The sequence below is a fragment of the Enterobacillus tribolii genome (assembly GCF_003363015.1).
GTDB classification, from domain to species: domain Bacteria; phylum Pseudomonadota; class Gammaproteobacteria; order Enterobacterales; family Enterobacteriaceae; genus Enterobacillus; species Enterobacillus tribolii.
The window spans coordinates 1-57,400 of sequence record NZ_QRAP01000012.1; the positions used below are offsets into that span (position 1 = coordinate 1).

51 protein-coding genes and 6 tRNA genes (1 of these 57 cut by a window edge) are annotated in these 57,400 nt (G+C 57.9%); 42 read left to right on the forward strand and 15 right to left on the reverse strand.

The genetic code is table 11. The features are described 5' to 3' along the window. Positions 1 to 16: 16 nt before the first annotated feature. Positions 17 to 93: transfer RNA gene (locus C8D90_RS19155), tRNA-Asp, on the forward strand. 25 nt (positions 94 to 118) lie between these two features. Next, positions 119 to 194, forward strand: a tRNA-Trp gene (locus C8D90_RS19160). A 48-nt stretch (positions 195 to 242) separates the two neighbouring features. Here C8D90_RS19160 and hdfR read toward each other — a convergent pair. Next, positions 243 to 1,067 (reverse strand): HTH-type transcriptional regulator HdfR, encoded by an 825-nt coding sequence (gene hdfR, locus C8D90_RS19165; protein ID WP_115460173.1) that lies wholly within the window; start codon positions 1,065 to 1,067, stop codon positions 243 to 245. Positions 1,068 to 1,187: 120 nt separating this feature from the next. Between hdfR and C8D90_RS19170 the strand changes: the two genes are divergently transcribed. Beyond that, positions 1,188 to 1,526 (forward strand): DUF413 domain-containing protein, encoded by a 339-nt coding sequence (locus C8D90_RS19170; RefSeq protein ID WP_115460080.1) that lies wholly within the window; start codon positions 1,188 to 1,190, stop codon positions 1,524 to 1,526. Between the two features lie 29 nt (positions 1,527 to 1,555). Here the strand turns inward: C8D90_RS19170 and C8D90_RS19175 are convergent, their stop codons facing one another. Further along, positions 1,556 to 3,079, reverse strand: a complete 1,524-nt coding sequence (locus C8D90_RS19175; RefSeq protein WP_115460081.1) for a YifB family Mg chelatase-like AAA ATPase — start codon at positions 3,077 to 3,079, stop codon at positions 1,556 to 1,558. Between the two features lie 319 nt (positions 3,080 to 3,398). Between C8D90_RS19175 and C8D90_RS19180 the strand changes: the two genes are divergently transcribed. From C8D90_RS19180 to ilvA, 7 genes are all read left to right on the forward strand, one after another. Then, positions 3,399 to 4,631 carry an MFS transporter gene (locus C8D90_RS19180; protein WP_115460082.1) on the forward strand — a complete coding sequence of 411 codons (1,233 nt, stop codon included), beginning with the start codon at positions 3,399 to 3,401 and terminating at the stop codon, positions 4,629 to 4,631. Positions 4,632 to 4,764: 133 nt separating this feature from the next. Then, the gene (ilvL, locus tag C8D90_RS19185) at positions 4,765 to 4,863 is read left to right on the forward strand and encodes an ilv operon leader peptide (protein ID WP_115460083.1); all 99 of its coding nucleotides are present in this window, start codon (positions 4,765 to 4,767) and stop codon (positions 4,861 to 4,863) included. A gap of 141 nt (positions 4,864 to 5,004) precedes the next feature. After that, positions 5,005 to 6,651: an acetolactate synthase 2 catalytic subunit gene (gene ilvG / locus C8D90_RS19190; protein ID WP_115460084.1), complete on the forward strand. Its 1,647-nt coding sequence runs from the start codon at positions 5,005 to 5,007 to the stop codon at positions 6,649 to 6,651. Then, entirely contained in the window at positions 6,648 to 6,926 is a 279-nt protein-coding gene (gene ilvM / locus C8D90_RS19195) for an acetolactate synthase 2 small subunit (RefSeq protein ID WP_376744991.1), read from the forward strand. The genes ilvG and ilvM overlap by 4 nt, the downstream gene beginning before the upstream one ends. A gap of 48 nt (positions 6,927 to 6,974) precedes the next feature. Next, positions 6,975 to 7,904, forward strand: coding sequence for a branched-chain amino acid transaminase (locus tag C8D90_RS19200; RefSeq protein WP_115460085.1), 930 nt, complete (start codon positions 6,975 to 6,977; stop codon positions 7,902 to 7,904). A 108-nt stretch (positions 7,905 to 8,012) separates the two neighbouring features. Further along, the gene (gene ilvD, locus C8D90_RS19205; protein ID WP_115460086.1) at positions 8,013 to 9,863 is read left to right on the forward strand and encodes a dihydroxy-acid dehydratase; all 1,851 of its coding nucleotides are present in this window, start codon (positions 8,013 to 8,015) and stop codon (positions 9,861 to 9,863) included. A gap of 5 nt (positions 9,864 to 9,868) precedes the next feature. Next, positions 9,869 to 11,416, forward strand: a complete 1,548-nt coding sequence (ilvA, locus tag C8D90_RS19210; protein ID WP_115460087.1) for a threonine ammonia-lyase, biosynthetic — start codon at positions 9,869 to 9,871, stop codon at positions 11,414 to 11,416. 12 nt (positions 11,417 to 11,428) lie between these two features. Here the strand turns inward: ilvA and ilvY are convergent, their stop codons facing one another. Then, a complete protein-coding gene (gene ilvY, locus C8D90_RS19215; RefSeq protein ID WP_115460088.1) occupies positions 11,429 to 12,322 on the reverse strand; it encodes an HTH-type transcriptional activator IlvY in 894 nt (297 codons plus the stop codon). A gap of 166 nt (positions 12,323 to 12,488) precedes the next feature. Here ilvY and ilvC point away from each other — a divergent pair, with 166 nt between their 5' ends. Next, on the forward strand, positions 12,489 to 13,967 hold the full coding sequence (gene ilvC / locus C8D90_RS19220) for a ketol-acid reductoisomerase (RefSeq protein ID WP_115460089.1): 1,479 nt from the start codon (positions 12,489 to 12,491) through the stop codon (positions 13,965 to 13,967). 47 nt (positions 13,968 to 14,014) lie between these two features. On the opposite strand, the gene C8D90_RS19225 is transcribed toward ilvC, so the two are convergent. Beyond that, positions 14,015 to 14,386, reverse strand: a complete 372-nt coding sequence (locus C8D90_RS19225; protein ID WP_115460090.1) for a RidA family protein — start codon at positions 14,384 to 14,386, stop codon at positions 14,015 to 14,017. Beyond that, positions 14,383 to 15,369: a threo-3-hydroxy-L-aspartate ammonia-lyase gene (locus C8D90_RS19230; protein WP_115460091.1), complete on the reverse strand. Its 987-nt coding sequence runs from the start codon at positions 15,367 to 15,369 to the stop codon at positions 14,383 to 14,385. Before C8D90_RS19230 ends, C8D90_RS19225 begins: the two co-directional genes overlap by 4 nt. Positions 15,370 to 15,449: 80 nt before the next feature. Here C8D90_RS19230 and C8D90_RS19235 point away from each other — a divergent pair, with 80 nt between their 5' ends. Continuing rightward, positions 15,450 to 16,121, forward strand: coding sequence for a helix-turn-helix transcriptional regulator (locus C8D90_RS19235; protein WP_115460092.1), 672 nt, complete (start codon positions 15,450 to 15,452; stop codon positions 16,119 to 16,121). A 71-nt stretch (positions 16,122 to 16,192) separates the two neighbouring features. Continuing rightward, positions 16,193 to 18,217, forward strand: coding sequence for a DNA helicase Rep (gene rep, locus C8D90_RS19240; RefSeq protein ID WP_115460093.1), 2,025 nt, complete (start codon positions 16,193 to 16,195; stop codon positions 18,215 to 18,217). A 30-nt stretch (positions 18,218 to 18,247) separates the two neighbouring features. Here rep and gppA read toward each other — a convergent pair whose 3' ends face one another. After that, positions 18,248 to 19,741, reverse strand: coding sequence for a guanosine-5'-triphosphate,3'-diphosphate diphosphatase (gene gppA / locus C8D90_RS19245; RefSeq protein WP_115460094.1), 1,494 nt, complete (start codon positions 19,739 to 19,741; stop codon positions 18,248 to 18,250). 6 nt (positions 19,742 to 19,747) lie between these two features. After that, positions 19,748 to 21,040 (reverse strand): ATP-dependent RNA helicase RhlB, encoded by a 1,293-nt coding sequence (gene rhlB / locus C8D90_RS19250; RefSeq protein WP_115460095.1) that lies wholly within the window; start codon positions 21,038 to 21,040, stop codon positions 19,748 to 19,750. A 166-nt stretch (positions 21,041 to 21,206) separates the two neighbouring features. On the opposite strand from rhlB, the gene trxA reads away from it, so the two are divergent. The 18 genes from trxA (at position 21,207) to C8D90_RS19340 (ending at position 37,092) form a co-directional block, all read left to right on the forward strand. After that, entirely contained in the window at positions 21,207 to 21,533 is a 327-nt protein-coding gene (gene trxA, locus C8D90_RS19255; protein ID WP_115460096.1) for a thioredoxin TrxA, read from the forward strand. Between the two features lie 398 nt (positions 21,534 to 21,931). Then, positions 21,932 to 23,191 carry a transcription termination factor Rho gene (gene rho, locus C8D90_RS19260; protein WP_115460097.1) on the forward strand — a complete coding sequence of 420 codons (1,260 nt, stop codon included), beginning with the start codon at positions 21,932 to 21,934 and terminating at the stop codon, positions 23,189 to 23,191. A gap of 277 nt (positions 23,192 to 23,468) precedes the next feature. After that, positions 23,469 to 24,560, forward strand: coding sequence for a UDP-N-acetylglucosamine--undecaprenyl-phosphate N-acetylglucosaminephosphotransferase (gene wecA, locus C8D90_RS19265; RefSeq protein ID WP_115460098.1), 1,092 nt, complete (start codon positions 23,469 to 23,471; stop codon positions 24,558 to 24,560). Positions 24,561 to 24,604: 44 nt separating this feature from the next. Continuing rightward, the gene (gene wzzE / locus C8D90_RS19270; protein WP_115460175.1) at positions 24,605 to 25,651 is read left to right on the forward strand and encodes an ECA polysaccharide chain length modulation protein; all 1,047 of its coding nucleotides are present in this window, start codon (positions 24,605 to 24,607) and stop codon (positions 25,649 to 25,651) included. Positions 25,652 to 25,766: 115 nt separating this feature from the next. Then, a complete protein-coding gene (gene wecB, locus C8D90_RS19275; protein WP_115460099.1) occupies positions 25,767 to 26,897 on the forward strand; it encodes a non-hydrolyzing UDP-N-acetylglucosamine 2-epimerase in 1,131 nt (376 codons plus the stop codon). Further along, positions 26,894 to 28,156 (forward strand): UDP-N-acetyl-D-mannosamine dehydrogenase, encoded by a 1,263-nt coding sequence (gene wecC, locus C8D90_RS19280; RefSeq protein ID WP_115460100.1) that lies wholly within the window; start codon positions 26,894 to 26,896, stop codon positions 28,154 to 28,156. The genes wecB and wecC overlap by 4 nt, the downstream gene beginning before the upstream one ends. After that, entirely contained in the window at positions 28,153 to 29,217 is a 1,065-nt protein-coding gene (gene rffG / locus C8D90_RS19285) for a dTDP-glucose 4,6-dehydratase (protein ID WP_115460101.1), read from the forward strand. Before wecC ends, rffG begins: the two co-directional genes overlap by 4 nt. A gap of 85 nt (positions 29,218 to 29,302) precedes the next feature. Continuing rightward, positions 29,303 to 30,184, forward strand: a complete 882-nt coding sequence (rfbA, locus tag C8D90_RS19290; RefSeq protein ID WP_115460102.1) for a glucose-1-phosphate thymidylyltransferase RfbA — start codon at positions 29,303 to 29,305, stop codon at positions 30,182 to 30,184. Beyond that, positions 30,162 to 30,875, forward strand: coding sequence for a dTDP-4-amino-4,6-dideoxy-D-galactose acyltransferase (gene rffC / locus C8D90_RS19295; RefSeq protein WP_115460103.1), 714 nt, complete (start codon positions 30,162 to 30,164; stop codon positions 30,873 to 30,875). The genes rfbA and rffC overlap by 23 nt, the downstream gene beginning before the upstream one ends. Positions 30,876 to 30,879: 4 nt before the next feature. Next, the gene (gene rffA, locus C8D90_RS19300) at positions 30,880 to 32,010 is read left to right on the forward strand and encodes a dTDP-4-amino-4,6-dideoxygalactose transaminase (RefSeq protein WP_115460104.1); all 1,131 of its coding nucleotides are present in this window, start codon (positions 30,880 to 30,882) and stop codon (positions 32,008 to 32,010) included. Then, a complete protein-coding gene (gene wzxE, locus C8D90_RS19305; RefSeq protein WP_115460105.1) occupies positions 32,010 to 33,260 on the forward strand; it encodes a lipid III flippase WzxE in 1,251 nt (416 codons plus the stop codon). Before rffA ends, wzxE begins: the two co-directional genes overlap by 1 nt. A gap of 8 nt (positions 33,261 to 33,268) precedes the next feature. Then, a complete protein-coding gene (locus tag C8D90_RS19310; RefSeq protein ID WP_230473061.1) occupies positions 33,269 to 34,360 on the forward strand; it encodes a TDP-N-acetylfucosamine:lipid II N-acetylfucosaminyltransferase in 1,092 nt (363 codons plus the stop codon). Further along, positions 34,357 to 35,718, forward strand: a complete 1,362-nt coding sequence (gene wzyE / locus C8D90_RS19315) for an ECA oligosaccharide polymerase (RefSeq protein ID WP_115460107.1) — start codon at positions 34,357 to 34,359, stop codon at positions 35,716 to 35,718. The genes C8D90_RS19310 and wzyE overlap by 4 nt, the downstream gene beginning before the upstream one ends. 11 nt (positions 35,719 to 35,729) lie before the next feature. Beyond that, a complete protein-coding gene (gene wecG, locus C8D90_RS19320) occupies positions 35,730 to 36,470 on the forward strand; it encodes a lipopolysaccharide N-acetylmannosaminouronosyltransferase (RefSeq protein WP_115460108.1) in 741 nt (246 codons plus the stop codon). A gap of 219 nt (positions 36,471 to 36,689) precedes the next feature. Next, positions 36,690 to 36,766 (forward strand) — tRNA-Arg (locus tag C8D90_RS19325). 54 nt (positions 36,767 to 36,820) lie between these two features. Continuing rightward, positions 36,821 to 36,896, forward strand: a tRNA-His gene (locus tag C8D90_RS19330). Between the two features lie 14 nt (positions 36,897 to 36,910). Next, a tRNA-Leu gene (locus C8D90_RS19335) sits at positions 36,911 to 36,996 on the forward strand. 19 nt (positions 36,997 to 37,015) lie between these two features. Next, positions 37,016 to 37,092 (forward strand) — tRNA-Pro (locus C8D90_RS19340). Positions 37,093 to 37,620: 528 nt separating this feature from the next. On the opposite strand, the gene hemY is transcribed toward C8D90_RS19340, so the two are convergent. The 4 genes from hemY to hemC are packed head-to-tail and all read right to left on the reverse strand — an operon-like array spanning position 37,621 to position 41,744. Further along, positions 37,621 to 38,820 (reverse strand): protoheme IX biogenesis protein HemY, encoded by a 1,200-nt coding sequence (gene hemY / locus C8D90_RS19345; RefSeq protein WP_115460109.1) that lies wholly within the window; start codon positions 38,818 to 38,820, stop codon positions 37,621 to 37,623. Between the two features lie 2 nt (positions 38,821 to 38,822). Continuing rightward, the gene (gene hemX / locus C8D90_RS19350) at positions 38,823 to 40,031 is read right to left on the reverse strand and encodes a uroporphyrinogen-III C-methyltransferase (protein WP_115460176.1); all 1,209 of its coding nucleotides are present in this window, start codon (positions 40,029 to 40,031) and stop codon (positions 38,823 to 38,825) included. A gap of 31 nt (positions 40,032 to 40,062) precedes the next feature. Then, a complete protein-coding gene (hemD, locus tag C8D90_RS19355) occupies positions 40,063 to 40,803 on the reverse strand; it encodes a uroporphyrinogen-III synthase (RefSeq protein WP_115460110.1) in 741 nt (246 codons plus the stop codon). After that, positions 40,800 to 41,744, reverse strand: coding sequence for a hydroxymethylbilane synthase (gene hemC / locus C8D90_RS19360; protein WP_115460111.1), 945 nt, complete (start codon positions 41,742 to 41,744; stop codon positions 40,800 to 40,802). The genes hemD and hemC overlap by 4 nt, the downstream gene beginning before the upstream one ends. A 303-nt stretch (positions 41,745 to 42,047) precedes the next feature. Here hemC and C8D90_RS19365 point away from each other — a divergent pair, with 303 nt between their 5' ends. Continuing rightward, complete coding sequence (locus C8D90_RS19365) at positions 42,048 to 44,606, forward strand: class I adenylate cyclase (protein WP_115460112.1); 2,559 nt, start codon at positions 42,048 to 42,050, stop codon at positions 44,604 to 44,606. Positions 44,607 to 44,784: 178 nt separating this feature from the next. Further along, positions 44,785 to 46,329, forward strand: a complete 1,545-nt coding sequence (locus tag C8D90_RS19370; protein WP_115460113.1) for a methyl-accepting chemotaxis protein — start codon at positions 44,785 to 44,787, stop codon at positions 46,327 to 46,329. 15 nt (positions 46,330 to 46,344) lie between these two features. Here C8D90_RS19370 and cyaY read toward each other — a convergent pair whose 3' ends face one another. Continuing rightward, on the reverse strand, positions 46,345 to 46,665 hold the full coding sequence (gene cyaY, locus C8D90_RS19375; RefSeq protein ID WP_115460114.1) for an iron donor protein CyaY: 321 nt from the start codon (positions 46,663 to 46,665) through the stop codon (positions 46,345 to 46,347). Between the two features lie 77 nt (positions 46,666 to 46,742). Here cyaY and lptM point away from each other — a divergent pair, with 77 nt between their 5' ends. From lptM to uvrD, 6 genes are all read left to right on the forward strand, one after another. Continuing rightward, positions 46,743 to 46,931, forward strand: coding sequence for an LPS translocon maturation chaperone LptM (gene lptM, locus C8D90_RS19380; RefSeq protein WP_115460115.1), 189 nt, complete (start codon positions 46,743 to 46,745; stop codon positions 46,929 to 46,931). Between the two features lie 42 nt (positions 46,932 to 46,973). Then, complete coding sequence (gene dapF, locus C8D90_RS19385) at positions 46,974 to 47,798, forward strand: diaminopimelate epimerase (protein ID WP_115460116.1); 825 nt, start codon at positions 46,974 to 46,976, stop codon at positions 47,796 to 47,798. A 13-nt stretch (positions 47,799 to 47,811) separates the two neighbouring features. Beyond that, complete coding sequence (locus C8D90_RS19390) at positions 47,812 to 48,531, forward strand: DUF484 domain-containing protein (RefSeq protein WP_115460117.1); 720 nt, start codon at positions 47,812 to 47,814, stop codon at positions 48,529 to 48,531. Continuing rightward, a complete protein-coding gene (xerC, locus tag C8D90_RS19395) occupies positions 48,528 to 49,433 on the forward strand; it encodes a tyrosine recombinase XerC (protein WP_115460118.1) in 906 nt (301 codons plus the stop codon). The genes C8D90_RS19390 and xerC overlap by 4 nt, the downstream gene beginning before the upstream one ends. A gap of 41 nt (positions 49,434 to 49,474) precedes the next feature. After that, the gene (gene yigB, locus C8D90_RS19400) at positions 49,475 to 50,191 is read left to right on the forward strand and encodes a 5-amino-6-(5-phospho-D-ribitylamino)uracil phosphatase YigB (protein WP_115460119.1); all 717 of its coding nucleotides are present in this window, start codon (positions 49,475 to 49,477) and stop codon (positions 50,189 to 50,191) included. 75 nt (positions 50,192 to 50,266) lie between these two features. Then, a complete protein-coding gene (gene uvrD, locus C8D90_RS19405; RefSeq protein WP_115460120.1) occupies positions 50,267 to 52,429 on the forward strand; it encodes a DNA helicase II in 2,163 nt (720 codons plus the stop codon). A gap of 27 nt (positions 52,430 to 52,456) precedes the next feature. Here the strand turns inward: uvrD and C8D90_RS19410 are convergent, their stop codons facing one another. Then, positions 52,457 to 52,930 (reverse strand): WbuC family cupin fold metalloprotein, encoded by a 474-nt coding sequence (locus C8D90_RS19410; RefSeq protein ID WP_115460177.1) that lies wholly within the window; start codon positions 52,928 to 52,930, stop codon positions 52,457 to 52,459. Between the two features lie 397 nt (positions 52,931 to 53,327). Here C8D90_RS19410 and corA point away from each other — a divergent pair, with 397 nt between their 5' ends. Both corA and C8D90_RS19420 read left to right on the forward strand, forming a co-directional pair. Next, positions 53,328 to 54,278: a magnesium/cobalt transporter CorA gene (gene corA, locus C8D90_RS19415; protein ID WP_115460121.1), complete on the forward strand. Its 951-nt coding sequence runs from the start codon at positions 53,328 to 53,330 to the stop codon at positions 54,276 to 54,278. Between the two features lie 101 nt (positions 54,279 to 54,379). Then, on the forward strand, positions 54,380 to 55,432 hold the full coding sequence (locus tag C8D90_RS19420) for an AbrB family transcriptional regulator (RefSeq protein ID WP_115460122.1): 1,053 nt from the start codon (positions 54,380 to 54,382) through the stop codon (positions 55,430 to 55,432). Here the strand turns inward: C8D90_RS19420 and rarD are convergent. Together rarD and C8D90_RS19430 are read right to left on the reverse strand one after the other, a co-directional pair. Further along, on the reverse strand, positions 55,380 to 56,312 hold the full coding sequence (gene rarD / locus C8D90_RS19425) for an EamA family transporter RarD (RefSeq protein WP_115460123.1): 933 nt from the start codon (positions 56,310 to 56,312) through the stop codon (positions 55,380 to 55,382). The two genes, C8D90_RS19420 and rarD, sit on opposite strands and share 53 nt — an antisense overlap. A 133-nt stretch (positions 56,313 to 56,445) precedes the next feature. Then, on the reverse strand, positions 56,446 to 56,916 hold the full coding sequence (locus tag C8D90_RS19430) for a thioesterase family protein (RefSeq protein ID WP_115460124.1): 471 nt from the start codon (positions 56,914 to 56,916) through the stop codon (positions 56,446 to 56,448). Between the two features lie 218 nt (positions 56,917 to 57,134). Between C8D90_RS19430 and pldA the strand changes: the two genes are divergently transcribed. After that, positions 57,135 to 57,400: the start of a phospholipase A gene (gene pldA / locus C8D90_RS19435; RefSeq protein WP_376744992.1), read on the forward strand. Its footprint extends 577 nt past the window's final position; 266 of the gene's 843 nt are visible here — the first part of the coding sequence; its start codon is at positions 57,135 to 57,137; its stop codon lies beyond the right edge, outside the window.

The window sequence follows — 57,400 nt, forward strand, 5'->3', positions numbered from 1 at the left end:
TGAAAAGAAATACGGTGGAGCGGTAGTTCAGTTGGTTAGAATACCTGCCTGTCACGCAGGGGGTCGCGGGTTCGAGTCCCGTCCGTTCCGCCACTTAATTAGTAAAAATATAAGCCTTAGGGGCGTAGTTCAATTGGTAGAGCACCGGTCTCCAAAACCGGGTGTTGGGAGTTCGAGTCTCTCCGCCCCTGCCAAATATAGAGCCTTTCGCATGTGCGGAAGGCTTTTTTTTATGCCGGAATTCAGCCGGCAGCATCCTTTAACGGCATGCTTAACAGGCTGCTGATCTCCTGCCCCCGATCGCTATTGTGCAGCCATACGGCGTAAATAGGGCGTACGATACGGACGTGTTCGTCTGGGGTGACGTGCGGTAACTTCCGTCCCATACGACTGGGAAGAAACGCTTTTCCGCCGATGGCTTCCATAATCTTTCCAGCCAATATCACGGAGGAAGTGGTTAACTCCGCCTGCTTTTCATTGTTTATCCATTCACCCTCCGGGGCTGTAAAATCAGCACCCCAGTCAAGACGAATGAACGGCAATGCCTTTTTCTTTCCGTGATCGCTTGTAAAAAGCTGTAAAACAAGTTCACCGATCTTGCGTGCGGAAAGCTCATCCATCTTTGGATATTCCGTAGCTATCAGCAGGTCAAGCGTACGCTCATGCAGTTGTTTTACATGTGTCTGGCGCTGCCCGATCCTTGCTTCAAGTTGAATGCCGGGAAATTGGCGGTAAATATCCTGTAGCCATTCCGTAAGCAGCGACTCCCAAAGCAGGGGCGCAGCGCCAATGGACAACTCCTTGTGCTGCGGGCTGTTCTGGACCTCCTTTTTCGCCAATAACCAGGTAGTTATCAACATTTCGGCATAGGGGAGCAGGCGTTCGCCCGCGTCTGTCATCTGGATATTGTTACGGTGACGTGTAAATAAGTTGACGCCCAATTGTGTTTCCAACTGCCGGATACGGGAACTGACGGCTGACTGGGTCAGATAAAGCGTTTCAGCCGCCTGACCAAAGTGGCGCGTCCGGCTGACTTCCAGAAAGGTTTTCAACAATTCGGTATCCACGTCCATCTCCAAAAATAAATTATCGTCACGATTTAAATCTTTTGTTTTACACGCTGTCAAGCCTATCTAATACTCCGCGCCATAAATAGCACGGCCATAAAAGAATTAGGAGCGTGTCAGATGGCGGAAAGCTTCAACACTACTCATCGTTTTTTCGACAACAAACATTACCCGCGTGGTTTTTCACGCCATGGTGATTTCACCATTAAAGAAGCTCAGTTACTGGAGCGTTGCGGTAATGCGTTTAATGAGCTGGATCTGGGGAAACGTGAACCGCAGACGGAAGAGGAAACCCTTTTTGTTGCCGTTTGCCGTGGCGAGCGTGAGCCGGCTACCGAGGCTGAAAAAGTGTGGATAAAGTATCTTGCACGAATTCGTCGTCCTAAGCGCTTCCACACGCTTTCCGGCGGTAAACCGCAGATGGATGCGGTGGAAGAATACAGCGACAGCGATGATTAATAAGAAACGGGACCTGCGGGTCCCGTTTCTTATGCCAGCGCCCGGTGGAGTTGTTGTAACAACCTGTCCATTGAACGGTAGCTGAGCGCTTCAGCAAGATGATGGCGGCGGATAGTCCGGTTTCCTTCCAGGTCCGCAATCGTGCGGGCAACTCTCAGGATCCTGTGCCATGCCCGCACGGACAGACCAAGCTTGGTCAGCGCGTGTTCAAGAAACTGCGCGTCTTGTTCATCCAAACGACAGACCTCATCCATGACGGCGCCCTGCAGGTGCGCATTCAGCACGCCTGAGCGGGCATACTGATACGCCCGTGCCGTGAGCACCTTTTGCCGGATCTGCTCGCTCGCTTCGCCGCAACGCTTTTGGGCGCTCAGCACGCCGGTCGGTAGCAGAGGGACTTCAATCGAAATATCAAAGCGATCCAAAAATGGCCCTGACAGCTTCGCCAGGTAACGCAGCACCTGCTGTGGCGGCGTCCGAACGTGTGTGCCTTTGTAATGTCCCGTCGGACTGGGGTTCATTGCCGCTACAAGCTGCACCCTGGCAGGAAAACAAACTTTGGCGACGGAACGGGAAATAATAATTTCTCCGGCTTCCAGCGGCTCCCGCAGGGCGTCCAGCGCGCGGCGTTCAAATTCGGGTAATTCATCCAGAAATAACACGCCGTTATGCGCCAGCGAAACCTCACCGGGCCGGGGCAAGCTTCCGCCACCGACCAGCGCCGCCATCGATGCGCTGTGATGTGGCGCTCTGAACGGCCTCTGAAGCCAATTTTTCGCACCAGGGGAGGTGTGGGTCAGGCTGGTAATGGCGGCGTTCTCCAGCGCCTCTTCAGGCGTCAAATCGGGCAGTATGCCGGTCAGGCGGCTGGCGAGCATGGTTTTTCCCGTTCCCGGCGGCCCCAGCAACAGCAAGTTGTGTCCGCCCGTTGCGGCGACCTCCAGCGCCCTTCGCGCCTGTTCCTGGCCGATAAGATCTTTCATATCCGGGGGAGCGACATCATCGCCGGTTTCAGTTTCCCGTACCGGTGTGCTCAGCGTCGTTTCCCGGCGCAGGAAGGCGCAAACCTGCAGCAGATGTTCTGCGACCAAATGCGGAGAGTCAGGGATAAGCGCCAGTTCCGCAGCATTTTCTGTTGAAAGGATCAGCCGTCGTTTTTGTCTGTAAGTCTCGATGGCCGCCGGAATCGCGCCCTTAACGCCGCGCAGCGCGCCGGACAAGGCCAGCTCCCCCAGGAACTCAAACTCGTTGGCGGTATCCTGCGGGAGTTGTTCTGACGCGATTAAAATCGCCAGGGCGATGGGCAGGTCATAGCGCCCGCCTTCTTTCGGCAAATCCGCCGGCGCCAGGTTGACGGTAATTCGCTTGGCGGGAAACGTAAAGCCGCAGTTGATAATGGCGCTGCGCACCCGATCCCGCGCCTCTTTGACCGTCGCTTCCGGCAGCCCCACCAACGTGAAGCAGGGAAGCCCGTTACTGATATGTACCTCAATACTGACCACCGGCGCCTGCATACCAATCGAAGCCCGGGTGTTTACCAATGCCAGTGCCATCGTTTTTCTTCTCCCTTTTGCCCGCGGCTATCATGGCGCAGCCGTACGGGCCGGGCACTGCCCGGATTTGTTTTTTGCGCAAGGGTGCGCAAAGAGAAGATGCAACGAAAAGCTTGCTGATTGATTTTGTGCGGGAAAATGCAAGCGAGAAATAAAACTTAACAAAATAGTCACAAAGGTAACAATGTTAGCCTGCTAACGACTTGTCCTCGTTATTGAGAGGGGTATATTTAACATTTGTAATACAAAAAGACATTCACCGTAACAACTGTGATGCGCAAATAATGATATACCCCGTACACTACGGTAGGGATGAATAATGTTTGGTTGGTCAAGCCAGCAACGCAATGTTGCGATAGCGTGCTTCCTGAGCTGGACTCTGGATGCCTTCGATTTCTTTGTTCTGGTATTCCTGCTTAGCGAAATTGCCCAGGCGTTCAGCGTTGGTATGGAGCAGGTGACGCTGGCGATTCTGCTGACGCTGGCGGTCCGTCCGATCGGCGCGCTGTTGTTTGGACGCGCAGCGGAGAGGTTTGGCCGTAAGCCGATCCTGATGCTGAATATTCTGTTTTTCTCCGCTTTCGAATTACTTTCCGCAGCGGCGCCTAATCTTTCCATATTTTTGCTGCTGCGCGTGCTTTACGGCGTTGCAATGGGCGGTATTTGGGGCATTGCCTCCTCACTGGCGATGGAGACGATACCGGACCGCTCACGCGGCCTGATGTCGGGGGTTTTCCAGGCGGGCTACCCCTTCGGTTACCTGCTGGCGGCGGTCGCGTACGGCGCCTTGTTTGAACTGATTGGCTGGCGCGGCATGTTCATCATCGGCGCGGTGCCGGTTCTGTTACTGCCGTTTATCTATTTCAAAGTTCCGGAGTCTCCGGTATGGCTGGCCGCGCGCGCCCGTAAAGAGAGCACCGCCTTGTTGCCGGTGCTGAAAAGCCACTGGAAACTGTGTATTTATCTGGTGTTGCTGATGGCCGCATTTAACTTTTTCAGCCACGGTACGCAGGATCTCTACCCGACTTTTCTGAAAACGCAGCATGGGTTTGATCCAAAAACCATCAGCATTATTGCTATTTCCTACAATATCGCCTCTATTCTGGGCGGGATCTTTTTCGGCACTCTGTCAGAAAAAATCGGGCGTAAAAAAGCCATCATCATTGCGGCGTTGCTGGCTCTGCCGGTGATTCCGCTGTGGGCATTCTCCGGTGGTTCGCTGGCGCTGGGCATCGGGGCTTTCCTGATGCAGTTTATGGTTCAGGGCGCATGGGGCGTTATTCCGACCTACCTCAACGAGCTGGTGCCCGCCAATACCCGCGCGGTGCTGCCGGGGTTCGTCTATCAGCTGGGGAACCTGATTGCTTCCGTGAACGCCACGTTGCAGGCAACCATTGCGGAACATCATGGGCAAAATTATGGCTTGGCGATGGCGATCATCGCCGGTACGGTTGCGATCGTGATCGCATTGCTGGTTTTCTTCGGGCGCGATACGCGGGGCGCTTCACTGAGCGGAAATAATTCTGGTACGGGATTGGTAATAAAATCCTGATTAATCATTACAATAGTCAGCGGCATCCGGCCATTGGCCGAATGCCGGCGTAAAAAAAGTATTGTCAGAAGACGAAAAACTGTGATACCTCTTTAGGTATTCGTTCGATTAGAGATAGCAGAACACCCTGAATATGAACAAACTCGTCCAACTCCTCAGCCTAGTCGTGATTAGCGTGGTCGTGATTATTATCACACCGTGCGGGGCTGCACTTGGACGAAGAAAGGCTTAAAAATCAAGCCTGAATCAAACGAGAACCCCCGCACCGAAAGGTCCGGGGGTTTTTTTTGGCATAAAGAAACAGTGAGCAGGGGGAGTAATGGTTTTTAGCATAAAATTCTGTAATTCCGCCGGAGAAGCGGGGAGATAAACTATGAATGGCGCACAGTGGGTGGTACAAACATTGCGGGCACAGGGCGTGGACAAGGTTTTCGGTTATCCGGGCGGCGCAATCATGCCGGTATACGATGCATTGTACGACGGCGGCGTAGAACACCTGCTGTGCCGGCATGAGCAGGGCGCCGCGATTGCCGCCATCGGTTATGCCAGAGCAACGGGGAAAGTCGGCGTATGCATTGCGACATCCGGCCCCGGCGCCACCAACCTGATCACCGGTTTGGCCGATGCCTTGCTGGATTCTGTTCCCGTTGTCGCCATCACCGGCCAGGTCGGCTCCGCCCTGATCGGTACCGATGCCTTTCAGGAGATCGATGTCCTTGGCCTGTCACTGGCCTGCACCAAGCACAGCTTTCTGGTTGACTCGCTGGAGTCATTGCCGGAAATCATGGCGGAGGCTTTCGCCATCGCAACCAGCGGCCGTCCCGGCCCGGTGCTGATCGACATCCCGAAAGACATCCAGCTGGCGCAGGGCGACATTCCCACCCGCCTGACGCCGGTCGCCGATGTTGCGGCCTGCTGTCCCAGTCAGTTGCAGCAGGCGCGCGAAATGCTGGCGACGGCGCATAAGCCGGTGGTGTACGCCGGTGGCGGCGTCGGTATGGCGCGCGCCGTTCCTGCGCTGCGCGACTTCATTGCGGCGACAGGCATCCCGTCGGTCGTCACCCTGAAAGGGTTGGGCGCGCCCGATGCGACGGACCCGGGTTACATGGGCATGCTGGGCATGCACGGCACCAAGGCGGCAAACCTGGCGGTACAGGAATGTGACCTGCTGATCGCCGTCGGCGCCCGCTTTGACGACCGCGTAACGGGCCTGCTGAACGCGTTCGCGCCTCATGCCAGGGTGATCCACATGGATATCGACCCGGCGGAAATCAACAAACTGCGCCAGGTACACGTCGAACTGTGCGGCGACCTGCGCGACATGCTGCCTGCGTTAGCGCAGCCGATGGAGATCGCCGAATGGCAGGCGCGCGTACAGGCGCTGAAAACCGAACATGCCTGGCGCTACGATCATCCCGGCGAGGCCATCTATGCCCCGCTGCTGCTGAAGCAGCTTTCAGAGCGTTTACCAGCCAACGCGGTAGTCACCACCGATGTTGGGCAGCATCAGATGTGGGCGGCGCAGCACATGACGGTTTCCCGCCCGGAGAATTTCATCACCTCCAGCGGGCTGGGCACGATGGGCTTCGGCATTCCCGCTGCGGTCGGCGCGCAGGTCGCCCGCCCTGATGACAGCGTGTTCTGCGTGTCCGGCGATGGTTCTTTCATGATGAACGTTCAGGAGCTGGGCACCATCAAACGCAAACAACTGCCGCTGAAGATCGTGCTGCTGGACAACCAGCGCCTGGGCATGGTGCGTCAGTGGCAACAGCTGTTTTTCGACGGACGGTACAGCGAAACGAACCTGTCCGATAACCCCGATTTTCTGGTGCTGGCCAGCGCCTTCGGCATTCCCGGCCAGCGCATCACCCGCAAGGACCAGGTGGATGCGGCGCTGGATGCGCTGATCAACAGCGATGGCCCTTATTTGCTTCAGGTAGCGATCGACGAGCTGGAGAATGTCTGGCCGCTGGTGCCGCCGGGAGCTGGCAATGAATCTATGTTGGAGAAAGTATCATGATGAACGAAGTCAGCCCGCAGCATCAGTTGTCCATCCAGGCCCGTTTCCGCCCCGAAACGCTGGAGCGCGTATTGCGAGTGGTCCGTCATCGCGGTTTTCGGGTCTGTGCTATGAATATGGTTCCGGTACATGATTCGGATAATGTTAGTATCGAACTCACGGTGGCCAGTCCGCGCCCGGTCGGGTTACTGTCGTCGCAACTGAATAAACTGATGGATGTCGCCTGCGTTGAGGTCCGGCATTCTGCAACACTACGCCAACAGGCAGCTTGTTAACACTAAACACAACAATTTACGCGCACAGACGCGACAAGGAACAGAAGAATGACCACCAAGAAAGCTGATTACATCTGGTTTAACGGGGAAATGGTTCCGTGGGGGGAGGCGAAGGTTCACGTGATGTCCCACGCGTTGCATTACGGGACGTCGGTGTTCGAGGGCGTGCGTTGCTACGAGACGAACAACGGCCCGGCCGTCTTCCGCCACCGCGAACACATGCAGCGCCTGCGTGATTCCGCCAAAATCTACCGGATGCCGGTTTCTTACAGCGTGGACGAGCTGATGGCTGCCTGTCGCGAGACGTTGCGTAAAAACAATCTGGGCAGCGCCTACATTCGTCCGCTGGTGTTTATCGGCGATGTCGGTATGGGCGTTAACCCGCCTGCGGGTTACAACACCGACGTGATCATCGCCGCGTTCCCGTGGGGCGCTTATCTGGGTGAAGATGCGCTGGATGCCGGCATCGACGCGCAGATCACCTCCTGGAACCGCGCTGCGCCGAACACCATTCCGACCGGCGCCAAGGCGGGCGGTAACTATCTTTCTTCCCTGCTGGTGGGTTCTGAAGCACGCCGTCACGGTTATCAGGAAGGGATTGCCCTGGATGTTCACGGCTATGTTTCCGAAGGCGCCGGCGAAAACCTGTTTATGGTGAAAAACGGCATTCTGTTTACCCCGCCGTTCACCTCCGCCGCGCTGCCGGGCATCACCCGCGACGCCATCATCACGCTGGCGAAAGATGCCGGCATTGAAGTGCGTGAGCAGGTTCTGGCGCGCGAAGCGCTCTATCTGGCCGACGAAGTCTTTATGTCCGGTACTGCGGCGGAAATCACGCCGGTACGCAGCGTAGACGGCATTGAAATCGGCATCGGTCGTTGCGGTCCGATCACCAAGCGCGTTCAGCAGGCATTCTTCGGCCTGTTCAGCGGCAAAACCGAAGACAAGTGGGGCTGGCTGGATCCGATCAATCAGTAAGCCGTTCGCGCAAGACAGGGTCATTTTTCAAAAAATGTATTAATACCAAAACGAACCGCCGGCGGCACGTTCCCCGCCTGCGGTTCCGAATGCAGGAGTGAAGTGAGCATGCCCAAGTATCGTTCCGCCACCACAACGCACGGCCGTAATATGGCCGGCGCCCGCGCCCTGTGGCGCGCCACGGGGATGACCGACGCCGATTTCGGCAAACCCATTATCGCGGTGGTTAACTCATTTACCCAGTTCGTACCGGGCCACGTGCATCTGCGCGATCTGGGCAAACTGGTGGCCGAACAGATTGAGGCGTCCGGCGGTGTGGCGAAAGAGTTCAACACCATCGCGGTGGATGACGGCATCGCCATGGGGCATGGCGGCATGCTCTATTCACTGCCGTCGCGCGAGCTGATCGCCGACTCGGTGGAGTACATGGTGAATGCGCACTGCGCCGACGCCATGGTATGCATTTCCAACTGCGACAAAATTACCCCCGGGATGCTGATGGCCTCTCTGCGCCTCAATATTCCGGTGATTTTCGTTTCCGGCGGTCCGATGGAAGCCGGAAAGACCAAACTGTCCGATCAGATCATCAAGCTGGATCTGATCGACGCCATGATCCAGGGCGCCAACCCCAACGTCAGCGATGAGCAGAGCAACGAGGTGGAACGCTCCGCCTGCCCGACCTGCGGCTCCTGTTCCGGCATGTTCACCGCCAACTCGATGAACTGCCTGACCGAAGCCCTGGGCCTGTCCCAGCCGGGCAACGGCTCCCTGCTGGCGACCCATGCCGATCGTAAGACGCTGTTCCTGAACGCCGGCAAGCGCATTGTGGAGCTGACCAAACGTTACTACGAGCAGGACGACGCGCGGGTGCTGCCGCGCAACATCGCCAGCAAGGCCGCGTTCGAAAACGCGATGACGCTGGATATCGCCATGGGCGGCTCCACCAATACGGTACTGCACCTGCTGGCGGCGGCGCAGGAAGGCGAGGTGGACTTCACCATGTCGGACATCGACCGCCTGTCGCGCAAGGTCCCCAACCTGTGCAAAGTGGCGCCGAGTACGCAGAAATATCATATGGAAGACGTCCACCGCGCGGGCGGGGTGATCGGCATCCTGGGCGAGCTGGATCGCGCCGGTCTGCTGAACCGCGACGTCAATAACGTGCTGGGCATGACGCTGCCGCAGACGCTGGAAGCCTATGACATCATGCAGACCCGCGACGAAGGCGTGAAAAAAATGTATTCCGCCGGCCCGGCGGGTATCCGCACCACGCAGGCGTTTTCGCAGGAGTGTCGCTGGGATTCACTCGACACCGACCGCCGCGAGGGCTGCATCCGCTCCCGTGAGTATGCATACAGCCAGGACGGCGGATTGGCCGTGCTGTACGGTAATCTGGCGGAAGACGGCTGCATCGTGAAAACGGCAGGCGTGGATGAAGGCAGCCTGAAATTCCGCGGCCCGGTCAAAGTGTATGAAAGCCAGGAAGACGCCGTTGAGGCGATTCTGGGCGGTAAAGTAGTGGCCGGCGATGTGGTCGTCATCCGTTACGAAGGCCCGAAAGGCGGCCCCGGCATGCAGGAAATGCTGTACCCGACCTCTTTCCTGAAATCGATGGGGCTGGGTAAGAGCTGCGCCCTGATCACCGACGGCCGTTTCTCCGGCGGGACGTCCGGGCTGTCCATCGGCCATGCTTCGCCGGAAGCGGCTAACGGCGGCACCATCGGCCTGGTTCAGGACGGTGATATCATCGACATCGATATTCCGGGACGCACCATCCGCCTGGAAGTGAGCGACACCGAGCTGGCGCAGCGTCGTGAGCGTGAAGAGGCGCGCGGCGATGCGGCCTGGACGCCGAAGCAACGTGAACGTCAGGTTTCTTTCGCCCTGCGGGCCTACGCCAGCCTGGCGACCAGCGCCGACAAAGGCGCCGTGCGTGATAAAAGTAAGCTGGGAGGCTAAGAACCATGGCGGAATCACAACCTCTCTCCGCGCAACCCTGCGGGGCGGAGTATCTGCGTGCGGTGCTGCGCGCGCCGGTATATGAGGCGGCGCAAATCACGCCGCTGGAAGTGATGGAGAAAGTTTCCGAGCGCCTGGGCAACACGGTGCTGGTGAAACGCGAAGATCGCCAGCCGGTGCACAGCTTCAAGCTGCGCGGCGCTTACAACATGATCGCCAACCTGACGGAAGAACAGAAGGCCCGCGGAGTGGTGACGGCGTCGGCCGGCAACCATGCACAGGGCGTGGCGCTTTCCGCATCGCGGCTGGGCATCAAGTCCTTGATCGTGATGCCGGTTGCGACCGCGGATATCAAGGTTGACGCCGTGCGTGGCTTCGGCGGTGAAGCGGTACTGTACGGCGCTAACTTCGATGAAGCCAAGACGTATGCCATCGAGCTGGCGCGCAGCCAGGGCTACACCTTTGTGCCGCCGTTCGATCATCCGCTGGTGATCGCAGGTCAGGGCACGCTGGCTATGGAACTGTTGCAGCAGGACGCACATCTCGATCGGGTATTCGTTCCCGTTGGCGGCGGCGGCCTGGCCGCCGGCGTGGCGGTGTTGATCAAGCAACTGATGCCGCAGATTAAGGTCATCGGCGTGGAGGCGGAAGATTCCGCCTGCCTGAAGGCCGCGCTGGATGCCGGTCAGCCGGTCGAGCTGGCGCGCGTCGGGCTGTTTGCCGAGGGTGTGGCGGTGAAGCGTATCGGCGATGAAACATTCCGCTTGTGCCGTGAATATCTGGACGATGTGATTACCGTGGACGGCGATGCCATCTGTGCTGCGGTGAAAGACCTGTTCGAAGACGTGCGCGCCGTGGCTGAACCGTCGGGCGCGCTGGCGCTGGCCGGGATGAAGAAATACGTGCAGCAGCACGGTATCGAAGGCGAACGGCTGGCTCACATATTGTCCGGCGCCAACCTCAACTTCCACGGCTTACGTTACGTGTCCGAGCGTTGCGAGCTGGGTGAACAGCGTGAGGCCCTGCTGGCCGTGACCATTCCTGAGCAAAAGGGAAGCTTCCTCAATTTCTGCGAGTTGCTGGGCGGCCGTGCGGTGACGGAGTTCAATTACCGTTACGCGGATGCGGATAATGCCTGCATTTTCGTCGGCGTGCGTCTGACGCGCGGCGTGGCGGAGCGGCAGGAGATCGTCGCTTCCCTGCGTGAAGGGGGGTATCAGGTGATCGATCTCTCCGACGACGAAATGGCGAAGCTGCACGTGCGCTATATGGTCGGCGGCCGTCCTTCCAGGGCGCTGCAGGAGCGGTTGTTCAGCTTTGAGTTTCCCGAAGCGCCGGGGGCGTTGATACGCTTCCTCAACACGCTCGGCACACACTGGAACGTCACGCTGTTCCACTACCGCAACCACGGCATGGACTATGGCAGGGTGCTGGCGGCGTTCGAACTGCCGCAGCAGGACTCAAGCTTCGATCGCCATCTTGCTGAGCTGGGGTACGAGTACCACGAAGAGACGGCGAACCCGGCTTTCCGCTTCTTCCTGGCGGGAAACTGATACCGGCGGCCGCTATGAAGCGTCCTGCAAGGTTTGCCAGAACGCTTCAATCAGCGGCTCGCTGAGCCGCTTGCGCTGTACGCCGACGCCCAGTTCAAACGGCGCGACCATCGGTACGTGATCCAGCATGATAATGCGCGAACGCACTGCTTCCGGGCTGTTGTCGACCACCACCTCCGGCAGCAGCGCGATGCCGCAGCCCAACGCGACCATAGAAACGATAGCCTCATGGCCGGAGACGGTGGCGTAAATCTGCGGCGCGACGATGCGCTGACGGCGGAACCACATGTCGATGCGCTTACGCGACGGGCCGTGCTGGGGCAGGATAAACGGAATCTGCGACCAGTCCGGATCGTCCTGTAAGGCCTGTTCGCGTACCTGGCAGGGCAGCGCCGGCGCGATCAGCTTCAGCGGCACCTCGCCGATTTTGGTGAAGGCGATGCTGGTGGGCAGGCTTTCCGGCCTGCCTGCGATGCCGAGATCGGCCTCATCAGACTGTACCTTGCTGACCGCATCGGCGGCGTCGCCGGTGGTGAGTTTGATCTCCACCAGGGGATGACGGGCGCGGAAGCGGTCGAGAATGGCGGGCAGGTGGCTGTATGCTGCGGTCACCGAACAGAACAGACGCAATTCCCCGCTCAGGGCCGGGCCAGCCTGACCCAGCGCATTGCGCAGTTGCTGGTAATGCAGCAGGGTTTGCTGGGCGAAGGCTTTCAGCCGTTCACCGGCGTCGGTAAGCCGCACATCGCGGTTGTCGCGCAGGAACAGCGGCTGTCCCAGCTCTTCCTCCAGGCGCTGGATCTGGCGCGACAGGGTGGACGGGCTGACGTGCACCGCTTTGGCGGTACGGCCGAAATGACGGCTTTCGGTCAGATGAAGAAAAAGTTTCAGATCGCGCAGGTCCATAGTTACGATACCGGATGATGTTGCAGAAAATGCAATGACATCTTCTCAATATATCAATTTAAGCAATACAGATCCTGTCATATGATGGGATTCATACCTTCCCCGGCAGACAGGGCGGGGATGTGAAAGAATAATAACCAAACACAGAACACGACGGAGCACACCGATGGCTAACTACTTCAACACATTGAACCTGCGTCAGCAGCTGGCGCAACTGGGCAAGTGCCGTTTTATGGCGCGGGATGAATTTGCCGATGAGGCCGGCTACCTGAAAGGGAAAAAAGTGGTGATCGTTGGCTGCGGCGCGCAGGGTCTCAACCAGGGCCTGAACATGCGTGACTCCGGTCTGGACGTGGCGTACGCGCTGCGTGCGGAAGCCATCGCGGAGAAGCGTGCCTCCTGGCGCAAGGCGACTGAAAATGGCTTTAAGGTCGGCACCTATGAAGAGCTGATCCCGCAGGCCGACCTGGTAGTTAACCTGACGCCGGACAAACAGCACTCTGCCGTAGTACGTGCGGTACAGCCGCTGATGAAAGACGGCGCAGCGCTGGGGTATTCCCACGGTTTCAACATCGTTGAAGTCGGCGAGCAAATCCGTAAAGACATCACCGTAGTGATGGTGGCGCCGAAGTGCCCGGGCACCGAAGTGCGTGAAGAGTACAAGCGCGGTTTCGGCGTGCCGACCCTGATCGCCGTTCACCCGGAAAACGATCCCAAGGGCGAAGGCATGGCGATTGCCAAAGCCTGGGCTGCGGCAACCGGCGGTCATCGTGCTGGCGTGCTGGAGTCCTCTTTCGTTGCGGAAGTAAAATCCGACCTGATGGGCGAGCAGACGATCCTGTGCGGTATGCTGCAGGCCGGTTCTCTGCTGTGCTTCGATAAGCTGGTGGCCGACGGCACCGAGCCGTCCTACGCGGAAAAACTGATTCAGTTCGGCTGGGAAACCATCACCGAAGCGCTGAAGCAGGGCGGCATTACCCTGATGATGGATCGCCTGTCCAACCCGGCGAAACTGCGTGCTTATGCGCTGTCCGAGCAGCTGAAAACCATCATGGCGCCGCTGTTCCAGAAGCATATGGATGACATTATCTCCGGCGCTTTCTCCAGCGGTATGATGGCTGACTGGGCGGAAGACGACGTGAAACTGCTGACCTGGCGTGAAGAAACCGGCAAAACCGCATTCGAAAACGCGCCGCAGTACGAAGGCAAAATCGCCGAGCAGGATTATTTCGACCAGGGCGTACTGATGATCGCCATGGTGAAAGCCGGCGTTGAACTGGCATTCGAAACCATGGTGGATTCCGGCATCATCGAAGAGTCCGCTTACTATGAGTCGCTGCACGAACTGCCGCTGATTGCCAACACCATCGCGCGTAAGCGTCTGTATGAGATGAACGTGGTTATTTCCGATACCGCGGAATACGGCAACTATCTGTTTGCGAACGCGGCGGTGCCGTTGCTGAAGGCAAAGTTTATGGATTCCCTGCAAACCGGCGATCTGGGTAAGGCCGTTGCCGCTTCCGGCGTAGACAACGCGCAGCTGCGTGACGTCAACGAAGCGATCCGCAACCATCCGATCGAAACTGTGGGCCGTAAACTGCGCGGCTACATGACCGATATGAAGCGTATTGCCGTAGCCGGGTGATAATGCCCGTAACGGAATGAAAAAAGGCGCGTAAGCGCCTTTTTCTTTTACAGCGCCGCAACGGCGCTGACTTCCAGCAATGCGCCGTAATGCAGAGCAGGGCAGGGAACCACGGTGCGGGCTGGGCGGTGATCGCCCAGCCAGGCGGCGTACAGCCGGTTCAGCTCCGGCCACAGGGCGACATCGGCGAGGTAGACCTGCACGTTAACCAGATTGGCGTTAGTGGTGCCCGCCGCTTCCAGTAACGCATCGATATTCGCGAAAACGACCGCCGCCTGAGCTGCGAGATCGCCTGCAGGCTGGGTAACCTCAGCATTGATTGGCAATTGCCCTGAAATGAAGAGCGTGTTTCCGCTCTGCATCGCCGGGGAATAATGCCCGGCGGGCGGTGGCAAACGGGGTGAGAATATCGCTTTCATAGCAGCGCTTCCGCACGACGGATGAAATCGGCGTAGGAAACGGCATCGACGTTGCCGCCGCTGATGATCACGCCGACGCGCTTGCCCTTAAGCGGCAGATTTCCCTGCATCACGGCGCTGGCCGCCAGGCAGCCGGTAGGCTCCACGACCATTTTCATCCGCTCCATAAAGAAGCGCATCTGATTGCACAACTGCTGATCGCTGATGGTAAGGATATCTTTCACGTAGTTGCGGATGATCGGAAATGTCAGTTCGCCAACGCACTGGGTTTGCGCGCCGTCGGCAATGGTGGCGGGCACCGGGATGGAAACCCGTTCGCCGTTGCGCAGCGATTGCTGAACGTCGTTGCCGGCTTCCGGCTCCACGCCGTAGACCACGCAGTCCGGCGCCATGTGGTGGGCGGCCAGCGCGCAGCCTGATAACAGCCCGCCGCCGCCGGTACAGACGAACAGATAATCCAGCTCGCCGACTTCACGAAACAGCTCCAGCGCTGAAGTGCCCTGGCCGGCGATAACGTGAGGATGGTTAAACGGCGGAATGACGCTCAGCCCGCGTTCGTCCGCGAGTTTGGCGGCGATAGCCTCGCGGTCTTCCGTCTGACGGTTGTAAATAATGACCTCCGCGCCGTAGCCGCGGGTCGCGGCCAGCTTGGCCGCCGGGGCGTCGTGCGGCATTACGATGGTTACCGATACGCCGAGCTCCTTACCGGCCAGCGCCATCGCCTGCGCGTGGTTGCCGGAGGAAAAGGCGACTACGCCGCGCTGCTTCTGCTCTGCCGTTAAATGGCTGATGGCGTTGTAGGCGCCGCGAAACTTAAAGGCGCCCATGCGCTGGAAGTTTTCGCATTTAAAATAAATCTGTGCCCCGGTGAGCTGGTTGGCCTGTGATGACGTCAACACCGGCGTACGGTGGGCGTGGCCTTCGATAATTTTTTCTGCTTCAAGCAGATCGGCGGGTGTAACGGACATGGGCAATAAGGGCATTGGTTTTCTCCTGCGTGCATTTTGTCTTGTCATTTTGTATAATTTTATACGATCAGTAAAAAATAAAAGAAAGGGGATCCATGAAAAAAAATGAAAACATCGCGCAGGAGACACTGACCGAAAACGAATTATTACTGCGCGAAGGCAAGAAAATAGCCAAAGCGCTGGCGGAGATGTTTGCGCCGACCTGCGAGGTGGTGCTGCACGATTTGACGAACCCGGAACATTCGGTGGTGGCGATAGAGCAGCCGCTGTCCGGGCGCAGCGTCGGCGATTCCACGACGGAAATGGGCCTGGCGCGCATCCACGATCCGAACTATCCCGATGTGGTGCAAAACTACGCCAACCGTTTTCCTGACGGACGTCCGGCCAAAAGCACGTCTATCGGGCTGCGCAACGGCAGGGGCGAATTCGTCGCCGCGTTGTGCCTGAATATGGACGTCTCACTGCTGGACTCCGTGCAGCGCGTGCTTGCCCAACTGACCGCAGTGGACAATTCCGAGCCGCCCACGCATGAAACGCTGCGCTCCCGCTTCGGCCCTCATGACGTCCGGCGGGCGATCGAGGACTACTCCGCCGCGATGTCATCGCAGCCGCGGGCGCTCTCGCCGTCACAGCGCAAAACCCTGATCCGTCATCTGGCGACGTCAGGCCTGCTGCAACTGCGCGGGGCGGCCAAAATCGTGGCGGAAGAACTGGGTATTTCCCGCGCATCGGTGTATAACGCGCTGAAGGGAGAATCGTCACGCTGAGTTTTTTTTCAGCGCCGGCTTTCTGCTACAATCCCGCTCCCGTCCGTGTTTGTCAGTCAGGTTAATCACGCATGCGTTTAAATCCAGGTCAGCAGCAGGCCGTTGAATTCGTTACCGGACCCTGTCTGGTCCTCGCCGGAGCCGGTTCCGGCAAGACCCGCGTCATCACCAATAAAATCGCTCACCTGATCCGCGAGTGCGGCTACCAGGCGCGCCACATCGCCGCGGTGACCTTTACCAACAAGGCGGCGCGCGAGATGAAAGAGCGCGTGGCGCAGACGCTGGGGCGTAAAGAAGCACGCGGGCTGATGATTTCCACGTTTCACACGCTGGGGCTGGAGGTGATTAAGCGCGAGTACAAAGCGCTGGGGATGAAGGCGAACTTCTCGCTGTTTGACGATCAGGACCAGCTGGCGCTGCTGACGGAGCTGACGGAACGCTGGCTGGAGAAAGACAAGGTTTTGCTGCAACAGCTGGTTTCTACGATTTCCAACTGGAAGAACGATCTGATCGACCCACCACAGGCGGCGGCGCTCGCCCGCTCTGAGCGCGATAAGCTGTTCGCGCACTGCTACGGGTTGTATGACGTGCAGCTCAAAGCCTGCAACGTCCTCGACTTCGATGATTTAATTTTGCTGCCCACCCTGCTGTTCAAACGCAACGAGGAAGTGCGTGAGCGCTGGCAGCAACGTATCCGTTATTTGCTGGTGGACGAATATCAGGACACCAACACCAGCCAGTACGAGTTAGTGAAGCTTCTGGTGGGCAACCGCGCGCGCTTCACCGTGGTCGGGGATGACGATCAATCAATTTATTCCTGGCGCGGTGCGCGTCCGCAAAACCTGGTGCTGTTGAAAGAGGACTTTCCGGCGCTTCAGGTAATCAAGCTGGAGCAAAATTACCGCTCGTCGGGGCGTATCCTCAAAGCGGCCAACATCCTGATCGCTAACAACCCCCACGTGTTTGAAAAGCGGCTGTTTTCCGAGCTGGGCTACGGCGAGGAACTGAAGGTCGTTACCGCTAATAATGAAGACCATGAGGCGGAGCGCGTCGTCGGCGAGTTGATTGCCCATCACTTCATCAATAAAACGGCCTATCGCGACTACGCGATTCTCTACCGCGGCAACCATCAGTCGCGGGTGTTCGAAAAGATGCTGATGCAAAACCGCATTCCGTACCGTATTTCCGGCGGAACGTCGTTTTTTTCGCGCGCGGAAATCAAAGACCTGCTCGCCTACCTGCGCGTGCTGACCAACCCGGACGACGACAGCGCTTTCCTGCGCATCGTGAATACGCCAAAGCGTGAAATCGGCCCGGCGACGCTGCAAAAGTTAGGCGAGTGGGCTAACCAGCGCGGCATCAGCCTGTATCGCGCCAGTTTCGACATGGGGCTGAGCCAAACCCTGAGCGGGCGCGGCCTGGAGGCCTTACAGCGATTTACCGGCTGGATGCAGGAGGTTGCCCGCCTTTCCGAGCGCGAACCGACGGCAGCGGTGCGCGATCTGATCCACGGCATCGATTATGAAAGCTGGCTGTACGAAACCTCGCCAAGCCCGAAAGCCGCCGAAATGCGCATGAAGAACGTGAATCAGCTTTTTGGCTGGATGACGGAAATGCTCGCCGGTTCCGATCTGGAGGAACCCATGACGCTGACGCAGGTCGTGACGCGCTTTACCCTGCGCGACATGATGGAACGCGGCGAAAGCGATGACGAATCCGATCAGGTCCAGTTGATGACCCTGCATGCTTCAAAAGGGCTGGAATTCCCCTATGTCTATCTGGTGGGAATGGAAGAAGGGTTGTTGCCGCACCAGAGCAGCATCGACGAAGACAACGTAGATGAAGAACGCCGCCTGGCCTATGTGGGCATCACCCGGGCGCAGAAGGAACTGGTATTTACGTTGTGCCGGGAGCGGCGTCAGTTTGGCGAACTGGTGCGTCCGGAACCGAGCCGTTTTCTGCTGGAACTGCCGCAGGACGATCTTAAATGGGAAACGGAGCGGAAAGTCGTCAGCGCGCAGGAGCGTATGCAGCGCGGGCAGAGCCATCTTGAGAAAATCCGGGCGCAGCTGGCGAAAGCCAAAGGGCAGGAGTAAACGAAGGCCGGCGACGGCCTTGCGTGTGAATTATTCGGACTCTTCGATAAACACCGGCCAGTGGGCGTAGCTTTGCCACAGGCTTTCCTGATGCAGGTTTTCCGCCCGTAACGGGTGGGTCTCCAGCCATCCGACCGGTAATACCACGTGCAGTTCATTGCCGCTGACTTGCAGACGTACCGCCGGCAGCGTGTCGTCGCGCCGACGGCTGGCGAAGATGATCGCCAGGCGCAGGATGCGGCACAGATACTCCGCCTGAGCCGGCGGAATCGCATTTTGCTGGCTGAGCGCGGGCAGATCGACGGGGCCGCTCTGGTTCTGCAGCAGTACGGCCAACAACCGCTTCTGCGCCGGCGTGAAGCCCGGCAGATCAAGATGACGGATCAGGTAGGCGGCGTGCTGCTCCGACTGGCGGAAGTCTACGCTCAGCCCGATTTCGTGCAGCTGGCAGGCCAGTTCCAGCAGCTCGGCGCAGCGTACGTTCAGGCCCCAGGCCGGCGCAAGCTGGCGCACGAAACCATCCGCCAACTGAAAAACGCGCAGCGCCTGATCGGTATCTAACTGATAGCGCCTTTGCAGGTTGCGGATGGTGCGCCGGCGGACGTCATGTTCCACGGGCAGGTGCAGCATGCCGTAAATCAGCCCTTCGCGCAGCGCGCCGCCGGCCAGCATCATGGCGTCGATGTTCAGGGTTTCGAAGATCGCAATCAGAATGGAAAGACCGCTGGGGAAAACCAGCGCCCGTTCCAGCGTCAGGCCGGGGATTTCCAGCTCTTCCAGCTTACCGCACTGAATGGCGCGCTGGCGCAGTTGTTTCATCTTGGGCAGGGTGATGCATTCATCCATTCCCTGCGCCACCATGATTTCCTGCAACGCCTGCACCGTGCCGGACGCGCCGACGCAAATCTGCCAGCCCTGCGCCTTCAGCTTTCCGGCGACGGGCAACAGCATTTCATAAGCGGCTTGCTCCGCCCGTTCGAAATTTTCGCGCGTCAGGCTGCGATCGGTGAAGTAACGTTCCAGCCAGGTAACGCAGCCCATCGGCAGGCTGATTAACGATTCAGCCCTGGCTCCGCGTCCAACGGCAAGTTCGGTGCTGCCGCCGCCGATATCAACGACCAGACGCCGATCCGGGCCACCGGTGGTGTGCGCCACCCCCTGATAGATCAGGCGGGCTTCTTCCTCTCCGCTGATGATTTGCACCGGCCGGCCGAGGATACGTTCGGCGGTTTCAATGAAGACATCGGCATTGCGCGCAATACGCAGGGTCGCGGTGGCGACCACGCGGATTTGATCGCGGGGAATATCTTGTAAACGCTCAGAAAACAGCCTGAGGCACTGCCAGCCCCGCTGCATTGCTTCGTCAGAAAGGATGTTTTCAGAATCCAGCCCGGCCGCCAGCCTGACTTTACGCTTGATGCGCGCCAGGGTCTGAATGCCGCCGGCCACCTCACGTACGACCAACATGTGAAAGCTGTTGGAGCCAAGATCTATTGCCGCATATTGTGAGGTGGAACTCAGCATGTCTGTTTAGCCCTGCCGTTTACGGTTGCCGCGCATGGCGCCGCCGCTGCGGCGCTGGCCCGTGCCCCCGCGACGCGGTCCGTTGTTGCCGCGGCTGCGTGACAGGCGCTTGGGCGCCGGCAGATCGTTCATCAGCGCTTCGCTGTTGTACTTGCTGACGGGGATGGTATGCCCGATATACTCTTCGATGGCGGGCAGGTTAAGCACGTACTCTTCACAGGCCAGGCTGATGGAGTTGCCGCTTGCGCCCGCGCGACCGGTACGGCCGATGCGGTGGACGTAGTCTTCGCAGTCGTCCGGCAGGTCATAGTTGAACACGTGGGTAACGGCGGGAATGTGCAGACCGCGTGCCGCGACGTCAGTGGCGACCAGAATGTCCAGGTTGCCCTTGGTGAAGTCGTCGAGAATGCGCAGGCGTTTTTTCTGCGCCACGTCGCCGGTCAGCAGGCCCACGCGATGCCCGTCGGCGGCCAGATGGCCCCAGATGTCTTCGCAGCGGTGCTTGGTGTTGGCAAATATGATGCAGCGATCGGGCCACTCTTCTTCAATCAGCGTCTGCAACAGGCGCATTTTCTCTTCGTTGGACGGGTAGAACAGCTCTTCTTTGATGCGGTGCCCGGTTTTCTGCTCCGGCTCCACTTCAATGTATTCGGCGTTGTTCATGTGTTCGAACGCCAGCTCACGCACCCGGTAGGACAGCGTAGCGGAAAAGAGCATATTCAGGCGCTGGGTAACCGGCGGCATGCGGCGGAACAACCAACGGATGTCTTTAATAAAGCCAAGGTCGAACATGCGATCGGCTTCGTCCAGTACGACGACCTGGATCGCGCCCAGATCGATATGACCCTGCTTGGCGTAGTCGATCAACCGGCCGGTGGTGCCGATCAGGATATCCACGCCGTTTTCCAGCACTTTCAGCTGCTTATCGTAGCCGTCGCCGCCGTAGGCCAGCCCCAGCTTCATACCGGTGCTGTGCGCCAGTGCTTCCGCATCGGAGTGGATCTGCACCGCCAGCTCGCGGGTCGGCGCCATAATCAGCGCGCGCGGCTGATTGGTTTTGCGCTCCGCAATGGCAGGGTGCGTCAGTAAATAGTGGAAAGTAGACGCCAGAAACGCCAGCGTCTTGCCTGTACCCGTTTGCGCCTGCCCAGCCACATCGCGCCCGTTGATCGTCAGGGGCAATGCCAACGCCTGAATCGGCGTACAGTTATGAAAGCCTTTCTCTTCAAGGGCTTTGATTACCAGAGGGTTCAGGGCGAAGTCGGTAAACTTCTGTTCAGTCAAGTGTGTTTTGCTCATAATGGCGTAGAGTATCAGTTAACCGTATCTTCACGAAAGTATTGCTTTACGAAAGCGTATCCGGTGAAATAAAGTCAGCACTTTGTTGCTGAGTAAATTGCGCGTGTCTGTCGGACACCGCCTAATACTACACCAACAAGGCAGACTTAATCCCGTGGAGTAGAGCATGAGCGATAAAATTGTTCACCTGAGTGACAGTAGCTTCGAGACTGATGTCCTGAAAGCTGCAGGCCCCGTCCTGGTCGATTTCTGGGCCGAATGGTGCGGTCCGTGCAAAATGATTGCGCCGATCCTGGATGAAATCGCCGCTGAATATGAAGGGAAGCTGACCATCGCCAAGCTGAACATCGATGAAAACCCGGCAACGGCGCCGAAGTTCGGCATCCGTGGCATCCCGACCCTGCTGCTGTTTAAAGACGGCGCAGTGGCGGCCACGAAAGTGGGGGCGCTGTCCAAGACCCAACTGAAAGATTTCCTGGACACCAATCTGTAATCATTACTGCGGACGCCGGCGGCCCTGAGTTTTCTCTCTTGTCCGCTGGACGTCCGGCAATAAGCGTGTTAAGTTTACCGCACTGCACATATTTGAACTTATCCGTAGTTTGAGTCATAAAGTTAGAATCTAAGTTTTACTCTGTTTTGAAACCTTTGTCTGAACTCTGCGTTCCGCTCATGGCGAGCAAACTAAAACATAGGTTTTAAACCGTTCGGCTTTACTTAATTTAAGGCTCCTTTGTGTTCCCGTGATTCACATGGCTAATGCTCATGTTGATCTTATGCGTGATTCATATGCCGGGATAATGAAGGCCCACAAACAGGCATGGATGACCCCTGTCATACCATTCACCGAAACAGTTCGAGATATACCCCGAGTTTAAAGAACCCACCATTATGAATCTTACCGAATTAAAAAATACGCCGGTCTCTGAGTTGATTACTCTCGGCGAAAACATGGGACTGGAAAACCTGGCCCGTATGCGCAAGCAGGACATCATTTTCGCCATCCTTAAGCAGCATGCGAAAAGCGGCGAAGATATCTTCGGCGACGGGGTGCTGGAGATATTGCAGGATGGCTTCGGCTTCCTCCGCTCCGCAGACAGTTCCTACCTCGCCGGTCCCGATGATATCTACGTTTCTCCCAGCCAAATCCGCCGCTTTAACCTCCGCACCGGCGACACCATTTCCGGAAAAATCCGCCCGCCGAAAGAAGGCGAACGCTATTTTGCGCTGCTGAAGGTGAACGAGGTTAACTACGATAAGCCGGAAAACGCCCGTAATAAGATCCTGTTCGAAAACCTGACGCCGCTGCACGCGAATTCCCGCCTGCGGATGGAGCGCGGCAACGGTTCCACCGAAGACCTGACCGCCCGCGTACTGGATTTGGCTTCGCCGATCGGTCGTGGTCAGCGTGGTTTGATCGTGGCGCCGCCGAAAGCGGGTAAAACCATGCTGCTGCAAAATATCGCGCAGAGCATTGCTTACAACCATCCTGACTGCGTGCTGATGGTGCTGCTGATTGACGAACGTCCGGAAGAAGTGACGGAGATGCAGCGTCTGGTGAAAGGCGAAGTCGTGGCGTCAACGTTTGACGAGCCGGCTTCCCGCCACGTTCAGGTTGCTGAAATGGTGATCGAAAAGGCGAAGCGCCTGGTCGAACACAAGAAAGACGTTATTATCCTGCTGGACTCCATCACCCGTCTGGCCCGCGCTTACAACACCGTGGTGCCGGCCTCCGGCAAAGTGCTGACCGGTGGTGTGGATGCCAACGCCCTGCACCGTCCGAAGCGCTTCTTCGGCGCCGCGCGTAATGTGGAAGAGGGCGGCAGCCTGACCATCATTGCGACCGCGCTGATCGATACCGGTTCGAAGATGGACGAAGTGATTTACGAAGAATTTAAAGGCACCGGCAACATGGAACTGCACCTTTCCCGTAAGATCGCGGAAAAACGTGTGTTCCCGGCGATTGACTACAACCGCTCCGGTACCCGTAAAGAAGAATTACTCACGACCTCGGAAGAGCTGCAGAAAATGTGGATCCTGCGCAAAATCATTCACCCGATGGGTGAGATCGACGCGATGGAATTCCTTATTAATAAGCTGGCAATGACCAAAACCAATGATGAGTTCTTCGATATGATGAAGCGCTCATAACGGGCCGTCATTCATACGGAAAGCGCCGGAGAAATTCGGCGCCTTCCGTGAAGGTGTTCAGATTATTCTGGGTTCTTATCGATTGTCCCAACTTATAATGACGGTTAGCCGTCTTTTTTTATTTTAGCCGCTGAATTATTGTAATTAGATTAGGCAAAAAGAACGACTTGGATGACAATAGCACGGTTCTTTCAGGGCCTTGAACCGGCGCTGTATGTAATCTTGGCGTGTCGTAAATAAGCGACACAAAACAGCTGATTGAAAGAGAGCAGTTTCTGTGAATTTACTCACTACGAGTAGCGATCTTTTCGTTGTTTTTCTGTTTTCGCTGGCGTTCCTGTTTTGTGCGCGTAAAGTCGCGAAAAAGATCGGTTTGGTCGATAAGCCGAACTATCGTAAGCGTCACCAGGGGTTAATCCCGCTGGTGGGTGGTATTTCCGTTTATGCGGGAATCTGCTTCACTTTTCTGTTTTTCCAGCCTTACATCCCCCATTTCCGCCTTTACCTGCTATGCGCCGGCGCGCTGGTGCTGGTTGGCGCGCTTGATGACCGTTTCGATATCAGTGTGAAAATCCGCGCCACTGTACAGGCGTTGATCGCCATTGCGATGATGACGGTGGGCGGGCTGTATTTACGCAACCTGGGGCAAATCTTCGGCCCCTGGGAACTGACGCTCGGGCCTTTCGGGTACCTGGTCACGCTGTTCGCCGTTTGGGCGGCAATCAACGCATTCAACATGGTTGACGGCATCGATGGCTTGCTGGGCGGGCTGTCGTGCGTCACCTTTTTATCCATGGGTATCCTGTTGTGGCAGGACGGGCAGCATGATCTGGCTATGTGGTGTTTTGCCTTTATCGCTGCGATAGTGCCTTATATTTTGCTTAACCTGGGGATTTTGGGTCGGCGGTACAAAGTCTTTATGGGGGATGCGGGCAGTACGCTGATTGGTTTCACCGTCATCTGGATCCTGCTGGAAAGTACGCAGGGCAGCGGCCACCCGATGAATCCGGTGACGGCGCTGTGGGTGATTGCCATTCCGCTGATGGACATGATCGCCATCATGTATCGCCGGCTGCGTAAAGGCATGAGCCCGTTTTCACCCGACCGCCAGCATATTCATCACCTGATCATGCGCGCCGGCTTTACCTCCCGGCAGGCATTTGTTCTGATTACGCTGGCGGCAGCCTTGTTGGCGGCGATTGGCGTAACCGGTGAGCGGTTGGGTTTTGTACCAGAATGGGTAATGTTGGTATTATTTTTGCTGGCTTTTGTACTCTACGGTTACTGCATCAAGCGCGCCTGGCGCGTCGCCCGTTTCGTTAAACGGATGAAACGCCGGATGCGGCGGTCGCACCCGCGGGCAGAGTGACCAGGGCAAGCATGTATCATAATTTCAGAGATTCGGGCGTGGTGATGAGATCTAACGAGAACGAGCAACTGATTGATAATGAGCTGGATATCCGCGGATTATGCCGGACGTTGTGGAACGGAAAAGCATGGATTGTCGGCATCGGCGCCTTGTTCGGCGCGGCGGCGTTGGTCGCTTCTTTCCTGATGCAACAGGAGTGGAGCTCAACGGCGATTACGGATAAGCCGACGGTCAACATGCTGGGCGGTTACTACTCCCAGCAGCAATTTTTGCGCAATCTGGACCAGCGCCTGCTGAGCAATGCGGCAGCGCCCGATCTCAGCATCGCTGATGAAGCCTACAATGAATTTGTCATGCAACTGGCGGCGTATGATACGCGGCGCGACTTTTGGCTGCAGAGCAAATACTATCAGGATCGCAAAGAGGGCGACGCCAAAGCGGATGCCGCTTTGCTGGATGAGCTGATCGCCGACATTCAGTTCACGCCGCGCGACATGACCAAAAACGTGAATGACAGCGTTAAGCTGATTGCCGAAACCGCGCCGGACGCGAACACGCTGCTGCGCCAGTACGTGGCGTTTGCCAGCCAGCGGGCGGCGACGCATCTGAACGAAGAGATTCAGGGCGCATGGGCCGCGCGGACGATTTCGCTCAAAGCGCAGGTTAAGCGCCAGGATGAAGTGGCGAAGTCGGTTTATCAGCGCGAGCTGAGCGGCGTGGAGGCTGCGCTGAAGATCGCACAGAAGCAGGGCATCGATACCACCCGCACCGATACGCCCGCTCAGGACGTTCCTGCTTCGGATATGTTCCTGCTGGGCCGTCCTTTGTTACAGGCGCGGCTGGAGTCGTTGCAGGCTTCCGGCCCGGCTTATGACGTCGAATACGATCAAAACCGCGCTATGCTTAACACGCTGAACGTCGGCCCGGTGCTGGACGCCAAGTTCCAGACCTACCGCTATCTGCGCACGCCGGAGGAACCGGTGAAGCGCGACAGTCCCCGCCGGGTGTTTATGCTGATTATGTGGGGCGCCATCGGCGGCCTGATTGGCGCAGGCGTTGCGCTGGTGCGGCGTTCAGGAAAAGCCGCCTGATCGATCCGGCTGAGCGCCGGTGAAACAGTGATGAAATTAAGGGATAGGAGGCCGCGGCAATAAGGATGCCCGGCCTGAAATTTATGTCAAAACCATCAATAAAAAGAGACTCTCTGTGAAAGTGTTGACCGTTTTCGGTACCCGCCCAGAAGCGATAAAAATGGCGCCTTTGGTTCATGCTCTGGCGCAGGACAGCACCTTTGAAGCGAAAGTCTGTGTGACGGCGCAGCATCGTGAAATGCTGGACCAGGTGCTGAAGCTGTTTGATATCGTGCCGGATTACGACCTTAACATCATGAAGCCCGGACAAGGGCTGAGCGAGATAACGTGCCGTATTCTGGAAGGGTTGAAACCGGTACTGGAAGAGTTCCGCCCCGACGTGGTGCTGGTGCACGGCGATACCACGACCACGCTGGCGACCAGCCTGGCGGCGTTTTACCAGCGCATTCCCGTGGGGCACGTGGAGGCCGGGCTGCGTACCGGCGATCTCTATTCGCCCTGGCCGGAAGAGGCGAACCGTAAACTGACGGGGCATCTGGCGATGTACCATTTCGCTCCGACCGAAAATTCCCGCCAAAACCTGCTGAGGGAGTCAATTCCCGACGATCGTATTTTCGTTACCGGCAATACCGTGATTGACGCCCTGTTCTGGGTGCGCGACCGGGTGCTGGGCGATGCGGCGCTGCAACAATCACTGGAGCGTCGCTACCCTTTTCTGGACAAGAACAAAAAGATGGTGCTGGTAACCGGCCACCGCCGGGAAAGCTTCGGCGGCGGATTCGAGCGCATTTGCACCGCCCTGGCCGAGATCGCCCGTACGCATGATGAGATTCAGGTGGTATACCCGGTTCATCTCAACCCTAACGTCAGCGAACCGGTTAACCGTATTTTGCGCGGCATCGACAATATTTTCCTGATCGATCCGCAGGACTACCTGCCGTTCGTGTACCTGATGAACCGCGCCTACATGATTCTGACTGACTCCGGCGGCATTCAGGAAGAAGCGCCCTCGCTGGGCAAACCGGTGTTGGTCATGCGCTCCACGACCGAGCGGCCGGAAGCCGTAACCGCCGGTACGGTGCGGCTGGTCGGAACGGACAGCCAAAAGATTTTGCAAGAAGTAACCCAACTGCTCACGGACAGCAGCGAGTACCACGCGATGAGCCGGGCTCACAATCCCTACGGCGACGGGCAGGCCTGTCAGCGAATTTTGAATGCACTAAAAAATCATCAGGTGACGCTATGAGTTTTGAAACGATTTCAGTTATTGGACTTGGGTATATTGGTTTGCCGACGGCTGCCGCGTTCGCGTCCCGCCAGAAAAACGTGATTGGCGTTGACGTTAACACCCATGCGGTGGAAACCATTAACCGCGGCGCCATTCATATCGTGGAACCTGATTTGGACAAGGTGGTGAAGCAGGCCGTGGAAGGCGGTTTTCTGCGCGCCGTCACCAAACCTGAAGCGGCGGACGCCTTTCTGATTGCGGTGCCGACTCCGTTCAAGGGCGATCACGAGCCGGACCTGGCGTTCGTGGAAGCGGCCGCCCGCTCCGTTGCGCCGGTGCTGAAAAAAGGCGATCTGGTGATTCTGGAATCCACTTCGCCGGTCGGGGCTACCGAGCAAATGGCCGCCTGGCTGGCGGAAGCACGCCCGGATCTGACCTTCCCGCAACAGGCCGGCGAGGAGTCCGATATTGATATCGCATACTGCCCGGAGCGCGTGCTGCCCGGCAAAGTGATGATCGAACTGATCCAAAACGATCGCGTGATCGGTGGGATGACGCCGAAATCCTCGGCCCGCGCCAGCGAGCTGTATAAAATCTTCCTGGAAGGCGAGTGCGTTGTTACCAACTCCCGTACCGCGGAGATGTGCAAACTGACGGAAAACAGCTTCCGTGACGTTAACATCGCGTTTGCCAACGAATTGTCGCTGATCTGCGCCGAACAGGGCATTAATGTCTGGGAACTGATCGCGCTGGCGAACCGCCATCCGCGCGTGAACATTCTTCAGCCCGGCCCGGGCGTCGGTGGTCACTGCATCGCGGTCGATCCGTGGTTCATCGTCTCACAAAACCCGCAGCAGGCGCGCCTGATTCATACCGCACGGTTGGTAAACGACGGTAAGCCGTTGTGGGTCATGGATAAAGTTAAAGCCGCGCTGGCCGATTGCCTGGCGGCGAGCGGCAAACGCGCTGCCGAAGTGAAAATCGCCTGTTTCGGTCTGGCATTCAAGCCGGATATCGACGATCTGCGTGAAAGCCCGGCGATGGAAATCGCCCATATGATCGCCGAATGGCATACCGGCCAGACCTTGCTGGTGGAGCCGAACATTGCACAGTTGCCGAAGAAACTGGTGGGCCATGCCGAGCTGGCGAGCACCGAAGAGGCGCTGCGTCAGGCCGACGTGCTGGTGATGCTGGTGGATCATAAACAGTTTAAGGCCATTGCCGCAGACAGCGTGAAGCAGCAGTTTATCGTCGACACCAAAGGAGTCTGGCGTTGAAACGGATTCTGGTCACCGGCGGGGCCGGCTTTATCGGCTCGGCCGTGGTACGTCACATCATCAACGACACCGACGACAGCGTAGTGGTGGTGGACAAGCTGACGTATGCCGGCAACCTGGAGTCGCTGGCGCCGGTAGCGGGCAGCGATCGCTATGCGTTCGAGCAGGCCGACATTTGCGACCGTGCGGCGATGGAGCAGATTTTTGCCCGTTATCAGCCTGACTGCGTGATGCACCTGGCGGCGGAAAGCCACGTCGATCGTTCTATCGACGGCCCGGCGGCGTTCATTGAAACCAACGTTGTGGGTACGTATACCTTGCTGGAAGCCGCGCGCCATTATTGGAACCCTCTGGACGCGGAGCGCAAATCGCGTTTTCGCTTCCACCATATTTCCACCGACGAGGTTTACGGCGATTTGCATGGCACGGACGATCTGTTTACCGAAACCACGCCTTACGCGCCGAGCAGCCCTTATTCCGCCTCCAAGGCGTCCAGCGATCATCTGGTGCGCGCCTGGCTGCGGACGTACGGCTTGCCGACCCTCATCACCAACTGTTCCAATAACTACGGCCCGTATCATTTCCCTGAGAAGCTGATCCCGCTGACCATCCTGAGCGCGCTGGCCGGAAAACCGTTGCCGGTATACGGCGACGGCGCGCAGGTGCGCGACTGGCTGTATGTGGAAGATCATGCTCGGGCGCTGTACCAGGTGGTGACGCAGGGTGTAGTGGGCGAAACGTACAACATCGGCGGCCACAACGAACGTAAAAACATCGACGTGGTACGCACCATCTGCGCGCTGCTGGAAGAACTGGCGCCGCAGAAGCCGGCCGGCGTTGCCCGGTATGCCGATTTGATCACCTTCGTGACCGATCGCCCCGGCCACGATATGCGCTATGCCATTGACGCCGGTAAAATCGAGCGTGAGCTGGGCTGGAAACCGCAGGAAACGTTCGAAAGCGGGATCCGTAAAACCGTGTTGTGGTATCTGCAAAATGAAACCTGGTGGCGCCGGGTGCAGGACGGTTCCTACGCCGGCGAGCGTTTAGGTCTGCAATAAAGAGACAAACGGCGCCGGTGCGTCGTTTGAACGAGCCTAACCGCGTACGGCCCGTTAACGGCCGGGCGTGGATCAAGGAGGCATAATGAAAGGCATTGTTCTGGCCGGCGGCTCTGGCACCCGGCTATACCCCATAACGCGCGGCGTATCGAAGCAACTGCTGCCGATTTACGACAAGCCCATGATTTACTACCCGCTGTCAGTGCTGATGCTGGCGGGTATCCGCGATATCTTAATCATCTCTACCCCGGACGATTTACCTTCTTTCCGCCGCCTGCTGGGCAATGGCGATGAGTTCGGTATTCGTCTCAGCTATGCCGAGCAACCCAGCCCGGACGGACTGGCGCAGGCGTTTCTGATCGGCGAAGAGTTTATCGGTGGCGACGCCTGTAGTCTGGTGTTGGGCGACAACATCTATTTTGGTCAGGCGTTCAGCCCGAAACTGCGCAGCGTGGTGGCGCGGGATAAAGGCGCTACGGTATTCGGCTACCAGGTGATGGACCCGGAGCGTTTCGGCGTTGTGGAGTTTGACGACCAGTTCCGCGCCCTTTCCATCGAGGAAAAACCGGTTAAGCCCAAGTCTAACTGGGCCGTCACCGGGCTCTATTTTTACGACAGTCAGGTGGTCGACTTCGCCCGGCAGGTTAAGCCGTCGGCGCGCGGCGAGTTGGAGATCACCAGCATCAACCAGATGTATCTGGAGCGCGGCGAACTTAACGTCGAGCTGCTGGGACGCGGCTTCGCCTGGCTGGATACCGGTACGCACGACAGCCTGATTGAAGCCAGCACGTTCGTGCAAACCGTTGAGAAACGTCAGGGCTTCAAAATTGCCTGCCTGGAAGAGATCGCCTGGCGCAACGGCTGGCTGGATGACGCCGGCGTAGAGCGCGCGGCGCGGCAGTTGTCTAAAACCGGCTACGGCACTTACCTGATGGATTTGCTCCATGTGCGTCCACGCCAGTATTGAAGCGCTAGCCTGGGAGAGCGAATTCTTTCACCGCCGCTGCGCCAGGCTGAATTTTTCCGCTGACGCCCCCGTGATTGATGCGTCGCAGTTGGCTGCATTTGACGTGGTGCAGGCGAAAATTGCGGCGAATCAGGTAGCGCTGGCCGATGCGCTGGCCGATCTGAACTTTCGTCTGGTCGAGGGCGAGGTCGATCTGGCCGTCTCAATTGGCACGGAAAATGCAGAAATCTCCGCGCCAGAACGACAGAACGTGCGTCTTGCCGGCGAAGGAGATATTTCCTGGCTGAAACAGCAGGCGGCTCAGGCATTTGCCCTGAGTCGTTTTCGTGCGCCCTGGTATCAGAACGGCGACAGCGGCCGGTTTTATGCGCTGTGGGCAGAAAAGGCGGTGTTGGGCACGTTTGATCATCGCTGCCTGATCGTCGGTGACGAACAAGGCGCGCCTCAGGGGTTTGTGACGCTGCGCGATCTGGACGGCGATGACGTCCGCATCGGGCTGCTGGCCGTCGCGCCCGGAGCCGCCGGCCGGGGCGTGGGCGGGCAACTGATGGGCGCCGCCACGGCCTGGTGCCGGCAACATGACAAAAGGACACTGCGGGTCGCGACGCAAACCGGTAACGTCGGCGCCCTGCGGCTTTATATTCGCAGCGGTGCGCAGATAACCAGCACCGCATATTGGTTATACAGGTGAACACATGATTCCGTTTAATGCACCACCCGTGGTAGGAACTGAGCTTGAGTACATGCAGGCCGCCATGAACAGCGGCAAGTTGTGCGGGGACGGCGGTTTTACGCGCCGCTGCCAGCAGTGGATGGAGCAGCATTTCGGCAGCCACAAGGTGCTGCTGACGCCGTCTTGTACCGCATCGCTGGAAATGGCGGCGCTGTTGCTGGATATCCAGCCGGGTGATGAAGTGATCATGCCGAGCTTTACTTTCGTTTCCACCGCCAACGCGTTCGTGCTGCGCGGGGCGAAGGTGGTGTTCGTTGACCTGCGTCCGGACACCATGAACATTGACGAAACCAAGATCGAAGCGGCGATTACCGACAAAACCCGCGCGATCGTGCCGGTGCATTACGCCGGCGTCGCCTGCGAAATGGACACCATCATGGCGCTGGCGAAAAAGTACAACCTGTATGTGGTGGAAGACGCCGCGCAGGGCGTGATGTCCACCTACAAGGGCAAAGCGCTGGGTACTATCGGTCATATCGGCTGTTTCAGCTTCCATGAAACCAAAAACTACACCTCCGGCGGCGAGGGCGGGGCGACGTTGATCAACGTGCCGGAACTGGTGGAACGTGCGGAAATCATCCGTGAGAAAGGCACCAACCGCAGCCAGTTCTTCCGCGGTCAGGTGGATAAATACACCTGGCGCGATATCGGCTCCAGCTACCTGATGGCAGACTTGCAGGCCGCCTATTTGTGGGCGCAACTGGAGGCGGCGGAGCGTATTAATGCGCGCCGCCTGACGCAGTGGCAGAACTACCACGACGCTTTTGCGCCGCTGGCGCAGCGCGGGTTAATTGATTTGCCGTCGATCCCGGTGGACTGCCGTCACAATGCGCATATGTTCTACATCAAGCTGAAAGATGTGGAGCAGCGCACTGCCTTTATCGATTACATGAAAGAGGCGGAAATCCTGACGGTGTTCCACTATATTCCGTTGCATGAATGCCCGGCCGGTAAGGAGTTTGGCCGTTTCAGCGGCGAAAACCGTTTTACCACGCGCGAGAGCGAACGCCTGGTCCGTCTGCCGCTGTTTTATAATCTGACAGAGGTGAATCAGCGCACCGTGATCAATACCATCCTGAGCTTCTTTGCCTGATGTCTCTGGCTAAAGCCTCCGTTTGGACCGCCGCCTCCACGCTGATTAAAATCGGCGTGGGGTTGCTGGTGGTAAAGCTGCTGGCGGTGTCATTCGGCCCCAGCGGTGTGGGTCAGGCCGGTAACTTCCGTCAGCTGATTACGGTGCTGGGCGTGTTGTCCGGCGCCGGTATTTTCAACGGGGTGACCAAGTACGTCGCCGAACACCATCAGAACCCGGAGCGGCTGAAGGCGGTGCTGGGTACGTCGTCTACGCTTATTTTGGGCTTTTCGACCTTACTGGCGCTGGTTTTTTTGCTGGCCGCCGGGCCGATCAGCACCGCGCTGTTCGGCCGTGATGAATACCGCAACGTCGTGCGCGGCGTGGCGTTTATTCAGATGGGGATCGCCTACGCCAACTACTTTATGGCGGTGCTGAAGGGCTACCGCGATGCCATGGGCAACGCGCTGGCTATCATCGGCGGCAGCCTGATCGGCGTGGCGGCTTACGTGGTGTGCTACCTGATGGGCGGTTATGCCGGCGCATTGCTGGGGCTGGCCGTGGTGCCCGCGGTAGCGGTGTTGCCCGCGCTGGGAATACTGATAAAGCGCGGGGTAGTGCCGCTTTCCGCTTTCCGGCCATCCTGGGATAAGGCGCTGGCCGGTAACCTGAGCAAGTTTACCCTGATGGCGCTGATTACCTCCGTTACCCTGCCGGTAGCGTATGTGATGATGCGAAACCTGCTGGCCGAACATTACAGCTGGGATGATGTCGGGATCTGGCAAGGGGTGAGCAGTATTTCCGATGCCTACCTGCAATTTATCACCGCGTCGTTCAGCGTTTATCTGCTGCCGACGCTGGCGCGGCTGACCAGTAAGCAGGATATTGCGCGCGAGATCGGCCGTTCGCTGAAGTTCGTGCTGCCGGCGGTGGCGGCGGCCAGTTTTACCGTGTGGCTGCTGCGTGATTTCGCCATCTGGCTGCTGTTTTCCGATAAATTTACGGCGATGCGCGATCTGTTTGCCTGGCAACTGGTGGGTGACGTGCTGAAGGTCGGGGCTTACGTCTTCGGCTATCTGGTGATCGCCAAGGCGTCGCTGCGTTTTTATATTATGGCAGAGGTCAGTCAGTTCCTGCTGCTGACGTTGTTCTCTCATTGGTTAATTCCGCTGCATGGCTCTCTGGGGGCGGCGCAGGCATATATGGCGACCTATATCGTCTATTTCCTGCTCTGCGGCAGCGTGTTTCTGATTTACAGTAAACGGACATGAGCACCATTGTGACAAAGAGCGTACTGATTCACGTCCTGGGGTCTGATATTCCCCACCATAACCTGACCGTACTGCGCTTCTTCAACGACGTGCTGGCTGAATGCGCACCGCAAGAGCTGGTGCGTAATTTTATGGTTGCCGCGCGCGATGCCGCGCCGTTTGCCGGTTTTGATCGTCTGAATATCGAAACCTGGCCGGATAAGAAGTCTCTGGCGGAGGCGGTGATTGCGCGCGCGCGCGCCGATCGCACTACGCGTTTCTTCTGGCATGGCCAGTTTAACCCTGCGCTGTGGCTGGCGTTGCTGAGCGGTAAAATCAAGCCGCACCAGGTATGCTGGCACGTGTGGGGCGCCGATCTCTACGAAGGCGCGACCAGCTGGAAGTTCCGCCTGTTTTACGTGCTGCGGCGGATAGCGCAGGGGCGGGTGGGGCATGTGTTTGCGACCCGCGGCGACCTGATTCATTATCAGCAGCGTCACCCGCGGGTTCCTGCATCGCTGCTCTATTTCCCGACGCGCATGGATCCGGCATTGACCCAAAACGACATCAGTCGCCCGGAGCAGGGCCCGCTGACGATTCTGGTCGGTAACTCCGGCGATCGCACCAATCGTCATGGTGAAGCGCTGGAGGCGATTGCGCGGCAGTTCGGCGGCGATACCCGGGTCATCATTCCGATGGGCTATCCGGCCAATAATGACGCTTATATCGCACAGGTGCGGCAAACGGCGGAGCGGCTGTTTCCCGTGCAGAACATTGAGCTGCTGACTGAACAGGTCGACTTTGTGGCCTACCTGGATATCCTGCGCCGCTGCGATCTGGGCTATTTCATTTTTGATCGTCAGCAGGGTATCGGTACGCTGTGCCTGCTGATTCAGTTCGGCGTGCCGTTCGTACTGAGCCGCAAAAATCCGTTCTGGCAGGATCTGGCGGAGCAGCACCTTCCGGTGCTGTTCTACGGCGATACGCTCAATGAAGACGTGGTGCGTGAGGCGCAGCGCCAGCTGTTGCTGACGGATCGCGGCAACATTGCGTTCTTCAACCCCAACTATATCGCCGGCTGGCAACAGGCGCTGGCGCTTGCGGCGGGAGAGCAGGTATGACGCTGGCCCAGTTCGGCGGCTTGACGCTGGTTTACTTCTGCTGCGTTGTCTTCGTACTGTTCCTGACCTATCAGGAATTCCGCCGCGTACGCTTTAACTTCAACGTTTTCTTCTCGTTATTGTTTTTGCTGACGTTTTATTTTGGTTTTCCCCTGACCTGTGCGCTGGTGTTTCGCTTTGACGTCGGCATCGTACCGGTGGAGAACCTGCTGTATGCCCTGTTGTCGGCCACGGCGTTTTACGCGATTTATTATGTGACGTACAAAACGCGCCTGACGCGGGCGGGGAAAGCCGGCGGTACGCCGCTCTTCACCATGAACCGGGTGGAAACCCATCTGACCTGGCTGTTGCTGGCGCTGGTCGCGGCAGGCACCGTGGGGCTTTTCTTCATGCAGAACGGCTTTTTGCTGTTTAAGCTCAGCTCCTACAGTCAGATCTTTTCCAAAGACGTTTCCGGCGTAGCGCTCAAACGCTTCTTTTACTTCTTCATTCCCGCCATGCTGGTGGTCTATTTTCTGCGGCAGACGCCCCGCGCCTGGTTGTTCTTTCTGGTCAGCACGGTGGCGTTCGGTATTTTGACCTACGTAATCGTCGGCGGCACCCGTGCCAATATCATCATTGCGTTTGCCCTGTTCCTGTTTATCGGCATCGTGCGACGCTGGATTACGCTGTGGATGCTGGTTGCCGCCGGCGTGTTCGGCATCGTAGGGATGTTCTGGCTGGCGCTGAAGCGCTACGGCCTGAACGTGAACGGCGCCGAAGCGTTTTACACCTTCCTGTACCTGACGCGCGACACCTTCTCGCCCTGGGAGAACCTGGGTCTGTTGCTGCAAAACTACGACAAGATCGATTTCCAGGGGCTGGCGCCCATCGTGCGCGATTTTTATGTGTTCATCCCCGGCTGGCTCTGGCCGGGACGGCCCGATCAGGTGCTGAATACGGCCAACTACTTCACCTGGGAAGTGCTGAACAATCACTCCGGGCTGGCGATTTCCCCCACGCTGATCGGTTCGCTGGTGGTGATGGGCGGCGTCTGGTTTATTCCGCTGGGCGCGGTGGCGGTGGGGCTAATCATCAAATGGTTTGACTGGCTGTATGAGAAAGGCCGGAGCGAGGCCAACCGCTATAAGGCGGCCGTTATGCAGGCATTTTGCTTTGGGGCGGTGTTCAATATTATCGTGCTTGCCCGTGAAGGCGTGGACTCGTTTGTCTCCCGCGTGGTGTTTTTCTGCCTGGTTTTCGGCCTGTGTCTGATTATCGCCAAGCTATTGTACTGGTTATTTGAAGCGGCCGGATTAGTCCGGACCCACATCCGCCGCGGGCGTTCCGCTACGCCGGGCTCTGCCAGAGCGCTATAGAGGTAACTGCTATGGAAAATACGAATACGATCCCGCATTACGACATCCGTGGCATCGACATCTGGGGATTCCGCGATATGGCGCAGTTTCTGGACCATCTGTATGAAACCGGCGCGCTGAAAACCGGCACGTTGGTCGCCATTAACGCGGAAAAAGTGATGACCGCCGAACAGGACAAGGCGCTGCGTGAGCTGATTGACGGCGCGGAATATAAGTTCGCAGACGGCATCAGCATTGTACGCGCCGTACGGCGTAAGTATCCGGGCGCGCAGATGTCGCGCGTGGCGGGTGCGGACCTGTGGGAAGGCCTGATGGAGCGCGCGGGTAAAGAGGGGACGCCGGTATTTTTGATCGGCGGTCGTCCGGAAGTGCTTGCTGAAACCGAAGAGAAACTGCGCACTCAATGGAACGTGAACATCGTTGGCAGCCAGGACGGCTACTTTAAACCGGAAGATCGCGAAGCGCTGTTTGAGCGCATCCGCGCCAGCGGCGCCAGGGTCGTGACCGTGGCGATGGGCTCGCCCAGGCAAGAGATCCTGATGCGTGACTGCCGCAGGGTGTACCCGGATGCGCTGTATATGGGCGTCGGCGGAACCTATGACGTGTTTACCGGCCACGTGAAACGCGCGCCGAAGGTATGGCGCGATCTGGGTCTGGAATGGTTGTACCGTTTGTTGTCCCAGCCGACCCGCTGGCGGCGTCAGCTTAAATTGTTAAAGTATCTGACCTATCATTACACCGGCCGCCTGTAAGCGGGCGTGTTTAAGATTCCCGCCGGGAGTGCTTGTATGTTATGATGTTTTCCCCCGCAATGCGGGGGAAATACCGGGGCGGTAACCTGCTGGGATAGCGGCGGTGCGTTGTTTAATGATTCAGAATGCGCAAAGCATAACCAATCGCAACATTTCTGAGAAAAAGCACTAGACAGCCACTGAATATCACCGTACTATCCCCACCCGCAACGGCGCTACGCGCCCGTAGCTCAGCTGGATAGAGCGCTGCCCTCCGGAGGCAGAGGTCTCAGGTTCGAATCCTGTCGGGCGCGCCATTTACTTTTGTGCGCAAGAGCTGCGGTGGTATCATTACCGCGTTAAGAAATATGGTGGCTATAGCTCAGTTGGTAGAGCCCTGGATTGTGATTCCAGTTGTCGTGGGTTCGAGTCCCATTAGCCACCCCAGATTCTGTGGCAATGCGAAGGTGGCGGAATTGGTAGACGCGCTAGCTTCAGGTGTTAGTGTCCTTCGGACGTGAGGGTTCAAGTCCCTCTCTTCGCACCACCCTAAACAGAAACTGATCCGGCGAGTAGCGCAGCTTGGTAGCGCAACTGGTTTGGGACCAGTGGGTCGGAGGTTCGAATCCTCTCTCGCCGACCAGCATCTTACAGGAACCCTGCTTTTGCAGGGTTTTTTGTTTTTGTCCCTCCTCAAAATCCCTGGTGGCGGTGGTGTAACCCTCCGGCGACAACAGGAAAATACGGTGTCGTTAATCGATGACATCCAACCATCTGTTTATTAAAGATAAAATGTTTTCGGTGTTTAGCTGTCGCTGCCCGGCGACGAATCCTTGTCGTGGCATGGCCTGAACACCGCACCGGAGCGTGATTTCAAAGTTGGCACGCTGGTTGCATTATCTAATATGTAGATGCTCATTCCATTTCTTATGTTCGCGCAAGCCTCATAAACCCGGGAATGACGCAGAGCCGATTGCGGTGCCTATTGTCCGAATCCGATGAAGCGTGTTAACACACATCATCAGCCTGTGGACACAACGTTGAGTGAGGCACCAATCTGTTGTCCTATAGATCTGATTGTCCTTTTTAGACACTTGCCGGCAGGCAGGTGTTTTTTTTTGCCCGCAGAAAAGCAAAAACCCGCCGTAGCGGGTTTTTAGGAGGACAGCCGTCAGGCTGGTGGGTTTTCCTGCTTCAACGTCAGCAGCAGTCCGTCACGGCGCATTTTAGCCGCTTCTTCCGGACGGTGCTGTTTGTCGAGCACATCGGCCAGCCAGGCGTAATCGTAGGCATCCGGGCGCTGTTGCAGCGCGGCGCGGAAGGAATCGCTGGCTTGCTGCCATTCGCCGTGCTTCATCAGCAACTGGCCCAGCGTACTGTTCAGCAGGGCGGTGGCGCCGTGTTGCTTCATGTACTGATTCAGCAGTTTTTCCAGTTGCTCCGGATTACCGGACTTGAGGCGCGGCAGCAGGAAAATAAGGCGTTCGTCGAAGTGGCGCTTCAGCCCCTCAACGATTACCGCCTGCGCTGCGTCATGATCGTTGCATTCGATCAGATGGCTGGCGACGGCGGCCTGCAACGCCGGCTCATGGCGCGTGCGGCGGCTTTGTATCTTCCACCAGTTCTTCAAACCTTCGCTGCCGCCATCGGCCATCGCCTGATCCATCAGCCCGGTGTAGGCCTGAATCTGCAATGCCTCGATCTCTGAATCTGAACGGATGCCGGCTTTGCTCATTGAGGGAAGAATTTCCAGCAGCGACTGCCAGGCGTTGGTTTTCTGGTAAGCCTGTTCCGCCAGGCGCAGCACTTCCGGATGGCGCGGCGCGATGTTCAGCAAGCTGTCGACGCCGTGACGTGCCGCGTGATCTTCGCCGCGTGCCAGCTGTACCCGTACGCGGGTAATGTCCACCGGCAGTTGGTTGTGATCCGCCGTTTCCGAGGCGCGTTCCAGATACTGGTTGGCCCGCAGGTCATCACCGCGTTGCTGCGCCGCTTCCGCCGCCAGCAGGTAGTTCACCACCGGTTGTTCGGCGTGATCGGCGTTACGGGTCAGCAGTTTTTCCACCTGACGATAATCGCCTTCGGCCAGCTTCATCAGCCCTTCATTCGTTTGCTTGCGCGCACGTTTGCTCTTACGGCCGATAAACCAGCCGCGGGTGCGGGCGCCGCCGCGGAAAATGCGGCGTAACAGCCATTCAACGGCGAACAGAACCAGCACCAGCAGCGCGATCATGATGCCCAGCGCGGTGATACTGGTTTCAATGTTGTAGCTGTCGGTCTGAATTAGGACGTAACCCTGATGGCCGGCGGCCAGCGGCCCGAGAATGATGCCGGCGATTAATACTATAAACAGCAGGAGAACACGTAACATAATCAGCCCTCCTGTGCCGGGGCCTGAGCCTGTTGTTGTTCCGGCTCGGGCTGTTGCTCAGGCGCGTGTTGCTGTGCGGGTGCGGCGGCTGGTGCGGCCAGCAGCCCGCGTACGCGGCTTTGCATCAGTTTCTCCAGCATCGGCTGGCTCTTAAGCTGATCAGGCACATCCATGTTGATGGACTGCTGGCTCAGCGCGTCGATATCGCTGAGGAACGCCTTGGTGTTGGCGTCATTCGCGTCGTAGTAAGCGCGCACCCAGCTTGAAACCGCCTCCAGCGACTGCTGGTACACTTCGTTCTGATGACGCGGCACCGCCTGCGCGGCAACCAGCAGGCGGGAACGGATGTTCTCGCGCAGGTAGATGTCCTGATTCGGCGCCAGCAGCGGCTCGGCGCTGGTGTCACGGCGGCGGACGGTGATGAACTCGGACATAAAGTTATGCCAGCTCTTGCTCAGGTTCTGCCGCCATTCGCTCAGGGAAGCGGTCAGCTCGCCGTCGTCTTCATCCATTGGCGCGCCGTCGCTGTTGTTATCCGCCAGACGCATGTCGTCAACCTGATTGGTCAGTTGGTTCAGCTTGAGAATGATGCCGTCGAAGTCGATTTGGCTGACAGCGGCGATGGACGCGACGTCTTCCGTCAGCGCGCGGCGGACTTCCATCAGGCTGGGATCGTTCATTTCCGCCAGGCTGGCGTCAGCGCTTTTAAGCAGCGCGGCAGCGGTGGTGACGTCCTGATCGCTCCACAGTTTGCGACCAGCCAGTTTCACCAGAAAATCAGCCTGCGCCAGCAGCCAGGTTTTGGCGTCGTTGCCGGACATTTCGGCAACCTTGTCTTCCAGCATCTTCAACTGCTGGGATTGGGTGTTCTGAAGCTGCTCTTCAACGCCCATCGCTTTACTTTGCTGGGCCAAGAGCGCGTCAATGCGCAGTTTTTCCTGCGCCTGAGCCGTGTGCAGAGCCTTCAGTTCTTCACGCAGTGTGGCGTTTTCCGCTTTTTGCGCGCCGGCCTGCTGGTGGCCGTGATAGTACATACCGGCACCCAGCGCGATAACCAATACAATGGCCACGATGCTCAGCACCGGCGTTTTGGCCTTTTCACGGGGTGTTTTTTGTCCGGTCTGTCCAACGGCCGGCTCTGACTTAAGCTCTTGTCCCGTTGCTGCGGCCGCGTCCTCGACCTTTGTCTGTGGGGTGTTCGGTTCCGTCATTTTGTTGCTTCCCATAGTCAGTTACAGTCAGTTATTGTAGCGCACGAATCAGCGCATCATTGTCAGCGCTTTCCGCAATTCGGATATCTTGCCATCCTAGCTTCTGGGCCAGTCCGGCAAGCCGTTCACTGACGATTATCAGGCGGCACTGTAACAGCCAGGCCAGGCGATCGTGTTCAGGAACTAAATCATACAGTTGTTGCAGCATTTCACCACTGGTTATCACCAGGGTGGAGATCTGCTGACGCTGCCAGTGGGCGCTCTGCTCAGCTCCATTATAGTGGATGGGGGAGCGTTGATAGCATTCGCACAGCGTTACCGTCGCGCCCCGTTGTTCCAGCGTCTCCGCCAGCAGCTCGCGCCCGCCGTTGCCGCGCAGAAGCAGCGCCCGGCGGCCTGCGACATTCTGCAATGCCGGTAGCTGTAATAAGGCTTCGCTGATTTCCGGCGGGGGAGGAAATTCGACGTCCCGTCCGCTGATGGTATGCAGGCGCAGTGCGGTCGTACGGCCGATGGCGAAGTAGCGTAAGGTGTCCGGCCAACCCTGGCCGCTGCGTTGCATGCTGGCGTGGGCGTAGCGTACGGCGTGCTGCGACAGGGCAAAAACCAGGTCATCCTGACGCAGTGCGGCAATCAGCCCGGGAACGTGTTCCAGCTGCGAACCGGGGGAAAAATCGATCAGCGGGGCGTGGTAAGCCACCCGGCCCAGTGCGGTGAGCCGGCTCACTAACTGTTCGCCGGAAGGCGACGGGCGGGTGACCAGAATACTCATCGCGGCGCCTGCCCCTGATAAACGTCATGGAGGATCGCCCGGGCGCCCTTCTCCAGCAGCTCTTCCGCCAGAGAAACCCCCAGTGCGTCGGCCTGCTCTGCGGGGCCGCGGCGTTCGCCGTATAAGATCTCGCTGCCGTCCGGCCTGCCGACCAGCGCCCTCAGCCAAAGTGAATCGCCCTCCAGCTCGGCGTAGCTGCCGATCGGAACCTGGCATCCGCCTTCGAGACGGGTGTTCATCGCGCGCTCTGCGATTACGCGAATCGCGGTAGCTTCATGGTTCAGCGGCGCCAACAGCGCCTGAACGCGCGTATCATCCAGCCGGCACTCAATGCCTACGGCGCCCTGGCCGACGGCCGGCAGCGACTGCTCCGGCGCCAGCGCGCTGCGGATGCGCGACTCCAGGCCGAGGCGTTTCAGGCCGGCGACGGCCAGAATAATGGCGTCGTAGTCGCCGTTGTCCAGTTTAGACAGGCGCGTGCCAACGTTGCCGCGCAGGTCGCGGATCACCAGATCAGGACGCAGCGCGCGTAGCTGGCACTGGCGGCGCAGGCTCGAAGTACCGACTACGCTGCCGTGGGGCAAATCGTCCAGGCTGGCGAAATTTGGGGAAACGAACGCATCCCGCGGGTCCTCGCGCTCGCAAATCGTCACCAGGCCCAGCCCGGCAGGAAACTCTACCGGAACATCCTTCATGGAATGCACGGCGATATCGGCGCGGTTTTCCAGCAGAGCCAGCTCCAGCTCCTTAACGAACAATCCCTTACCGCCAACTTTGGCCAGCGGCGTGTCGAGCAGTACGTCGCCGCGGGTCACCATCGGCACGAGTTCGACCTGAAGCTCCGGCCAGCGGGCCGTGAGGCGATCGCGTACATAATGTGCCTGCCAGAGCGCAAGCGGGCTTTGGCGGGTGGCGATCCGAATAATGTTGTTATCTTGCATGTGGATATCCATTTTTATCGTTGCCCGACATCCTATCATTTTGGTAGCAAAGCTGCACCGGAGCCATTTTGGTACTAAACGTGCTCAAAAAATATTCAAAGCGGAGGAAAGCCGGTAAAATCGGGGGATAGCAAGGAGGGGAGGTTGAAGCAGGAAGCGTCAGCTACTTTACGGTCAACCGGCAAGATGTTAGATTGATCACGTTTCCGGCAATAATTCATCCCATATATCTAATTAACACAGTGATGGAGCCGGGGAACGGGTTTCTTTACTGACGACACTGGAACAATCAGGCGAATAGTCTTGTACCTCTATATTGAGACACTCAAACAGAGGCTGGACGCGATTAACCAATTGCGGGTTGATCGCGCTTTGGCGGCTATGGGGCCAGCCTTCAGGCAAGTCTACGGCTTGCTGCCAACCTTACTTCATTACCACCACCCGCTAATGCCAGGTTATCTTGATGGTAACGTTCCCCACGGCATTTGCTTTTACGCGCCTGATGAAAAGCAACAAACCTACCTCAACGAAATTATGCAGCGCCAGCCCGGCGATCTGAATGCGGAGCCGGTGGGCGAACCGCCGATTACCGGCGTGTATTCGATGGGAAGCACCTCGTCCGTCGGCCAGAGCTGTAGCTCCGATCTGGATATCTGGGTGTGCCACCAATCCTGGCTGGATGCGGATGAGCGCCAGCGCCTGCAACAGAAATGTACCCGCCTGGAAAAATGGGCCGCGTCGCTGGGCGTTGACGTCAGTTTCTTCCTGATCGACGAAAACCGCTTCCGCCACAATGAAAGCGGCAGCCTGGGCGGCGAAGACTGCGGTTCTACCCAACACATCCTGCTGCTGGACGAATTTTACCGCACCGCGGTGCGCATGGCCGGTAAACGTATCCTGTGGAATTTGGTGCCCTGCGAGGAAGAAGCGCATTACGACGAGTATGTGTTGTCCCTGTACGCCCGCGGCGCGCTGACGCCCAACGAGTGGCTTGATTTGGGCGGGCTGGGCACGTTGTCGGCGGAGGAATACTTCGGCGCCAGTCTGTGGCAGCTGTATAAAAGTATCGATTCCCCGTATAAGGCGGTGCTGAAGACGCTGCTGCTGGAGGCTTACTCCTGGGAATACCCCAATACCGACCTGCTGGCCATGGATATTAAACAGCGTCTGCATAAGGGCGAGATCGTCTCCTTCGGTCTGGACCCGTACTGCATGATGCTGGAGCGGGTGACACGTTATCTGGAACTGATTAACGATCCCACCCGGCTTGATCTGGTACGCCGCTGTTTTTACCTCAAGGTCTGTGAAAAATTGTCCCGTGCGCGCGCCTGCGTGGGCTGGCGGCGGGAAATCCTGACTCAGCTGGTGGCGCAGTGGGGATGGGACGAAAAACGCATTGAGATGTTGGACAACCGCGCCAACTGGAAAATCGAGCAGGTGCGTGAGGCGCATAACGAGTTGCTGGACGCGATGATGCAGAGCTACCGCAACCTGATTCGTTTCGCCCGCCGCAATAACCTCAGCGTCAGCGCCAGCCCGCAGGACATCGGCGTGCTGACCCGTAAACTGTACGCGGCTTTTGAAGCGCTGCCGGGCAAAGTCACGCTGGTCAACCCGCAGATTTCACCGGATCTGTCGGAAAAACACCTGACGTTCGTGCATGTTCCCATCGGCCGCGCCAACCGTGCGGGATGGTATTTATACAACCGCGCGCCGACCATCGAAACCATCATCAGCCATCAGCCGCTGGAATATAACCGTTATCTCAACAAGCTGGTGGCCTGGGCCTATTTCAATGGGCTGCTGATGCCGGATACCCAGTTGCACATCAAGAGCAGCAACAATCTGTGCGACCTGAATAAGCTTCAGGAATTGGTGCATGACGTCGGGCAGCACTTTCCTATCCGGCTTCCGGCGCCAACGCCCAAGGCGCTTTACAGCCCGTGTGAAATCCGGCATCTGGCGATTATCGTCAACCTGGAAAACGACCCGACGTCGGCATTCCGCAATCAGGTGGTGCATTTTGATTTCCGCAAGCTGGACGTGTTCAGCTTCGGCCAGCAACAGCAATGCCTGATCGGCAGCATTGATCTGCTGTACCGCAACTCGTGGAATGAAGTGCGTACGCTGCACTTCAGCGGCGAGCAGGCCGTGCTGGAAGCGCTGAAGACTATCCTGGGGAAAATGCATCAGGATGCCGCGCCGCCGGAAGCGGTCGAAGTGTTCTGCTACAGCGCGCACCTGCGCGGCTTAATCCGCACCCGCCTGCAACAGTTGGTCTCCGAGTGTATTGAGCTGCGCCTGTCGAGCACCCGTCTGGAACCGGGCCGGTTTAAAGCGGTACGCGTGGCGGGTCAAACCTGGGGATTGTTCTTTGAACGCCTCAGCGTGTCGGTGCAGAAGCTGGAAAACGCCATTGAGTTTTATGGCGCGATCTCCAACAACAAGCTGCACGGTTTGCCGACGGTACAGGTAGAAACCAAACAGGTGCATCTGCCGGGCGTGGTGGACGGTTACGCCAGCGAAGGCATCATTCAGTTTTTCTTTGAAGACGGCGACGACGAGGGCTTTAACATTTACATCCTCGACGAAACCAACCGTGTCGAAGTGTACCACCACTGCGAAGGCAGCAAGGAAGAGTTGGTGCGCGACGTCAGCCGTTTCTATTCCTCTTCGCACGATCGCTTTACCTACGGCTCCAGCTTCATCAACTTCAACCTGCCGCAGTTCTATCAAATCGTGAATATCGACGGTCAGGCGCAGGTGGTGCCGTTCCGGAGCACATCATTGTCGCAACTGTGTATGAATACCGACGAGGGTGAGGCTACCTCGCCGCTAAAACAGCGTTTTCAACTGCACTGAGTCGGAATGGCAGGGTATTCCTGCTGCCGGCAGAACAGAACTATCATGATTATTCGTTTTTCGCTGTGGATCCTGCCTTAAGTCTGACTGCTATCGACAAAATTCTTCGAGCATACCGCTAAACCTCCATCAAAAATCGCCGATATTTGTTGTAACAATATAACAACAGGTGACGAATATGCGTAACAATCAGCCGGTAACTCAACGTGAATATCTGTTCGACGCTAACGCAACGCTGATGACCACCACAGATCCTGACAGCTATATCAATTATGCAAACGACGCTTTTATGAAGGTCAGCGGCTTCAGCCATGAGGAAATCGCCGGCCAGCCGCATAATATCGTCCGTCATCCGGATATGCCGCCCTGCGTTTTTGAAGACATGTGGTTCACCCTGAAACAGGGGGAACCCTGGACGGGTTTGGTGAAAAATCGCCGGAAAAACGGCGATTACTACTGGGTTCGGGCGAATGCCGTTCCCGTTATTCGTAACGGTAGGGTGAAGGGCTACATGTCCGTGCGGACACATCCCGGAAAGGATGAGGTCGAAGTGGCAGAAGCGTGTTACCGGACGTTTCGTGACAAAAAGAAGCAAAGTAAGCGCTTCTATAAGGGCATTATCCTGCGGCGCGGTTTTTTCAGCTGGTGCTCCGTATTCAAAACGTTGCCGCTGCGCTGGTGTCTGCGGGGAACGTTATTGGCGTTGTGGATGCTGAGCTTGCTGGCGGGAGCACTGCTTATTCCCGGAACAGGGACGCTGGCCGTATTTGCTGCCGTGATGTCAGCGATCATGCTGATGACCGGTGTGTTTCTGGAATTCCGGATTTCCCGCCCTGTTGAACGGCTTTATCGTCAGGCCCTGCGCGTGGTAACGGGCGATTATTCTCATTCGGAACAAATGGATCGCGTCGATGAGATTGGCATGACGCTGCGGACCGTCACTCAGCTGGGGCTGATGTTCCGCTGGCTGGTTGACGATGTCAGCAATCAGGCTCAGGCCGTTTCCAGGGCTTCCGACGTTTTATGTTCTGCGAACGAAGATCTGAACGCCAGAACACAAAAAGCCGTGATGAACGTACAACAGACGGCTGCGGTGATGGAAGAGATGATGGCGACGGTTAAAAGCAATACCGAAAAGGCTTCCGTCGCGGACGTGCTTTCACACGAGACCCGCGAGTCCGCCATCGAAGGCGGAAAGACGATGAGTATGATCATTGATGTGATGACGGCAATCACTGACAACGCCAAACAGATAACGAATATCACCAGCATTATTGATGGTATTGCCTCTCAGACCAATATTCTGGCGCTCAACGCCGCGGTAGAGGCGGCGCGGGCCGGAGAGCAGGGCAAAGGGTTTGCGGTGGTTGCTGAAGAGGTCCGGCATCTGGCGCAGCGCAGCGCGGATGCGGCCAGCAACATTAAGTGCCTGCTGGATACCAGCACGGCGCAGGTGGTGTCGGGCAATGAAGCGACGGAAGGGGCCGGTCTTAAAATCGAGGAGATCGTCGGGCGGATAAAAAACGTCACCGTACTTATCGCCGAAATCAGTACCGCGACGGGCATACAGGCGCAGGCGCTTGAAGACGTCAGCCAGGCCGTTAAGGAACTGGACGGCATCATGCTGCAGAATGCTACCCGGGTTCAGGAAAGCTCAGAGGCTTCAGGGAGTATGAACAGCCAGGCTGGGAGACTGGCTGAGGCTATCTCGGTGTTTATGTGAGCCGGGGCCCCCTGTTCAGGCCAGCATAATGTCCTCGCCCGACTGGGCGCTGCAGGCTTGCGACAGCACGTCAAAGAAGGCTTCGCCGCCGCGGTCGCTGAACCAGCCGCCGTCACGATAGCCAAAATGGTATCCGCCGGCTTTGGCCGCCAGCCAGACCTGATGCATCGGTTCCTGACGGTTGATGATGATCTTGCTGCCGTTTTCGAACGTCAGCGTCATGACGCCGCCGTTTGTTTCATAATCGATATCGGCATCGCCGTCATAGGCGTCCAGCACTTCTTCAATACGCAGCATTAACTGGTCGGCTAATTGGTGAAACTCACTGTCATTCATTTTCGATTCCTGTTGCTTTTCACGATCCAACTGCGATTATAGAGAGCTTGAACGCAGAAATAACAGGCATTAATACAATGAAAAAACAAATCCGTTTGGCCATGCTTGCCGTTTCCCTGTTTGGCCTGGCCGGTTGCGGCCTGAAAGGACCGCTTTATTATCCGCCGGAGAATAAGCCTGAGACCAAACAGGTCCAGACCGCGCCTCAGGATCAAACGCCGCAAACCAATGCGCAGACTTCAGGGGAGCCGGTCGTCGGTCAGTAAATAACAGCCTGGCAGCGTGTTTCACGCAGTGAGGGAGTGAATATGCAGTTTTCCAAAATGCACGGGCTGGGCAACGATTTCATGGTGGTCGATGCGGTTACGCAGAATGTCTACTTTTCACCGGAGCTGATCCGCCGCCTTGCCGATCGCCACACCGGCGTCGGCTTCGATCAAATGTTGATCGTTGAACCGCCTTACGACCCTGAACTGGATTTCCATTACCGGATTTTTAATGCCGACGGCAGCGAAGTCGCACAGTGCGGCAACGGCGCGCGCTGTTTCGCCCGCTTCGTGCGCCTGAAAGGGCTGACCAACAAACGCGAAATCCGGGTCAGCACGCAAAACGGCCGTATGGTGCTGAAGGTCAGCAATGACGACCAGGTGACCGTCAACATGGGCGAACCGGTGTTTGAACCGGGGCAAATCCCGTTTAAGGCGCAGAAAGCCGAGAAAACCTATATTTTGCGGGCCGCGGAGCAAACCGTGCTGTGCGGCGCGGTGTCGATGGGAAATCCGCACTGCGTGCTGCAGGTGGACGATGTTGATACCGCAGCCGTTGAAACCCTGGGGCCGGTGCTGGAAAGCCATGAGCGCTTCCCGGAGCGGGTCAACGTTGGTTTTATGCAGGTGATACACCGCCGGCACATCCGCCTGCGGGTTTATGAGCGCGGTGCGGGAGAAACCCAGGCCTGCGGCAGCGGCGCCTGCGCCGCGGTTGCGGTTGGGATCGTGCAGGGCTTGCTTGATGAGGACGTCAAAGTAGAGCTGCCGGGCGGCAGTTTGCAAATTCAATGGAAAGGCGCGGGCAACCCGCTGTTCATGACGGGGCCTGCGACCCATGTTTATGATGGCTCTATCCATTTGTGAGTGACAGTGCGTTATGAGTGATATCGAGGACCGGACGCTGGATACGCAACCGGCGTTGCTGACGGCGCTGAATGATGCGCAGGTAGCGGAATACCTGCTGCAAAACCCGGATTTCTTCATCCGCAATGCGCGGATGGCGGAGCAGATGCGCGTTCCCCATGCGGTGCGCGGCTCGGTTTCTCTGGTTGAGTGGCATATGGTGCGGCAACGTAATCATATTCACGATCTGGAGGAGGAGATCACGCTGCTGATGGAGCAGGCCAGCGCCAACGAGGTGCTGTTCAGCCGTTTGCTGGCGTTGCAGGGGGACCTGGCCGCCGCCGGCAGTCTGCAGGAGTTGTTGTTGCGCTTCCACCGCTGGGCGCGTTCTTTCGGGCTGGTGGGCGCTAACGTCCGTCTGTTCAGCGATAAGTGGCGCATCGGCGCGCCTTCCGATTTTACGCACCTGGCGCTGGCGCGTAATGACTTCGAGCCGCTGCGCATTCAGCGGATGGGCAGCCAGAATCACTACCTGGGTTCCCTTAACGGGCCGGAACTGCTGCTGCTGTTACCGCAGGCAAAACAGGTTGCCTCGGTCGCCCTGTCGCTGATGGGTAAAAACGGCGATTTGGGGCTGGTGATTTTCAGCAGCCGCGACGGGCAACATTATCAGCCGGGGATGGGAACGACGATGCTGGATCAACTGGCCCTGTTGTTGCCGACGCTGCTGGAACGCTGGATCGAACGCCAATGAGCGCCGACGAACTGGCCGCGCCGGTACGGGCTTTCCTTACCTATTTGCGCGTGGAGCGCCGTCTCAGCCATTACACGACGGAAAGTTACGAGCGCCAGCTGAATGCGGTTATGGCGCTGCTCGAACAGTCCGGCGTCAGCGACTGGCGGCAGTTGGACGCCACCCGCGTACGTGCGGTGGTAACGCGCAGCAAACGCGCAGGGCTGGAACCGGCCAGCCTGGCGCAGCGGCTCTCTGCGCTGCGCAGTTTCCTCGACTGGCAGGTCAGCCAGGGCGCATTACCGGCCAACCCGGCCAAGGGCATCACGACGCCGAAAAATCCGCGCCATCTGCCAAAAAACCTGGACGTGGATGAGGTAAACCGCCTGCTGGAGATCGACATGAACGATCCGCTGGCGGTGCGCGATCGTACCATGCTGGAAGTGATGTACGGCGCCGGCCTGCGTCTCTCCGAACTGGTGGGGCTTGATCTCGGCAGCGCCGATCTCGACACCGGGGAAGTGCGGGTATTGGGCAAAGGCAGCAAAGAGCGCAAGGTGCCGCTGGGCAGGACTGCGGTGGAATGGTTGCGCCGTTGGCTGCCGATGCGCGAACTGTATGAGCCGGAAGACGCGGCGCTCTTTATCTCCAGCAAGGGGAGTCGCATCTCGATGCGTAACGTGCAAAAACGCTTCGCCGAATGGGGTGTGCGTCAGGGTGTGACCAGCCACGTTCACCCGCACCGCCTGCGTCACTCCTTCGCCACGCATATGCTGGAATCGAGCGGCGACCTGCGCGCGGTGCAGGAATTACTCGGACATGCTAACCTGTCCACCACCCAAATTTATACCCATCTGGATTTCCAGCACCTGGCAACGGTCTACGACGCGGCGCATCCGCGGGCCAAACGCGGGAAATCTTAACCGGCGGCGCGCCGGGATGGGCCTGAGAAGACGGGATGCTTATGCACTTTTACCGCGCACTGGGGCCGGTGGCGGCGTTGACTTTCGATCTGGACGATACGCTGTACGACAACCAACCGGTCATCCAACGCACCGAACACGAATCGCTGGCCTTTCTGCGGGACAATTACGAACCGCTGAGTCATTTCGGCCCGGCTGAATGGAAGACACTGCGCGCCGAGCTGCGCTTGCGCGATCCGGAAATCTATCATGACGTTACGCGCTGGCGCTGGCTGTCGATTCATCTGGCGCTGACCCGCGCTGGTTATGATGATCGGCAGGCGACGCAGGCGGCCGATACGGCGATGGATAATTTCGCCCGCTGGCGCAGCTGCGTCACCGTGCCGGAAGAGACCCACCGTACGTTGCGGGCGCTGGCGGAAAAGGTGCCGCTGGCGGCGATCACCAACGGCAACGCCAATCCGGCGCTGTTCGGCCTCAGCGATTATTTCCGCTTTGTGCTGCGTTCCGGCCCTGATGGCCGGGCCAAACCGTACGCCGATATGTACCGAACGGCGGCCGATAAACTGAAAATGCCGTTGGCGCGGATTCTTCACGTCGGGGACGATCTGACGACGGACGTGGCCGGCGCAGTGCGCTGCGGCATGCAATCCTGCTGGATCAACGACCATTATCGCAGCCTGACCAAAGCCGATGATGGCCGTTTATTGCCGCATGTTGAGATTTCCAGGTTGGATTCGCTCACGGCGTTGATATAATTCCTTCCGTTTTCTGTATAAATCTCCAGTGGAATCGCCGTGTTTGGCGATTCCCGCTATTGACCGACGGTGCCTATGGACGTTTCCGATCTGCTGAACAGCCTTAACGATAAACAACGTGAAGCCGTTGCCGCGCCACGCAGCAACCTGCTGGTGCTGGCCGGAGCCGGAAGCGGCAAAACCCGGGTGCTGGTGCACCGTATTGCCTGGCTGATGGCGGTGGAAAACTGTTCACCGTATTCCATCATGGCGGTGACCTTCACCAACAAGGCGGCGTCGGAAATGCGTCACCGCATTGAGCACCTTGTCGGCACCAGCCAGGGCGGCATGTGGATCGGCACGTTTCATGGGCTGGCGCACCGCCTGTTGCGCGCTCACCATCTGGACGCCAACCTGCCGCAGGACTTCCAGATTCTCGACAGCGAAGATCAGCTGCGTTTGCTCAAGCGCATCATCAAAGCGCTGAACCTGGACGACAAGCAGTGGCCGGCCCGCCAGGGCATGTGGTACATCAACAACAAAAAAGACGACGGCCTGCGTCCGAACCACATTGAAAGCTACGGCAACCCGGTGGAGCAGACCTGGCTGCGCATTTATCAGGCTTATCAGGAAGCCTGCGATCGCGCCGGGCTGGTGGATTTCGCCGAGCTGCTGCTGCGCGCTCATGAACTGTGGCTGAATAAGCCGCAGATCCTGCAACACTATCGCGACCGCTTCACCAACATTCTGGTGGATGAGTTTCAGGATACCAACCGCATTCAGTACGCCTGGATCCGCCTGCTGGCGGGCAACAGCGGAAAAGTGATGATCGTCGGGGATGACGATCAGTCAATCTACGGCTGGCGCGGCGCGCAGGTGGAAAACATTCAGCGCTTCCTCGACGATTTCCCCGGCGCGGAGACGATCCGCCTGGAGCAAAACTACCGTTCGACCAGCAATATCCTGAAAGCGGCCAACGCCCTGATTGAAAATAACGACGGCCGCCTGGGGAAAAACCTGTGGACCGAAGATGGCGACGGGGAGCCGATTTCACTGTATTGCGCTTTTAATGAGCTGGATGAAGCCCGTTTCGTGGTCAATCGAATCAAGACCTGGCATGAAGGCGGCGGCGCGCTCAATGACTGCGCGATCCTGTACCGCAGCAACGCCCAGTCGCGCGTACTGGAAGAAGCGTTGCTGCAGGGCAGCATGCCGTATCGGATTTACGGGGGCATGCGCTTCTTTGAACGTCAGGAAATCAAAGATGCGCTGTCCTATCTGCGCCTGATCGCCAACCGCAATGATGACGCCGGCTTTGAGCGCGTGGTTAATACGCCGACCCGCGGGATCGGCGATCGTACGCTGGACGTGGTGCGCCAGGCCGCACGCGATCGCCAGCTGACGATGTGGCAGGCGACGCGCGAACTGCTGCAGGAGAAGGTGTTTGCCGGCCGCGCGGCGTCCGCGCTGCAACGTTTCCTTGAGCTGATTGATGCGTTGGCGCGGGACACGGCGGAGATGCCGCTGCACGTACAAACCGACCGTGTGATCCGGGATTCCGGCCTGTGGCAGATGTACGAGCAGGAAAAAGGTGAAAAGGGCCAGGCGCGTATTGAAAACCTGGAGGAACTGGTGACGGCGACGCGTCAGTTCAGCTATGACGACGAAGATCAGGATCTGCTGCCGCTGCAGGCGTTCTTGTCTCATGCCGCGCTGGAAGCCGGCGAAGGGCAGGCGGATGCCTATCAGGATGCGGTACAGCTTATGACGCTGCACTCCGCCAAAGGGCTGGAGTTCCCGCAGGTATTCATCGTCGGCATGGAAGAGGGCATGTTCCCCAGTCAGATGTCGATGGAAGAAGGCGGACGGCTGGAAGAGGAGCGCCGGCTGGCTTACGTTGGGGTTACGCGCGCCATGCGCAAGCTGACGCTGACCTACGCCGAAACCCGCCGTTTATACGGTAAAGAGGTTTATCACCGCCCGTCGCGTTTCATCGGCGAACTGCCGGAAGAGTGCGTGGAGGAAGTGCGCCTGCGCGCCAGCGTATCGCGCCCGGTCAGCCACAGCCGCATGGGAACGCCGATCAGCAGCAACGATACCGGCTTCAAGCTGGGGCAACGGGTTAAGCATCCCAAATTCGGCGAAGGCACCATCATCAATCTGGAAGGCAGCGGCGAACACAGCCGGTTGCAGATCGCTTTCCAGGGAGAAGGCATTAAGTGGCTGGTGGCGGCGTACGCCAAACTGGAGACCATGTAAAACCGGGTACGCCGCAGCGTACGGGGGTCAGCCGGGGTATTTTTCGCCCGTCTGGGCGACGGCATACCACGCCATGACGTTTTCGGTGCCGTCCATGCCTTCCGCCGGCGCCCACGGCATATAATCCCCTTCCTCTACCGGCCGGTATCCGCCGTGTTTCACTTCAAAAATCACGCCCTGCGGGTCCAGCGACAGCACGGCGTGCCAGACGCCGGCGTCCATTTCCAGCGCCGCGCACTCTTCGCCGAGTACTACGCGGCGGATCACCGTGCCTTCATCGTCGAAGTTCAGCACCACAAAGCGCCCGCGCAGCGGGATAAGCAGCTCGAACGTATGAGGATGCCGGTGCGGGCGGATATAGGTTCCCGGCTCCATGGCGATAGCCAGGCGCTGCACCGGGTCGCTTAATTCAGGATGCAGGTTGCGGTGTGCGCGCAGGCGTGGCGACTGGGCGGCTGCGGTGCTTTGTTCGGTCAATTCACTGAAAGTAATTTGTTTCATGCTCATTATGGCGCTCTGAATCAGGCAAATGGAGTAATCATCGGCATCATCACACCAGAAAAGGGAAGCGGGCAACAGCACTTTCTTGCCAGCGGTCAATTACTTTTAACCGCCTGTTGACGCCTTTTTCCTCTGGGCGTAACATGCGCCCACTATTATCTTATGAGGATATACACCTTGGACGCACCCAGTCGATACTGGCTCCATAACCCGGTTAACGGGTACAACTTCTAAGGCTATTTCTCTTTGCTGATAGCCTTCGTGGTTGTCAGCGACCCTCCCGTCGCGCTGAGTCAGGTCTGATAGGTCTGAAACTGACAGGTGACAGTGACATCTTCCCCGTTCGTTTTATGTGCTCCATGCGTGTCCTCGAGTCACCGCAACGGAGTTTTTGGCAATGCTGAGTGCATTTAGATTAGATAACTGCCGCTTATCCCGTCTGGAGCTGGATGACACGGATGATTTAAGATCATCGCTTTGGGTCGATCTGGTTGAGCCGGAAGACGAAGAGCGTCAGCGGGTACAAGATGAACTCGGCCAAAGTTTGGCGACCCGTCCGGAACTGGACGACATTGAGGCCTCCGCACGTTTCTTCGAAGACGAAGACGGCCTGCATATCCACTCCTTTTTCTATTTTGAGGACGCCGCGGACCACGCCGGTAACTCCACCGTGGCTTTCACCATCCGCGACGGCCGGTTGTATACCCTGCGGGAGCGCGAGCTGCCTGCGTTTCGTCTTTACCGTATGCGGGCGCGCAACCAGATGCTGATGGACGGCAACGCGTACGAGCTGCTGCTGGATCTGTTCGAAACCAAAATCGAACAGCTGGCGGATGAGATCGAGAACATTTACAGCGATCTGGAAAAGCTCAGCCGGGTGATTATGGACGGACGTCAGGGCGATGATTACGACGAGGCGCTGTCTACACTGGCGGAACTGGAAGATATCGGCTGGAAGGTGCGCTTGTGTCTGATGGATACCCAGCGCGCGCTGAACTTCCTGGTGCGCAAGGCGCGCCTGCCGACCAGCCAGCTGGAACAGGCCCGTGAGGTTCTGCGCGATATCGAATCCCTGCTGCCGCACAACGAATCCCTGTTCCAGAAGGTGAACTTCCTGATGCAGGCCGCGATGGGTTTCATCAACATCGAGCAGAACCGCATCATCAAAATCTTCTCCGTGGTTTCCGTGGTCTTCCTGCCGCCGACGCTGGTGGCCTCCAGTTACGGCATGAACTTCGAGTTTATGCCGGAGCTGAAATGGTCGTTCGGCTATCCGGCGGCCATCGGGCTGATGATCCTGGCCGGACTGGCGCCTTATCTCTACTTTAAACGTAAAAACTGGCTTTAATGCGTGGCGGCCCGCCGGGCCGCTTCCTCTGCGCTGGAAGCCATTACTTCCGCGGGTTGTTCTTTTATAATGGACCTCCGTAAATGCGCTATGGGGGTGCAATGTTACGTTTTTCCGCGCCCGTGCAATGGACTGTGTTGATCGCGGCCTCCTTGTTGCTCGGGACATTATTTCAGATCTGGCATATTCCGGCGGCGCTGCTGCTCGGGCCGATGATCGTCGGCGTCGCCATGGGTCTGTTCGGCGCATCTATCCGTATCTCTGGCAAGCTTTTCGTTGCTTCACAGGCCATTCTGGGGTGCCTGATTGCACAATCGCTTTCTCCGTCCGTTCTGACGCCGCTGCTTGATGACTGGCCCATTGTTTTGCTGGTGCTGTTGACGACGCTGGCGGCCAGCGGTCTTTCCGGCTGGCTTTTGATGCGTTTCAGCGATCTGCCGGGGCCGACCGGCGCCTGGGGCTCTTCTCCCGGCGGGGCATCGGCGATGGTGGCGATGGCCGGCGACTTCGGCGCCGATGTGCGGCTGGTGGCGTTTATGCAGTACCTGCGGGTGCTGTTTGTCGCGACCGCGGCGGCGATCGTCACCCGCATTGGGCTGGGCGATCAGGCGGCGGCGCAAAGCGCCGCGCAGGTATGGTTTCCGCCGCTGGACTGGCGCTTTGCCGCGACGTTGCTGCTGGCCGTTGCCGGAGCATGGTTGGGGAAAAAGCTGCGTATCCCGTCCGGGGCGTTATTGCTGCCGATGCTGATCGGCGCAGGGTTGAACACCAGCGGCGTAATGACGTTGCAGATCCCGGAATGGCTGCTGGCGCTGGCCTATACCCTGATTGGCTGGAACGTGGGGCTGCTGTTCACCCGTCCGATTTTTCTGCTGGCGCTGCGCACCCTGCCGCAAATGATCGTTTCCATTGTGGGACTGATGACGCTGTGCGGCCTGATGGCCTGGGGGCTGACGCGGGTGCTGCCGGTGGATATGTTAACCGCCTATCTCGCGACCAGCCCCGGCGGGCTGGACACGATTGCCATTATCGCGGCCGGCAGCAGCGTCAACATGTCTTTCGTGATGGCAATGCAGACGCTGCGCCTGTTCAGTATTCTGCTTACCGGCCCGGCGATGGCGCGTTGGATTTCACGGCGAGCGGCGGCGTCCTGAGGCGGCGCTGGGTATACAGCGCATCCAGGGTAAACACGATCAGCGCGGTCCAGATAAAGCCGAAGGTAAGGAGCTTATCTTCGGTCATGACCTCGCCGTAAAAGGTGACGGCCAGAATGAACATCAGCGTCGGCCCCAGATACTGGAAGAAGCCCAGCGTGGAAAGGCGCAGACGGGTTGCCGCGGCGGTGAAGAACAGCAGGGGCACTGTGGTAACCACGCCGGCCGCGATGAGCAACAGGTTCAGGGAAAGCGGGTTGGCGCTCAGGTGGCTGGTCGCGCTGTCGGCGATGCCGAACAGATAAATCCCGGCTATGGGCAGCAGCCACAGCGTTTCAATCAGCATGCCGGTTTGGGCGTCCACGCCGATCTTTTTGCGTATCAGGGCATAAAACGCAAAGCTGAATGCCAGCCCGAGGGCGATAAAGGGGATCGAGCCATACTGCCACAGTTGCACCAGCACCCCGCAAATCGCCAGCGACACGGCCAGCCACTGCATGCGGCGGAAACGCTCGCCGAGAAAGATCAGGCCGAGCAACACGTTCACCAACGGGTTGATGAAATAGCCCAGGCTGGCTTCCAGCATATGATGATTGTTAACCGCCCAGATAAACAGCAGCCAGTTGCTGCCGACCAGCACCGCCGTTCCGGCCAACAACAGCAGCTTAACCGGCGTATTGAACAGCGCCTTCACCTTGCCCCAGCCGCGGCTCAGGGAAAGTAGCGCAATCATGAAAAAGAATGACCAAATCACCCGGTGCGTCAGGATTTCAGGCGCGGGCACTTGCTGAATCAGTTTGAAGTAAGCCGGGGCTATACCCCAGATAAAATAGGCGGCCAGGGCAAACATTATGCCGCGGCGGGTTTGTTGGGCATCCATTGGGTAGATCCGAAAATAAAAGTGCGGACTGCCAGTTTACTGGTTTTTTGATGGATGTCTCGGTTCCGGCTGAAACGATAATGATTACCCGCCATTATTCCGCCAGGAAGAAATAAATCGGGAAAATATTCCGTTAGCCCACCATATAAGTGGCAACGGCAGAAGCAATGTGCAATTGCTGCTCATTATGCAGTTCCACCCGCGCCACGGCGACTTTGTTACCCGCCCGCAGCAGGCTGCCGCTGGCGACGAAGCGCTCGCCGCGGCCCGGACGCAGGTAGTCAACGCGCATGTCGATGGTGCCCATTTTCGACAGCCGCTGCTTCAGCTCCTCTTCGGCAATCGTATCGCTGCGCAGCAGCGTTGAACCAACGCAAACCAGCCCGGCGCAGACGTCCAGCATAGACGCGATGACGCCGCCGTGCAGAATGCGCTGGTGCGCGTTGCCGATCATCATTTCTCTGGCATCGGCCACCAACTCCGCATAGTCCGTCTCAAAGCGGTGCAACTCCAGACCCAGCGCACGGTTGAAGGGCATGTGATAAATAAAAATCTCGCCGATTAACTGACGGGCCGATTCGCGGGAGAGCAAGGTTGCAGACATAAGTTCCTTCCGGTAGTAACGACAGAACGGGGCGTCGATATTTTTAGGTTAATTATTTGTTGATAATATGCTTGTTTATTGTTGCTTTCCAGCGCTGACGATAATTCCGACGACATCCCGAGGCGTACAGAGGATTTCTGTGTAAAATGGCGGATATTTTGAGCACGGATTGATAATTTTTTGTGAGGAATTCATTGATGGGAAAAGGATGGGGAACCATGGTGGCGTTGTTGGCCTGGAGCGGATGCGCGCTGGCCGAAAGCGAAAATAATATACCTGCGCACCGGGGCAGCATTATCGCGAACCTGATGCAGGAATATGATAACCCTTTTACGCTCTACCCCTATGACACCAACTATTTGCTCTACACCAATACCAGCGATCTGAATAAAGAAGCTATCCATTCTTATGACTGGGCTGACAAAGCACGCAAGGACGAAGTTAAGTTTCAGCTGAGCCTGGCTTTCCCCATTTGGCGCGGCTT

Bases quoted from the DNA above. Each gene is read 5' to 3' on its own strand.
- C8D90_RS19430 (WP_115460124.1), bottom strand. From the start codon at position 56,916: ATGTCTGCAACCTTGCTCTCCCGCGAATCGGCCCGTCAGTTAATCGGC.
- ilvY (WP_115460088.1), bottom strand. From the start codon at position 12,322: ATGGACCTGCGCGATCTGAAACTTTTTCTTCATCTGACCGAAAGCCGT.
- dapF (WP_115460116.1), top strand. From the start codon at position 46,974: ATGCAGTTTTCCAAAATGCACGGGCTGGGCAACGATTTCATGGTGGTC.
- corA (WP_115460121.1), top strand. From the start codon at position 53,328: ATGCTGAGTGCATTTAGATTAGATAACTGCCGCTTATCCCGTCTGGAG.
- rhlB (WP_115460095.1), bottom strand. From the start codon at position 21,040: ATGAGCAAAACACACTTGACTGAACAGAAGTTTACCGACTTCGCCCTG.
- yigB (WP_115460119.1), top strand. From the start codon at position 49,475: ATGCACTTTTACCGCGCACTGGGGCCGGTGGCGGCGTTGACTTTCGAT.
- C8D90_RS19175 (WP_115460081.1), bottom strand. From the start codon at position 3,079: ATGGCACTGGCATTGGTAAACACCCGGGCTTCGATTGGTATGCAGGCG.
- C8D90_RS19370 (WP_115460113.1), top strand. From the start codon at position 44,785: ATGCGTAACAATCAGCCGGTAACTCAACGTGAATATCTGTTCGACGCT.
- rho (WP_115460097.1), top strand. From the start codon at position 21,932: ATGAATCTTACCGAATTAAAAAATACGCCGGTCTCTGAGTTGATTACT.
- rep (WP_115460093.1), top strand. From the start codon at position 16,193: ATGCGTTTAAATCCAGGTCAGCAGCAGGCCGTTGAATTCGTTACCGGA.
- trxA (WP_115460096.1), top strand. From the start codon at position 21,207: ATGAGCGATAAAATTGTTCACCTGAGTGACAGTAGCTTCGAGACTGAT.
- wecC (WP_115460100.1), top strand. From the start codon at position 26,894: ATGAGTTTTGAAACGATTTCAGTTATTGGACTTGGGTATATTGGTTTG.
- C8D90_RS19390 (WP_115460117.1), top strand. From the start codon at position 47,812: ATGAGTGATATCGAGGACCGGACGCTGGATACGCAACCGGCGTTGCTG.
- hemD (WP_115460110.1), bottom strand. From the start codon at position 40,803: ATGAGTATTCTGGTCACCCGCCCGTCGCCTTCCGGCGAACAGTTAGTG.
- wzyE (WP_115460107.1), top strand. From the start codon at position 34,357: ATGACGCTGGCCCAGTTCGGCGGCTTGACGCTGGTTTACTTCTGCTGC.
- C8D90_RS19225 (WP_115460090.1), bottom strand. From the start codon at position 14,386: ATGAAAGCGATATTCTCACCCCGTTTGCCACCGCCCGCCGGGCATTAT.
- wzxE (WP_115460105.1), top strand. From the start codon at position 32,010: ATGTCTCTGGCTAAAGCCTCCGTTTGGACCGCCGCCTCCACGCTGATT.
- hemC (WP_115460111.1), bottom strand. From the start codon at position 41,744: ATGCAAGATAACAACATTATTCGGATCGCCACCCGCCAAAGCCCGCTT.
- rfbA (WP_115460102.1), top strand. From the start codon at position 29,303: ATGAAAGGCATTGTTCTGGCCGGCGGCTCTGGCACCCGGCTATACCCC.
- ilvL (WP_115460083.1), top strand. From the start codon at position 4,765: ATGAACAAACTCGTCCAACTCCTCAGCCTAGTCGTGATTAGCGTGGTC.
- lptM (WP_115460115.1), top strand. From the start codon at position 46,743: ATGAAAAAACAAATCCGTTTGGCCATGCTTGCCGTTTCCCTGTTTGGC.
- wecG (WP_115460108.1), top strand. From the start codon at position 35,730: ATGGAAAATACGAATACGATCCCGCATTACGACATCCGTGGCATCGAC.
- C8D90_RS19420 (WP_115460122.1), top strand. From the start codon at position 54,380: ATGTTACGTTTTTCCGCGCCCGTGCAATGGACTGTGTTGATCGCGGCC.
- ilvD (WP_115460086.1), top strand. From the start codon at position 8,013: ATGCCCAAGTATCGTTCCGCCACCACAACGCACGGCCGTAATATGGCC.
- xerC (WP_115460118.1), top strand. From the start codon at position 48,528: ATGAGCGCCGACGAACTGGCCGCGCCGGTACGGGCTTTCCTTACCTAT.
- rffA (WP_115460104.1), top strand. From the start codon at position 30,880: ATGATTCCGTTTAATGCACCACCCGTGGTAGGAACTGAGCTTGAGTAC.
- C8D90_RS19230 (WP_115460091.1), bottom strand. From the start codon at position 15,369: ATGCCCTTATTGCCCATGTCCGTTACACCCGCCGATCTGCTTGAAGCA.
- C8D90_RS19170 (WP_115460080.1), top strand. From the start codon at position 1,188: ATGGCGGAAAGCTTCAACACTACTCATCGTTTTTTCGACAACAAACAT.
- gppA (WP_115460094.1), bottom strand. From the start codon at position 19,741: ATGCTGAGTTCCACCTCACAATATGCGGCAATAGATCTTGGCTCCAAC.
- cyaY (WP_115460114.1), bottom strand. From the start codon at position 46,665: ATGAATGACAGTGAGTTTCACCAATTAGCCGACCAGTTAATGCTGCGT.
- C8D90_RS19410 (WP_115460177.1), bottom strand. From the start codon at position 52,930: ATGAAACAAATTACTTTCAGTGAATTGACCGAACAAAGCACCGCAGCC.
- C8D90_RS19180 (WP_115460082.1), top strand. From the start codon at position 3,399: ATGTTTGGTTGGTCAAGCCAGCAACGCAATGTTGCGATAGCGTGCTTC.
- ilvC (WP_115460089.1), top strand. From the start codon at position 12,489: ATGGCTAACTACTTCAACACATTGAACCTGCGTCAGCAGCTGGCGCAA.
- C8D90_RS19200 (WP_115460085.1), top strand. From the start codon at position 6,975: ATGACCACCAAGAAAGCTGATTACATCTGGTTTAACGGGGAAATGGTT.
- hemY (WP_115460109.1), bottom strand. From the start codon at position 38,820: ATGTTACGTGTTCTCCTGCTGTTTATAGTATTAATCGCCGGCATCATT.
- ilvG (WP_115460084.1), top strand. From the start codon at position 5,005: ATGAATGGCGCACAGTGGGTGGTACAAACATTGCGGGCACAGGGCGTG.
- rarD (WP_115460123.1), bottom strand. From the start codon at position 56,312: ATGGATGCCCAACAAACCCGCCGCGGCATAATGTTTGCCCTGGCCGCC.
- wzzE (WP_115460175.1), top strand. From the start codon at position 24,605: ATGAGATCTAACGAGAACGAGCAACTGATTGATAATGAGCTGGATATC.
- hemX (WP_115460176.1), bottom strand. From the start codon at position 40,031: ATGACGGAACCGAACACCCCACAGACAAAGGTCGAGGACGCGGCCGCA.
- ilvM (WP_376744991.1), top strand. From the start codon at position 6,648: ATGATGAACGAAGTCAGCCCGCAGCATCAGTTGTCCATCCAGGCCCGT.
- ilvA (WP_115460087.1), top strand. From the start codon at position 9,869: ATGGCGGAATCACAACCTCTCTCCGCGCAACCCTGCGGGGCGGAGTAT.
- uvrD (WP_115460120.1), top strand. From the start codon at position 50,267: ATGGACGTTTCCGATCTGCTGAACAGCCTTAACGATAAACAACGTGAA.
- rffC (WP_115460103.1), top strand. From the start codon at position 30,162: ATGTGCGTCCACGCCAGTATTGAAGCGCTAGCCTGGGAGAGCGAATTC.
- C8D90_RS19235 (WP_115460092.1), top strand. From the start codon at position 15,450: ATGAAAAAAAATGAAAACATCGCGCAGGAGACACTGACCGAAAACGAA.